This window comes from Nonomuraea sp. NPDC005650, assembly GCF_040605375.1.
GTDB lineage: Bacteria > Actinomycetota > Actinomycetes > Streptosporangiales > Streptosporangiaceae > Nonomuraea.
In genome coordinates, this window is record NZ_JBEXCR010000019.1 from 1 (window position 1) to 54458 (window position 54458).

The window sequence follows — 54458 nt, forward strand, 5'->3', positions numbered from 1 at the left end:
ACCGCCACCGGCAGGTCCACCATCTGCAGCGGCGTCCGCACGCCGAACAGGTTGACCATCGGCGCGAACGGCACGATCGAGAAGGCCAGGAAGGCGGGGACCACCATGATGACCGGGGCCAGCAGGTAGAGCACCTTGTCCACGGTCCGCGGGAAAAGGTCCTCCTTCAGGCCCATCTTCAGGCCGTCGGCCACCGATTGCAGGAGGCCGAACTTGCCGGCCCGGTTGGGCCCGTACCGGTTCTGCATCCTGGAGATCAGCTTGCGCTCGAACCAGACGCCGAACAGGATGCCCAGCATCAGGAAGGCGAACAGCATCACGGCCTTGATGATGGTGATCCACAGCGGGTCCTTGCCGAAGTCGGCGAGGGTGGGATCGGCCGCGAGAACGTGGGTCATGAGGCGCTCCCGATGGTGACGATGTCGCCGGCCACCGCGTGCAGATCACGGGTGACCGAGCAGCCGCCGGAGTTCGCAGGCACCCAGACGACCCGGTCCGGCAGGTCGGCGACGCGCACGGGCAGCGTCACCGTGTCGGCTCCGGCGCGGCCGACGACGAGCTTGTCGCCGTCCGCGATCCCGAGCTCGGCCGCCGTGCCTTCCGAGACGAGCGCCTCGGCGGCGCGGGCGGTGCCTGCCAGGTACGGCTCGCCGTCCTGGAGCCTGCCCTCGTCGAGCAGCAGGTGCCAGGTCGCCAGCAGCGCCTCGCCGGTCGCCGGGGCGACCTGGGCGCGGGTGGCGGTGTGCGGGGCGGTGACGCGGCTGCCGCGCCAGGCGCCCAGGCCGGACAGCTCGCGCCGGGCGGCCTTGGCGTCCGGCAGGCCCAGGTGGACGTCCAGCCGGTCGGCGAGGTTGCCGATCACGGCCAGGTCGCTCTGCAGGCCCGGCACCTTGAGCGGCGCTTCGAACGAGCGGCCCCGGCCCTCCCAGTTGACGAACGTGCCGCCCTTCTCCTGCACCGCGGCGACGGGCAGGACCACGTCGGCGCGGTCGGTGACGGCGCTGGCACGGATCTCCAGGCTGACGATGAACGGCGTGTGCTCGAGCGCGTCGAGCGCCGCCACCGGGTCGGCCAGGTCGTAGGGGTCGACGCCGGCCACGACCAGCGCGTCCAGCTCGCCGTTGCGGGCGGCCTCCAGGATGCCGGTCGTGTCGCGGCCGGGGGTGGCGGGCAGCGAGGCCACGTTCCACGCCCTGGCCACTTCGGCCCTGGCGGTCTCGTCGTCGACCGGGCGGCCGATCGGCAGCAGGTTGGGCAGCGCGCCGGCCTCGACCGCGCCGCGCTCGCCGGCCCGGCGCGGGACCCAGGCGAGCCTGGCGCCGGAGGCGGCGGCGAGCCGCAGGAGGGCGGACAGCGCGCCGGGGACGGTGGCCAGGCGCTCGCCGGCGAGCACGATCGTGCCCTCGGCCAGGGTGCCGACCAGGTCGCCGATCGCGTCGGCCTCGGCGCCGGGCGCGGTGCGGATGAGCGTGCCGCCCATCTTGGCCAGGCCGGGCGAGGCGAGCGGGGCGATCGAGGTGACCTTGAGCCCCTTCTTCTGCCACGCCTTGCGCAGGCGCAGGAAGACGATCGGCGACTCCTCCTCGGGCTCGAACCCGACGAGCAGCACGTGGGGGGCCTTCTCGAGGTCGGTGTAGCTGATCTCGATGCCCTTGCCGGCCACCGCGTGGGCCAGGAACTGCGCCTCCTCGGCGGAGTGCGGCCGGGCGCGGAAGTCGACGTCGTTGCTGGCCAGCGCGAGGCGGGCGAACTTGGCGTACGCGTACGCCTCCTCGACCGTCACCCGGCCGCCGACCAGCACGCCGGCCTTGCCGCGGGCCTTGGCCAGGCCCTCGGCGGCCACCGCCAGCGCCTCCGGCCACGAGGCCGGCATGAGCACGCCCTCCTCGTTGCGGACCAGCGGCGTCTTCAGCCGGTCGGGCTGCTGGGCGTAGGTGAAGGCCCAGCGGCCCTTGTCGCAGTTCCACTCCTCGTTGACCTGCGGGTCGTTGCCCGCCAGGCGGCGGGTGACCCGGCCGCGCCGGTGGTCGGTGCGCTGGGCGCAGCCGGCGGCGCAGTGCTCGCACGCGCTCGGCGTGGAGACCAGGTCGAACGGGCGGGCCCGGAACCGGTAGGCGGCGCCGGTCAGCGCGCCGACCGGGCAGATCTGCACCGTGTTGCCGGAGAAGTAGGAGTTGAACGGCTTGCCCTCGGCGGTGCGCACCTGCTCCTTGGCCCCGCGCTCGAAGAACTCGATGAGCGGGTCACCGGCGATCTGGTCGGAGAAGCGGATGCACCGGGCGCACTGGACGCAGCGCTCGCGGTCGAGCAGCACCTGCGTCGACAGCGGCAGCGGCTTGGGGAAGGTCCGCTTCTGCTCCTGGAACCTGGACTCGCCCTGGCCGTTCGACATGGCCTGGTTCTGCAGGGGGCACTCGCCGCCCTTGTCGCAGACCGGGCAGTCGAGCGGGTGGTTCATCAGCAGCAGCTCCATGGCCCCGCGCTGCGCCTTCTCGGCGACCGGCGAGGTGAGCTGCGTCGCCACGACCATGCCCTCGGCGACCTCGATCGCGCACGACGGCTGCGGCTTGGGGAAGCCGCGGCCGTTGCCCGCGTCGGGGATGTCGACCAGGCACTGGCGGCAGTTGGCCGCCGGGTCGAGCAGCGGGTGGTCGCAGAACCTGGGGATCTGGATGCCCAGCAGCTCGGCGGCCCTGATGATCAAAGTGCCCTTGGGCACGCTGACCTGGAACCCGTCGATGGTCAGGGTCACCAGGTTCGTCTCGGTCTCTACGACTGTCACTGCTCACCCCAGAGAGTGGACTTCTTCGGGTCGAACGGACAGCCGCCGATCTCGAAGTGCTTGAGGTACTCCTCGCGGAAGTACTTCACCGAGGAGTGGATCGGGCTGGTCGCACCGTCGCCCAGAGCGCAGAACGAACGCCCGAGGATGTTGTCGGCGATGTCGGTGATCGTGCCCAGGTCCTCCTCGGTGCCCTGGCCCTTCTCCAGGCGCTTGAGCACCTGCTTGAGCCAGTACGTGCCCTCGCGGCAGGGTGTGCACTTGCCGCAGGACTCGTGGGCGTAGAACTCGGTCCAGCGCAGCACCGTGCGGACCACGCAGGTGGTCTCGTCGAAGATCTGCAGGGCGCGGGTGCCGAGCATGGAGCCCTTGGCGCCGACCGCCTCGAAGTCGAGCGGCACGTCGAGGTGCTCGTCGGTGAAGATCGGCGTGGAGGAGCCGCCCGGGGTCCAGAACTTGATCTGGTGGCCGGCCCTGATGCCGCCCGCCATGTCGAGCAGCTCGCGCAGCGTGATGCCGAGCGGCGCCTCGTACTGGCCGGGCCTGGTGACGTGGCCGCTCAGCGAGAAGATGCCGAAGCCCTTGGACTTCTCGGTGCCCATCCCGGCGAACCAGTCGGCGCCGTTGCCGATGATGGAGGGAACACTGGCGATCGACTCGACGTTGTTCACGACAGTAGGCGAGGCGTACAGGCCCGCCACGGCCGGGAACGGGGGCTTGAGCCGCGGTTGACCTCTGAAGCCTTCCAGCGAGTCGAGCAGCGCCGTCTCCTCGCCGCAGATGTAGGCGCCGGCGCCGCTGTGCACGACCAGTTCGAGGTCGTAGCCGGAGCCGAGGATGTCGGTGCCGAGGTAGCCCTTCTCGTACGCCTCCCGCACGGCCGCCTGCAGCCGCCGGATCACGTGGAGCACCTCGCCGCGCACGTAGATGAAGGCGTGGTTGGCCCGGATCGCGTAGGACGTGATGATGATGCCCTCGACCAGCGAGTGCGGGTTGGCCATCATCAGCGGGATGTCCTTGCAGGTGCCCGGCTCCGACTCGTCGGCGTTGACGACGAGATAGTGCGGCTTGCCGTCGCCCTGCGGGATGAAGCCCCACTTCATGCCGGTGGGGAAGCCCGCGCCGCCGCGGCCGCGCAGGCCCGAGTCCTTGACGGCCTGGATGACCGCGTCGGGGTCCATGGCCAGCGCCTTCTTCGCCGCCTCGTACTCGCCGTAGACGTCGATGGTGAAGGAGTTGGGCTGGTCCCAGTTCGCGGTCAGGACCGGTGTCAAAGTGGTGCTCATGCCTCGGGGGCCTTCCATCCGTTGGCCTTGGCGACCTTCAGGCCCTCCAGCGAGGGGCCGGCGGCCGACGGGCCGTCGCCCGCCAGGTCGTCGGGCAGGCCGGCGAGCACGCGCGAGGCCTCCTTGAAGGAGCAGAGCTTCTTCGGGCCGCGGGTCGGCCGCACGTCCTTGCCGTCACGCAGGTCGTCGACGAGCTGCTTGGCCGACTCGGGAGTCTGGTTGTCGAAGAACTCCCAGTTGACCATCATCACGGGGGCGAAGTCGCAGGCAGCGTTGCACTCGAGGCGCTCCAGCGAGACCTTGCCGTCGGAGGTCGTCTCCTCGTGGCCGACGCCGACGTGCTCGGACAGCTCGTCCCAGATCTCGTCGCCGCCCATGACTGCGCACAGGGCGTTGATGCACACGCCGACGTGATAGTCGCCGGCGGGCCTGCGCTTGTACATGGTGTAGAAGGTCGCGACGCCGGTGACCTCGGCCTTGCTGATGCCCAGCATCTCCGCGCAGAACTCCTGCCCGTCGTCGGAGACGTAGCCGTCCTCCGACTGCACGAGGTGGAGCAGCGGCAGCAGTGCGGAGCGTGTCTTCGGGTAACGCCCGATGATCTCCTTGGCGTCCCGCTCGAGACGCTCCCGGATCTCCGGTGAGTAAGTCATGACCGCGCCTCCGGCGCGCTCATGACTTGAGACGTGCTGTGTCCAATTGGTCGCTCGCGGAGCTCGCTCACCTGTCCACACCTCCCATGACGGGGTCGATAGAAGCCACCGCGGCGATCACGTCGGCGACCTGGCCGCCCTCTGCCATCGCGGGGAAACCCTGCAGGTTGCAGAAGGACGGCTCGCGGAAGTGCACGCGGTAGGGGCGGGTGCCGCCGTCGCTGACCACGTGGGCGCCGAGCTCGCCCTTGGGCGACTCGATGCTGGCGTACGCCTGCCCGGCAGGCACCCGGAAGCCCTCGGTCACCAGCTTGAAGTGGTGGATGAGCGCCTCCATCGAGGTGCCCATGATGTGGGCGATGTGGTCGGGCGAGTTGCCGAACCCGTCGGGGCCGAGCGCGAGCTGCGCGGGCCAGCCGATCTTCTTGTCCTCGATCATCACCGGGTCCCCCTTGAGCGGGCCGGCGATCCGGTCAAGCGCTTGCTCAATGATCTTGAGGGACTCTTCCATCTCCTTCATGCGCACGAGGTAGCGCGAGTAGACGTCGCAGCCGCGCTCGGAGGCGACGTCGAACTCGTACGTCTCGTAGCCGCAGTAGGGCTGCGACTTGCGCAGGTCCCACGGGAGGCCGGCGGCGCGCAGGATCGGCCCGGTGATGCCCAGGGCCATGCAGCCGGTCAGGTCGAGGTAGCCCACGTCCCTGGTGCGGCGCACGTAGACCGGGTTGGCGTCGAGGAGCTTGCGGATGTCCTTGATCCGCTTGGGCATCTCCTTGAGGAACTCGCCGATCTTGTCGACCGCGCCCGCGGGCAGGTCGACGCTCACGCCGCCCGGCCTGATGTAGGCGTGGTTCATACGCAGACCGGTGATGTACTCGAAGAGATCCATGATCATCTCGCGGTCGCGATAGCCGAAGAGGAACGGCGTGGTCGCGCCCAGCTCCATGCCGAACGTGCCCATCGCGACCAGGTGCGAGGAGATCCGGTTGAGCTCCATCATCATCACGCGGATGGCCTGCGCCCGGTCCGGGATGCGGTCCTCAACGCCGAGCAGCTTCTCCACGCCCAGGCAGTAGGCGGTCTCGTTGAAGATCGGCGAGAGGTAGTCCATGCGGGTCACGAACGTGGTGCCCTGGGTCCACGTCCGGTATTCCATGTTCTTCTCGATGCCGGTGTGCAGGTAGCCGATGACGCTGCGCGCCTCGGTCACCGTCTCACCGTCGAGGGTCAGGACCAGGCGGAGCACGCCGTGCGTGGACGGGTGCTGCGGGCCCATGTTGACGACCAGGCGCTCTTCTTCGGTGTCGCGCGCTCCGGTGACGACCTGATCCCAGTCGCCGCCGTTGACCGAATAGACCTTGCCCTCGGTCGCCTCGTCATAAGCGGTGCTCACGAGTAGCTCCTCCTCTGGTCGGGCGCGGGGATGGTGGCGCCGCGGTATTCGACCGGGATGCCGCCGAGCGGATAGTCCTTGCGCTGGGGGTGGCCCTCCCAGTCGTCCGGCATCATGATCCGGGTGAGCCCCGGGTGGCCGTCGAAGACGATCCCGAAGAAGTCGTACGCCTCGCGCTCATGCCAGTCGTGACCAGGGTAAACGCCCACGGTCGATGGAATGTGCGGGTCGGAGTCAGGGGCGCTGGCCTCGACGCGCACGCGCCGGTTGTAGGTGATCGAGCACAGGTGGATGACCGCGTGCAGCTCCTCGCCCGTCAGGTGCGGGTAGTGCACGCCGGTGACGCCCAGCGAGAGCTCGAAGCGCAGGGCCGGGTCGTCGCGCAGCTTCTGGCAGACCTCGACCAGCCGGTCCCGCTTGACGTGCAGGGTCAGCTCGCCGCGGTCGACGACCACGCGCTCGATGGCGTCGTCGAGCTCCAGGGCGTCGACGAGCTCGTCGAAGTAGCCGCCGTACGGGCGGGGCGTCGACAGCTGCGGCGCCCGGCGCACGACGAGGCCGCCGTAGCCGGAGGTGTCACCGGAGTCCTCGGCGCCGAACATGCCGTGCCGCGCGATCGGCGGCTCGGGGACGGCGGGAACCGCTGCCTCGGGCGTCTCCCCGCTTTCCGGGCTGCCGGGGAGGTTGTCGGGCGAGGTCACTTCGAGGCTCCCTGGTCGATCAGCGGCAGCGGCCGCAGCGCCTGCAGCTCGAGCTCCTCGATCTGCTTGGCGCGGTGGGCGCCGAACTTCATGTTCTGGATCTTGTCGTGCAGCTTCACGATCGCGTCGATCAGCATCTCGGGCCGCGGCGGGCAGCCCGGCAGGTAGATGTCGACGGGCACGACGTGGTCGACGCCCTGCACGATCGCGTAGTTGTTGAACATGCCGCCGCTGGAGGCGCACACGCCCATGGAGATGACCCACTTCGGCTCGGCCATCTGGTCGTAGATCTGCCGCAGCACGGGAGCCATCTTCTGCGAGACCCGCCCGGCGACGATCATGAGGTCGGCCTGCCGCGGAGACGCCGAAGCGCGCTCCATGCCGAAGCGCGCCAGGTCGTAGTGGGGGCCACCGGTGGCCATCAGCTCGATGGCACAGCACGCGAGGCCGAACGTGGCGGGCCACACGGAGTTTTTACGCGCCCATCCGGCGGCCGCCTCGACGGTGCTGAGGATGAACCCGCTGGGGAGTTTCTCTTCAAGTCCCATTTTTCAGTCCCAGTCCAGACCCTTGCGGCGCCACACGTACGCGTAGGCCACGAGCACGGTAGCGATGAACAGCAGCATCTCCACGAGGCCGAACAGCCCCAGGCCGGAGAAGAGCGTCTGCTTGGCGTCGTTCGTCTGCGGCGCGAACGAGACCGCCCACGGGTAGAGGAAGATGATCTCGATGTCGAACACGATGAAGAGCATCGCGGTGACCATGTACTTGAGCGGGAACCGTCCACCACCGACGGGCTGGGGCGTCGGCTCGATGCCGCATTCATAGGCGTCAAGCTTGGCGCGGTTCCAGCGCTTGGGGCCGGTGAAGGGAGCGATGGCGACCGAGAAGATCGCGAAGCCCCCCGCGAGAACGGCGAGCACCAGGATGGGCACGTAAAGGTCCATCGCTACGCCTCCTCCGGAGTCGCCACGCGCGCGGGCGCGCAGCCGGATCTGACAATTCTGAGATTCATGCTGGTGGGGCGACCTTCGAGAGAGCGTTAATGATCATGTCTGACGCATCGCCTCGCCGGTCGGTGAGATTACCAAGGAGTTTGATGGCGAAGCGCATCAGCCTCGGGTGAGGAAGACCGTGCCTGGTGCCGAAGCCCATCACGCCCGGCTTCCCGATCGCCTCGACGAACAGTCTGCCCAGCGTGAAATATCCGCCATAGGCGTCCTTCAGCACCTGAGGATATGTCCGCAAGGTGCGTTCTTGCTCCGCGGGGGTGGTGGCCTTGAGGGCCTTCACGATGACCTCGGCGGCGATCTCGCCGGTCTCCATGGCGTAGGCGATGCCCTCGCCGTTGAACGGGTTGATCGACCCGCCCGAGTCTCCCACGAGCAGCAGGCCCCGCGTGTAGTGCGGCTGCCGGTTGAAGGCCATCGGGAGCGCGGCGCCGCGGATGGGGGCCGTCATGTTCTCCTCGGTGAACTCCCACTCGGGAGGCATGGCCTTGCACCAGGTCCGCAGCAGGTCGCGGTAGTCGATGTTCTTGAACTGCGCGCTGGTGTTGAGCAGCCCGAGGCCCACGTTGGCGGTGCCGTCGCCGACGCCGAAGATCCAGCCGTAGCCGGGCAGCAGCTTCTCCTCCGCCCACAGCTCCAGCCAGATCTCGAGGTAGTCGTCGTCGTGGCGCGGGCTCTCGAAATACGTCCGGACGGCCACACCCATCGGCCTGTCCTCGCGCTTGTGCAGCCCCATGCCCAGGGCCAGCCGGGTGCTGTTGCCGTCGGCGGCCACCACCACGCGGCTGCGGTATTCGCGGCCGTCCTTGGTCGTCACGCCGACGATGTGGCCGCTGCGGTCGTCGAGGACGGGCCCCGTGACGGTGACGCCCTCCATCATCCGCACGCCGTTCTTGACCGAGTTGGCGGCGAGGATCTGGTCGAAGTCCTGGCGGGTGCGTACGAGCCCGAAGTCGGGGAAGCGCTCGAGCTGCGGCCAGTCGAGGTCGAAGCGATGGCCGCCGCCGACGACGCGCAGGCCCTTGTTCCTGACCCAGCCGGGGGCGTCGATGTCGACGCCCATGTTGAGCAACTGCTTGACCGCCCGAGGCGTCAGGCCGTCGCCGCAGACCTTCTCGCGGGGGAACCTGGTCTTCTCCAGGAGCAGCACGTCGAGCCCGGCCTGAGCGAGGTAGAAGGCGGTCGCGGAGCCGGCGGGACCGGCGCCGACGACGATGACGTCAGCGTCGATTGTGTTCATGGTCGCGCCCGCTTCGCCACTCGTTGGCTCCTACGTCGCTCTCTCCCGACGAGCTCCTGCGGTTGGCGAATGGCTGTTGGCACGGTCACTGGACTCTGTCCTGTCCTACACGCTCGAAGGCCTCGGGGGTGTGCTGCCTTCGTTCCTTTGTGAACCCCTTCACAAACTTGTCGGCCCGCAGTCTACTGCTTTTCCAGTACATAGTGGCAGTCGGGGTGCTGTTCTGTGATCCAAGAGGAACGGTGTGTCGCGTGTGGTCTCACGCCGGCTTGAACCCTCTGTGCAGGGCGACGATGCCCATCGTGAGATTGCGCCACGCGACCCGCTCCCAGCCGGCCTCCTGAATGGTCCGGGCCAGCTTCCGCTGGTCGGGCCAATCCCGGATCGACTCAGCCAGATATTCGTAGGAATCGTCATTGGAGCCGAACACCTTGGCCACTTTTGGCAGCAGCTTCATCAGATATTCGCGGTAGACCAGATCGAAGGGCCCGTACGTCACGTGGGAGAACTCCAAGATCACCAGCCGGCCGCCCGGCCTGGTGACGCGGAGCATCTCCCGCAGCGCCTGCGCGGTGTCGTGCACGTTGCGCAGCGCCACCGAGATCGTCACCGCGTCGAACGCGTCGTCGGCGAACGGCAGCCGCAGCGCGTCGCCCGCGATGAAGGGCACCCCCTCGCCCGACAGTGCGTTCCCGCCGTGGCGGCGCACGCCGGTGCGGAGCATGCCCAGCGAGAAGTCGGACGCGATGGCCCGCGCGCCCAGCGTGGTGAACGCGTCGGTGGACGTGCCGGTGCCGGCGCCCAGGTCGAGCACGAGCTCCCCGGGGCCCGCGTCGACGGCCGCGGCCACCGCCTTGCGCCACATCCTGACCTGCCCGAGGGAGATCACGTCATTGACCAGGTCGTAGCGCCGGGCGGTGCGATCGAACATCGCGGCGACCTCGCCCGGCTGCTTGTCCAATTGAGCGCGCGTCATAGGCAAAGACTATGGGAGCCCCCTCCGGGGCCGTACCGGCGGCCATGAACACGACATTCAACGGAAAGTAGCCACGAGACTACTGAACGTCTGCTAAAACTTGGCGAATGCTTGCCCGTGTCGCCCTTGCGGCGATCATCGCCTCGGCTCCCACGGCGCATTTCCGCGTCGTCTCGGCCGACCCGGTAGACAGCACGCCCCACGTGCTCGACGGCATCGTCAACGCGATCACGGTCGTCGGCGACACCGTCGTGGTCGGCGGCTCGTTCAGCGAAGTGAGCGACGCCACCCGCACCACCGCCTATCCGCGTTCCAACCTCTTCGCCTACGACCTGACCACGGGTCGCATCCTGGAGAGCTTCGCGCCGGTCGTCCCGGGCCCCGTGTACGGCCTGGCCGCCGGCGACCGGGGCACCGTCTACGTCGGCGGCGAGTTCATCGGCGTCAACGACTCGCCCGCAAGGTCGCTGGCCCGGCTCAAGCTCTCCGACGGCTCGATGGTGACCGGCTTCGCGCCGCGCATCCGCGGCGGCATGGTCTCCACGCTGGCCAGGCAGGGCTCGCAGCTCTACGTGGGCGGCGACTTCACCGGCCCGCGCACCGCGCTGGCCCGGCTCGACGCCACCACGGGCGCGGCCGACCCGGCGTTCGGCATCACGCCGGGCGGGTCGCTGACGCCCCAGGTGAAGGTGTACGCGCTCGCCGCCACCCACTACCGGCTCGCCGTGGACGGCTCTTTCACCACGCTCGACGGCCAGTCCAGGCCGCAGCTCGGGCTCATCGACATCAGCGGGCGCACCGCCAGGCTCGCACCCTGGCGGACCGAGGCGTACGCGCGCCCGTGCGCGAGCTCGTTCCCGTCCTACGTGCGCGGCCTGGACTTCTCGCCCGACGGCCACTACTTCGCGGTCGTCACCACCGGCGGCCCCAAGGGCGGGATGTGCGACACGGCCGCCAGGTTCGAGACGTACTCCAAGGGCGCCACCATCAAGCCGACCTGGGTGAACGCCACCGGAGGCGACTCGCTCTACGCGGTTTCCGTCACGGGCGCGGCGGTCTACGTCGGCGGACATCAGCGCTGGATGAACAATCCGCAGGGGCGGGACTCGGCCGGCCCCGGAGCGGTCTCACGCCCCGGGATCGGCGCCATTCATCCCACTACGGGAATGGCCCTCAGTTGGAATCCCACGCGGGAGCGCGGCATCGGCGTGAAGGCGTTTTACGCGCATCGCAGTGGACTACTTGTCGGTAGCGACACAACCAGACTCGGACGGGAGTACCATGCCCGGATTGGCATGTTCCCCCAGCCCTAGCCGTCTTGCGGCTTCGGCCGGTCGATCTTGTTGCTGATGCGCTCACTCACAGCATCACGCTGCTTGCTGAGCAGGACGTAACTCGCTATGCCGCTGATCAAGAAAGACACAGCGATCAGTGCGAAGGGGTTTTGCACGCCGAGCAGCAGCAGCACCACGAAGGTGACCGCAAAGATGCCGATGCGCGACAGGGTGTAAACGAGAACAGGACGCACAGGTTCGAGGTTACTCGGACCCGTGGACCGGTCGCTCTTCGCATCGAACGCGAGCGATGCTACTGTTCCCAGTCAGGGAGTTTCGTAAAGAAACACCCACGAGAGCCCCAAAGAGGCTCTATCATATAACAATCGGGCAGTCAGCTGATAACAACCCGTGATCTTTGCAGAAAACCACGGATAAATCAGGCTTCGCTCGACACACTGGTTACCTGTCCGCCCGCTGGCAGGAAGCGGGATGCGAGGGGGAGAGATTGGTGGAGAGTAGCAGCGAGCGTCTGCTGACCCCAGGAGAGGTTGCCGCCCTCTTCCGGGTAGACCCAAAGACGGTTACACGCTGGGCTGCGGCAGGCCGCATCAGCAGTATCCGCACCCCCGGAGGGCATCGGCGGTTCCGCGAGTCGGAAGTGCACGCCCTTCTCCGAGGCGAGGACGTTTTGACGGCCGACAGGCCGGCAGGTGAGTCCCCGCGCCTCTGACCGTGCAGACGGTGATCCTGCGACGGCAGGATCACCGCCGGCGCGATCCGCTGTTCGCGTGCTTTCGGCCACACTTCAGTCCGGCAGCATGAGGCGGCGCGCCAACCGCCGACCGTGGTTGGCGCCTGTCTGATCGCCTCAGGCGTCCTCCTGCTGAGCCTTGAAGGCCAGGAACTCACGCTCCAGCTCGTCGTTCTCCTTCTCCCATCGGTTGCGGCGCTCGGCCACCTCCTCCTCTGTCAGCGCCTCCGGCAACCACTGCTCGTAGTCCGGATCATCGGGCTGCACCTCGACGTACGCGTTCCCGATCAGACGCCCGTCTTCGCTGGTCAGGCTCTGCGGCACGCGCAGGGTCCCGTCCGCGAGCCGGATGACGTACATGTCCGATCACCTAGATTCCGTAGCGCCGGTTGAAGAAGAGCATGATGTCCAGCGCCATCCGCGTGTCTCCCCCGAGCATGTCCACGAGGGCCGGACGCTGGCGGGCGGCGATGGCGGCGAAGGCGTCGGCGAAGAACTCCTTGCGCCCGAGCCCGCCGCCCTGGCGGTGGAAGGTCGAGGCCAGCAGCGGCATGGCCGTGTCGTAGAGGCGGACGAACTCGGGAGAATCCGAGACCCAGCCACCGTACGCCGAGTCGATGTCGTCGATGGCGTGGCCGACCTCGTGCATCATCACGTCCGGGGTGGGTGAGGGGCGGTCGCCCACGACGATCTTGCGGTCGCCGTACGCGCCCGCGCAGATGTCCCAGGTGGCGCGGCCCGACGGGAGCGGGGCGCCGCGTAAGTAGCCCATGTCGTCGAGGTCCGGGACGCCGCCGCGGCCGACGTAGATGCCTTCGAGGCCGGCCGCGAGCTTCTCCTTCAGCCGCTCCGGCAGGCGGGCCAGGCTCTCCACGGCGCGTACGACGTCCGCCGACGGCGGGCCCTGCCTGGCGTCCCACTGGCGGTGCAGGATCGACTCCAGCTTGCCGCAGTGGCGCAGGCCGTCGCCCATGGACGGCACTCCCGGCCGGTTGGGCTGGGCCCTGGGCTGGTCGTCGATCTCGAAGTCGTACCAGGTGTAGCGGGGGCGCTCGACCACGGCGGCCGGCAGCCGCTCGCCGCGCTCACGTAAGGCGAACCCGTCCCAGCTCGTCCCCGAAGGCCGTCGTACCTCGTCGCCCGGCCATGCCATCCGCTCTCCCCGCTCGTCACCCGGCCACCTCGCCCGCTCGCGCTCCGCGCCCCGCTCAGGCTGGCCTCTGGGTACGTCGGCGCCGCGCGCCCGCCTCTTGCGTGCCTTGGCGTCCGCGCGGCTCTCAAAGGGCTTCTCACGGGCATTGAACCAGACGGAGCGCTCCGCGTCGGGGGGCGCCTCTCCGCGCCGCGAGAAAAGGTACGATCCACGCCGCCACCAACGGCCACGCCGATGCCTGCCCTTGTCACCAGACGCCTTGGAGTCAGAAAAGGCCATCGCACCTCTCAACGCCCGTGGAGTCCGGCCACTTCGCCGCGTCGGCCTCCACGGTACGACGCTCATCTTCCTCTAGTCACCCGAAATGGGACATCGGGAAGCACGATCACGTCGCGGATGGCTTACAGTTCAGGAATGGCAGGTGTACTGATCGGCCTGGCGCTGGTGGTCTTCTGGTTCTTCTCGCTCTTCGACGTGATCACCGCGCCGGAAGACGAGGTGCGGAACGTGCCAAAGGCCCTGTGGATCCTGATCGTCGTCCTGATCCCGGTGCTCGGCGGTCTGGTCTGGATGGCGCGCGGACGGCCCCGGGCCCCCCGCGCCGCGTGGCCCGTACCCCCGGGGCCCGGCGTGCCGAAGGGGCCGGACGACGACCCCGACTTCCTGCGCGACCTCGACCGCCGCATGCGTGGCGACGACGTCTGAGGCGATCAGACGTCGGCGTAGCTGTGCAGGCCGCTGATGAAGATGTTGACGCCGACGAGGTTGAACATCAGGCAGGCGAACGCCACGAGCTGCACGATCGTCGCCGCCCTCCCCCGCCATCCGGCCGTCACCTTGGCGTGCAGGTAGGCGGCGTAGGCCACCCAGGTGATGAACGACCAGACCTCCTTGGGGTCCCAGCCCCAGTAGCGCCCCCACGCCCGGTCGGCCCAGAGCGCGCCCGCGATCACCGCGAACGTCCACAGCGGGAACGAGAAGACGATCGCCCGGTGCGCCACCCGCTCCAGGTCGGCCCGCGAGGGCAGGCGGGACATCCCGTCGCCGCGCACCAGATAGAGGACCCCGGAGACGCCGGCCAGCGTGAACAGGCCGCTGGCGATGATCGCGGCGGTGACGTGGATGGCGATCCAGTACGAGTCCAGCGCGGGCACGACGGGCCCGGCCGCCGTGTAGAAGAACTTGACCGCCAGCCCCAGGCCGAGGGCCGCCGTGAGTGACACGAAGGCGCCGAGGAAGCGCACGTTGTAGCGGATCTGGGTGCCGAGGAACGCGGTCACGGCGGCGAAGCAGATGGCCACCACGAACTCGTACATGTTGCCCCACGGCCACCGGTCCACGGCCAGGCCGCGGGTGGCGATGGCGGCGAGGTTGCCCGCCCAGCCCAGCCAGGCGAGCGCCAGGGCCACCGTGCCGGCCCGCGACGACCTGCCCGCCGCCTCCGGCGCGGCGACCGCACCGTCGATCGGGGGCGCCACGTCAGCCACGTCAGCCGTGTCGGCCCCGGCCGCTCCGACCGCGACCGGCTGCCTGACCTCGGACCGCTCGACGGCGGCCTTGTCCGGCCGGGCCCTGCCGAAGGCCAGCTCGATCGCGAACCCGACCATGGCGAAGAAGTAGAGCAGAACGGCGGCGACGACGAAAAGGTCGCTCAGCTCCGCGAGTTGCTCAGCGGACATCCTTTTCTCCTGCGGATAGAACCTTGACGATGTCGGCGAACTCCTCGGCGAAGCCCGCCGCGGAGCCTTCTGTACGGGTGAGGCCGCCCACCTCGACCACGCCGTTCCCGATCCGCACGAACACCCTGCGGCGGCGGATCATCAGGGAAGCCGCGATGGCGACGACGGCCGTGGCGGCGGCGAGCAGCACCGGCATCCGCCCGGGGTCGTAGGCGGTCTGGAGCGTGATCCACTGCTTGACCCCGGTGAACTCCAGCTTGCCCGCCCCCTTCGGCAGGTCGATCGACTGGCCGACCGCGAGGGGCTTGGGCACGCTCTTGCCCATGACGAGCGGGGTGAGCTTCTTGATGAGCTCGGGCGGCGCGAGCTCGTAGACCGACTGCGGCCGACCGGAGCGCAGCCCCAGGTCGCCGCTGAAGGCCCCGACGAGCTGCACCTCGGGGTTGAGCTCGCCCGGGAAGGCCGAGGCGTACGTGCCGTCTGTCAGCGGCACGCTGGTGGGCAGGAACTGCAGCAGGAACCCCAGCTGCTCCGGCTGGGCGTCGGGCACCTTGACCACGCATCCCGAGGTCATCGTGGCCTTGGCCTCGATGAGGCACGGCACCGGGCCCTCGAAGGCGACCTGTCCCTTGCCGTCGGTGACCCTGAAGGTGGGGGCGTAGCCGTTGCCGATCAGGTACGTCTGCGTGCCGTTGATCTCCAGCGGGTCGTTGACCTTGAGGTCGTACTCGCGGGCGGGCGACCCGGGCGAGTCGTTGACCTTCAGCCGGGCCGTGTAGTCGAGCGCCTGGCCACGCTTCTCGCCCGTCACCTGGTAGGCGACCTTGAAGTCCTCCAACTGGAAGGAGAACGGCTCCAGCGACTCGGCCGAGACCTGGCTGCCGGGGATGAACCGGTCGTAGGCGGCCACCGTGTTGGCGAACCCGTCGCCCTCGACGACCAGGACGTTGCCGCGGTAGCCGAACAGCGAGCCGAAACCGACCGCGAACAGGATGCCCATCAGGGCGACGTGGAAGAACAGGTTTCCGGTCTCGCGCAGGAACCCCTTCTCCGCGGACACCCACCCGTCGCCGCTCACGACGCGGAAGCGCAGCTTGCGCAGCCGCGCGGCGGCCTCGTCGACGCCCAGGTCACTTTCGAACGAAGCGGAGTGGGGCAGGCGTGACAGGCGCTTGGGCGCGGCCGGCGGCTTGCGGCGCACCTCGCGCAGGTAGGTGGCGGTGCGCGGGATGATGCAGCCGATCAGCGAGGTGAACAGCAGCAGGTAGATCGCCGCGAACCAGACCGAGGTGAACACCTCGAAGAGCTGGAACCTGTCGTACCACTGGGCCAGCGTGGGGCTCTGGTCGTAGAGCCGGGCCACCTTGTCGGGGTCGACACCGCGCTGCGGCACCAGCGAGCCCGGCACCGAGGCGAGCGCGAGCAGGAAGAGCAGGATCAGCGCCGTCTTCATCGAGGTGAGCGTGCGCCAGCCCCACCGCAGCCAGGCGACCAGCCCGAACCCCGCCTGCCGCGGCTCCTGCTCCTTCTCCAGCTCCTGGACGCTCATCAGATCACCGGCACAAATCCGCCGATCAGGCCCTGCATGGCAGCGATCATCTCTCCCCACAACCCGGTCACGAGCAGCACCCCGACGGCCACCATCATGCCGCCGCCGATCCTGGTGATCAGGCGCGAGTGCTTGCGGATGGCCCGGAACGTGCGCAGGGCCCTGCTGTACGCGAACGCCGCGCCCACGAACGGCAGCCCGAGGCCCAGCGCGTACGCGACGGCCAGGAGGGCGCCGCGCGTGGCGCTGCCCTCGTTGAGCCCGAGCGTCAGCACCACGGCCAGCGTGGGCCCGATGCACGGCGTCCACCCCAGCCCGAACACCACCCCGAGCAGCGGCGCCCCGGCCAGCCCGGCGGCGGGCAGTTTGTGGATCCGCACGTCGCGCATCAGCCCGGGGACGAGCCCCAGGAACGCGAGCCCGAGCAGGATGGTCAGCACCCCGAGCACCCGCGTGATGATCTCGATGTGGCCCAGCATGACCGAGCCGAGCCCGCCGAACAGCGCCCCGCTGAGCACGAACACCAGCCCGAACCCGGCCACGAACAGCACCGTCCCCAGCACCAGCCGCCCCCGCTTGGGGTCGGCGCTCATGCCGGTCACGTACGACAGGTAGCCCGGCACCAGCGGCAGCACGCACGGCGACAGGAACGACACGACCCCGGCCAGCACCGCGATCGGCACCGCGAGCAGCAGCGAGCCCGAGGCCACGACGTCACTCATCGCGCACCTTGGTCACGGTGTCGAGCAGGTCGGTGTACTTGACGGCGCCGAGCGCCCTGGCGGCGATCCGACCCTGCTTGTCGATGATCAGGGTGGACGGGATGGCCGCGGGCGGCACCGTGCCCTGGAAGGCCAGCGCGACCTTGCCCGGCTGGTCGAAGATGTGCGGGTAGCCGGTCTTCTCGGTGCGCTCGAACGCCAGCGCGTCGGCCTGGCGGTCCTTGAAGTCGACGCCGATGAACTCCACGCCGCCGGCCTTGGTCTTGGCCGCGACCTCCTTGAGCACCGGCGCCTCGGCCCGGCACGGCCCGCACCACGACGCCCAGAAGTTGAGCACCACGACCTTGCCCTTGTGGGCGGCGAGCGAGGCGGTGGCCCCGTCGAGGGTCGGCCCCTCGACCGCGGGCGCGGGCTTGCGCTCGGCCGCGGCGAACACCTGCATCTTCCCGTCGCCGGCGACGAAACGGGTGTCGCCCGCCTGCGGCTGGCCGCCCTGGTTGCCCGCGCAGCCCGCGACCAGCAGACCGAGGAGGACGAGAGAGATGGACTTGGCGCGCACGGAGGGAGATCTCCTTGTACTACAACCGGTAGAGCTTGCAACTCTACCGGGGAGCCCCCTCGCTCCGGACATCAGGCCCCGGGAACGGACGGACCGGTCTGAAGCGACCCGGCGGGCTCGCTGTAGCCGATGCTGACGAGGCGGTCGCCGTCGAAGGTGAGCGTGGTGAGGCTGGCCAGCGCGCACTGCCTGCGCCGCGGATCGTGCCAGAGCCGGCGGCCCTCGGCGGCCGACCTGATCATCCAGATGGGGAGCTGGTGGCTGACGAGCACCACCTCGTGCCCGCGTGCCGCCGCCCTGGCGTCGTCGATCACCGACTTCATGCGCTTGACGATCGCCGGGTACGCCTCGCCCCAGGACGGGCGCAGCGGATTGTAGAAATAGCGGTAGTTGCGCGGGTTTCGCAGGATCGCCAGGCCCTGGCCCACCGGACGGCCCTGGAGCATGTTGCCCGCCTCGATCAGGCGCTCGTCCTGGACGACGTCGAGGCCGAGCTTCTCGGCGAGGGGCGCCGCGGTCTCAAGGGCGCGTTCCAACGGCGAGCTGAAGATGGCGACGATGTCACGGCCGCCCACGGCCTTGGCGACCGTCTCGGCCATGAGCCTGCCCGTCTCGGACAGGTGGTAACCCGGGAGCCTGCCGTACAGGACGCCTGCGGGGTTGTACACCTCGCCGTGGCGCAGCAGGTGGACGACGGTGGTTTCAGCCATGGTGCGCACAGCCTATCCGCTCGACCTCGGTGAGCAGCGGCAGCCCCGCGTGGCGGGGCAGCTCAGCTGACGGCCCAGGCGTTCTCCTGCGTCCTGCTCGCCTCGGCCAGCGCCTCCACCATGGCCCTGATCGCGGGACGGCGGGCCGCGTCCGTGCGCCACACGGCGTAGATGCGCCGCGTCTGGCGCGGCCTGATCGGGATGAGGCGCACGCCGTCGGGCACGCAGTCCCGGCCGAGCCGCGGCACGATCGCGCACCCCAGCCCGCCCGCCACCAGCGCGAGCTGGGTGGGGTATTCGTCGGCCATGCACGCGATCACGGGCTCCACCGAGGCGCTGCGCAGGGTGAAGACGAGCCAGTCGTGGCAGACGGTGCCGGGAGAGCCGCTGATCCAGTGGTCGTCACGCAGCTGGGCCAGCTCCAGCTCCTTGGCGTGCGCCAGCGGGTGGTCGGCGGGCACCGCGATGTCGGCCACGTCGTCGAGCAGCGTGGCCTTGGACAGCCCGTCGGGCAGGGCCATGGGCCGGTTGAGCCAGTCCTGGATGACTCCCAGGTCCAGCTCGCCCCTGGCCACCTCGCGCACCACCCGCTCCGGCTCGCGCTCGCTGAGCTGGACCCACAGGTCTGGATGGCGCTGCCGGAGCGAGACGAGCGCGCCGGGCATGAGGCCGCGCACGGCGGTGGGGAAGGCCGCGATGTTCAGCCGGCCGACGACCTCGCCGCGCAGCGCCTCGAAGTCCGCCTCGGCGGTCTCGACCAGGGCGAGGATGCGCTCGGCGTGCTCGGCCAGCAGGCCGGCCGCGTCCGTGAGGCGCACGCCGCGCCCGTTGCGCTCCATGAGCCGGGCGCCGGTCTCGCGCTCCAGCTTGGCGATCTGCTGGGACACCGCCGACGGCGTGACCATGAGCGCGTCGGCCGCCGCTCCGACCGACCCGTAGACGTGGACCGCATGTAGGGCCTTGAGCCGGTTCAAGTCCAACATGTAAGGCATCCTAAATGGTTTAGCGTAGAAAGTCTCGCTTGTCCTTCAATGTGTAGCGGATGAAAATAGATGCATGAGAATCCTTAAGACGAAGAAGCCGCAGCCGAGCTCCGTGTCGTACCTCAAGGTGCTGGCCGAGCAGGCTCGCGACCAGCGCATCCGCTACCAGAAGCCCGCTCGCTGAGCGTGGCTCCGCCACCTCGCCCCCGCCGGCGGCCGCACGGCCGCCCAGGGGCCCCGTGGCGCTGGGCCGCCGGTATGGCGGCCGCCGTGTGTCAGAGAACGGCCGCGGCCGCCTTCGCCGCTGCGGGCAGGGCGTCGGCGACGCGGCTCAGCGCCTCCTCGTCGTGGGAGGCCGACAGGAACCACGCCTCGTACGCCGACGGCGGCAGGTAGACGCCCTGGTCGAGCATCGCGTGGAAGAACGCGGTGAACGCGGCCGTGTTCTGCGTCTTGGCCTCGGCGAAGTTCGTCACTTCCGCGTCCGTGAAGAAGATCGAGAACAGGTTGCCCGCCCGCTGCAGCCGGTGCGGCACCCCGGCGGCCGACAGCGCCGCGGAGGCGGCGTCGCCGACCACGAGCGCGGCGGCGTCGACGCGCTCGTACGCCTCGGCGTCCAGGGCGCGCAGGGTGGCCAGACCGGCCGCGCACGCCAGCGGGTTACCCGACAGCGTCCCCGCCTGGTAGACGGGCCCCTCGGGCGCGAGCAGGGCCATCACCTCGGCCCGTCCCCCGAAGGCCGCGGCGGGCAGGCCGCCGCCCATGACCTTCCCGAACGTCATCAGGTCGGCCTCCACCGGGTCCAGGCCGTACCAGCCCGCGGGCGAGACCCGGAACCCCGTCAGCACCTCGTCGACGATGAGCAGCGCGCCGTGCTCCGTGCACAGCTCGCGCAGCCGCGCGTTGAACCCGTCCTTCGGCGGGACGATGCCCATGTTCGCCGGGCAGGCCTCCGTGATCACGCACGCGACCTCCGCCTCCGCGAACGCCGCTTCGACGGCCTCGACGGAGTTGTACGGCAGCACGATCGTGTCCGCCGCCGACGCCCCGGTCACGCCCGGCGTGTCGGGCAGCCCGAACGTCGCCACCCCGGACCCGGCCGCGGCCAGCAGCGCGTCGACGTGCCCGTGGTAACAGCCCGCGAACTTGATCACCTTGGACCGCCCGGTGAACCCCCTGGCCAGCCGCACCGCGCTCATCGTCGCCTCGGTGCCCGAGCTGACCAGCCGCACCTTCTCGACCGGTGCCACCCTGGCGACGATCTCCTCGGCCAGCTCCACCTCGCCGGGGGTGGCGGTGCCGTAGGAGAACCCGTTGGCGACGGCGCCGGACACGGCCTCGACGACCGCGGGGTGACGGTGCCCGAGGATCATGGGGCCCCAGGAGCACACGAGGTCGACGTAGCGGTTGCCGTCGACGTCGGTGATGTGGGGGCCCTGGCCGGAGACCATGAAGCGCGGCGTCCCGCCGACCGCGCCGAAGGCCCGCACCGGCGAGTTGACGCCTCCGGGCACGATCCGGCGGGCGCGGTCGAACAGGTCCTCGGAGTTCTGTGTACGGCTCACCCGACCCAGGTTAGCCGCGCCCCCACCCGCCCCCGCACGGAGCACCGGCGACAGCGGGCCCCGGAAGGCGGCGGTCAGTCGGCCAGCCACTCCAGGATGCGCAGCGGGTCGGGCAGCGGCTGGCCGTTCGGCGGCCGGAGCCAGGAGACGGGCTGCCCCGTGGGAAGGGCCGAGGGGGGCGCCAGGACGTAGCTGTCGCGGCAGTGCCACCTCAGGCCTGGCGTGTCGTCGATCGTGGCGGGGTCGCAGTCGAGCTGGCACGACCACCACTCGTCCTCGTCCTCCGGGTTGCCCCGCGTGGCCACGTAAAACAAAACCCGGTCGCCGTTGGCGGCGACCGGGCCAGGGTGTGCTCCGGCGTTGTCGATCCTGGTGAGGGCGGACAGGCCGATGGCGAGCGGTACGTCGAAGACGTCGAACACGCGTCCGGTGGGCAGTATCACGTTGGCTTCAGGCTCGGCCTGCCACCAGCGCGCCAGCAGCGCCGTGTCCGTGGTGGCCTGCAGATGCCAGGCGGGCGAGAGCGGATGGGCACCCGGGTCGGGACAGCCGAGGCGGTCACAGGAGCAGGCCCGGCGCCCCTCACGCAGCGGATAAGCGCCCGGCACGACGGGCCACCCCAGGGCGGCGTATTCGAGCACGGAGCCGATGCGTGTCGGCCGCGACCGTTTTCTGGTACGCCGAGCCAGTGGTACCCCCACCATTGGTGTCTCCCGTCGAGTCCCAAGTGCCTGAAGAGGTCCCGGCTCCGGGGCAGCCATCCGCGCCACGCGGGACACACCAGCACTTGTCATCGCACTCTAACGCACACGCCACACGAGTTGACGGGAAACCCCTTGGTTAGAGCCCTCGTGCCACTTCCGTCGCCCAGTACGTGAGGATCAGGTCGGCCCCCGCGCGCTTGATCGCGACCAGCGACTCCATGATCATGCGGTCCCGGTCCACCCAGCCGTTGGCCGCGGCCGCCTCGATCATGGCGTACTCGCCGCTCACCTGGTAGGCGGCCACCGGCACGTCCACCTCGTCGCGCATGCGGGTGATGACGTCGAGGTAGGCCAGCGCGGGCTTGACCATGACGATGTCGGCGCCCTCGGCGAGGTCGAGCCGGGCCTCGCGCAGCGCCTCCTCCAGCGGCCCTGCGGGGTCCTGCTGGTGGGAGCTGCGGTCGCCGAACTGCGGCGCGCACTCGGCGGCCTCGCGGAACGGCCCGAAGAAGGCGGAGGCGTACTTCGCCGTGTAGGCCAGGATCGGGACGTTCCCGTAGCCGGCCCCGTCGAGAGCGGAGCGGATCGCCCCCACCTGGCCGTCCATCATCCCGCTCGGCGCCACCATCTGCGAGCCCGCGGCGGCCTGGGCCACCGCGATCGAGGCGTAGCGCTCCAGCGTGGCGTCGTTGTCCACGTCGCCGGACGGGGTGAGGATCCCGCAGTGCCCGTGGTCGGTGAACTCGTCGAGGCAGGTGTCGGCCATGACCACGACCGCGTCGCCGACCTCGGCGTTCACCTCACGCAGCGCCACCTGCAGGATCCCGTCGGGATCGTCGGCGGCCGAGCCCCGCGCGTCCTTCACCGCGGGGATCCCGAACAGTATGATCCCGCCGACGCCCGCCTCCGCCGCCTCGTGCGCGGCCTTGCGCAGCGAGTCGCGGGTGTGCTGGAAGACACCGGGCATCGAGGCCACGGGCTGCGGCTCGGCGATGCCCTCCTTGACGAACGCGGGCAGGATCAGGTCGGCGGCGTGCAACCTGGTGCCCGCCACCATCCGGCGCAGGGCGGGGCTGCGACGCAGCCGCCGCGGCCGGGCCACAGGGAACTGCGCGGTCATACGCCACTCCTCAATCGCGAAAACGCGAAGGCTAAGAATTCACCTGGCTCTTCTCCTGGCGCCCCGGCGGTTCTGCGACGGCCTGCGAGGGGTGTCGCCGGCCGCCAGCGCCGCCTGGCGCTGCTTGGCTCCGTACTCGGCCACCGCGGCGGCCAGGGCGGAGGCCGACGGCTTGTCGGCCATGACGTCCACCCGGAGCCCGAACTCCTCGGCCGTCTTGGCCGTCTGCGGCCCGATGACCGCGATCACCGTGACGTTGTGCGGCTTGCCCGCGATGCCCACCAGGTTGCGCACGGTGGAGGAGGACGTGAAGAGCACGGCGTCGAAGCCGCCGCCCTTGATCGCCTCGCGGATGGGCGCGGGCGGCGGCGCGGCCCGCACGGTGCGGTACGCGGTGACGTCGTCGCACTCCCAGCCCAGCTCGGTGAGCCCGGCCACCAGCGTGTCGGTGGAGATGTCGGCCCGCGGCAGCAGCACCCGGTTGATCGGGTCGAGCATCGAGTCGTACGGCGGCCACTCGGCGACCAGCCCCTCGGAGGACTGCTCCCCCGACGGCAGCAGGTCGGGCTTGACCCCGAACTCGACCAGGGCCTGCGCGGTCGCGTCGCCCACGGCCGCCACCTTGAGCCCGGCGAAGGCCCGCGCGTCGAGCCCGTACTCCTCGAACTTCTCGCGCACCGCCTTGACCGCGTTGGCGCTGGTGAAGGCCACCCACTCGTAGCGGCCCGTGACCAGGCCCTTGATGGCGCGGTCCATCTGCTGCGGCGTGCGGGGCGGCTCGACCGAGATGGTCGGCACCTCCTCGGGCACCGCGCCGTACGCGACGAGCTGCTCGGACAGGCTGCGCGACTGCTCCTTGGTGCGGGGCACCAGCACCCGCCAGCCGAACAGCGGCTTGGTCTCGAACCACGACAGCTTGTCGCGCAGCCCCACGGCCTCGCCGACCACGATGAGCGCCGGCTCGGTGAACCCGGCGTGCTTGAGGTCGGCCTGGAGCCGGTTGAGCGAGGACACGACGGTGTACTGCTCGGTGGTGGTGCCGCCGCTGCTGACCGCGACGGGCGTGCTGTCGGGCTTGCCGCCCGCGATGAGCGCCTTGCCGATGGCCACGGCGTCGCCGATGCCGTTGTAGATCACCAGGGTGCCGCGGCAGGCGGCGTGCGCGGCCCAGTCCTGCTCCTGCGCGGCGTCCACGACGCGGAACTCGGGCACGGAGCTGGCGGCCGGGATGCCCGCGTACGTGAGCACGGCGGTCGCGGGCGGCACGCCGGGAACGATCTCGAAGTCCACCTCCGCCGCGGCGCAGGCCGCGACCTCCTCGGTGATCGAGGAGAACAGCATGGGGTCGCCCTCGCACAGGCGCACCACGAGCTGCCCGTGCTTGGCCCGCTTGACCAGCCCGTCCTTGGTGTCGTCGTTCTCCACGACCTCGACGCCTTCGCGGCAGTGGCGCAGCAGCGGGCGTTGGGCCTCGTCGCCGAGCACCACGGCGTCGGCCTTGGCGAGCAGCTCGGCGGCGCGGAGCGTGAGCAGGTTGGGATCGCCGGGACCCGCGCCCACGAACGCGACGATTCCGGAGGTTGGACTATCGGAGCTCAATGGGAATGCTCCCCCATCAATCTGTCGGCTCCTTCGGCGATCATCTCGGCAGCCAGGAGGCGGCCCAGGTTCGCAGCCTCCGAAGGAGAGCCGGCGGCGGACTTGCGGACCGCCGTGCGGCCGTCGACGGCGACGACCACGGCGGTCAGGTTCAGAGTGTGCCCGTCATCGACCGCGAAAGCACCCACCGGAGCGGAGCAACCGGCCTCGAGAGCCGCCAGGACGGCTCGCTCGGCGGTCACCGCGGAGCGCGTGCGCGGGTCGTCGAGAACACTCAGAAACTCGATGAGGTCGGCCCTGTCGGACCTGCACTCCACGGCCAGCGCGCCCTGACCGGGAGCCGGCAGCAACTCCTCCACCTCGAAGATCTGTGCGATTTCGGCGTCACGGCCGATCCTGGTCAGGCCGGCCGAGGCCAGCACGACCGCGTCGAGCTCACCTGAGGTTACCTTGCCGATACGCGTGTCCGCGTTGCCGCGGATCGGGACGTACTCCAGGTCGGGCCGCAGCGCGCTGAGCATGGCGATCCGGCGCAGCGAGCCGGTGCCGACCCTGGCGCCGGGCTGCAGGTCAGCGAACTTGTGCGGGCCGACCAGCGCGTCGCGGTGGTCGTGCCGGGCCGGGATCGCCGCCAGCGTGAAGCCGGGGTCCTGCTTGGTCGGCAGGTCCTTCAGCGAGTGGACGGCGAAGTCGACCTCGTTCTCCAGAAGCTTGTCGCGCAGCGCGCTGACGAACACGCCCGTGCCGCCGAGCTGCGCGATCTGGGCCTTGGTGACGTCGCCGAACGTCGTGATGCCCACCAGCTCGATCGCGCGCCCGGTGAGCCGCGTGTAGGCGTCGGCCACCATCTGGGACTGCGTGGTGGCCATCAGACTGCGGCGGGTCCCCAGCCGCAGAGCTCCCGACGTCACAGCTCCACCTCCCTCACGGCCTCGGGCATCTTCGGATCGAGATTGAACAGCTCACGCAGCGCTTCCGCATAATGATCGCCTCCTGGGCAGGTGGCGAGCTGCTTGACACGCACTGTGGGCTCGTGGAGCAGCTTGTCGACGACTCGCTGCACGGTCATGGCCACCTCGTCGCGTGTCTTCTCGTCCAGGTCGGGCACCCGCATGAGCAGCCGGCCGAGCTCGGACTCGACCACGCCCGCCGCCTTGCTGCGCAGCGCCACCACGGTCGGGGTGACCTTGGCGGCCCGCTCCGCGTCGAGGAAGGCGCGCAGCTCACCGGCGACGAGGGCGCGTACGGACTCGACGGCGTCGCCGCCGCGGGAGCCGATCCCGGACTCCTGGATCGTCTCCAGGTCAACAAGCGTAACGCCGGGCACGGACCGCACGGCCGGGTCGACGTCGTGCGGCAGCGCCAGGTCCAGCAGGAACGCCGGTCCGCTCAGCATTTCCGGCGTGATGACGTGGCGCCCGGCGCCCGTGCAGGTGATGACGAGGTCGGCCTCGGCCAGCTCGTCGGCCACGGCGGCGAAGCCCACCGCCCGGCCGCCGACGGACTCGGCCAGCCGGGCGCCGCGCTCGTACGTACGGTTGGCCACCACGATGTCGGTGACCCCGGCGCGCGCCAGCGTGGCGGCGGCCAGCGAGCTCATGGAGCCGGCCCCGACCACCAGCGCCCGCCGCCCGGCCAGGTCGCCCGCCAGGGCCAGGCCGGCGGAGACGAGGGAGGCGCCCGCCTTGTCGATGCCGGTCTCGTGGTGCGCCCGCTTGCCGACCCGCAGCGCCTGCTGAACCAGCTCGTTGAGGGTGGCGCCGACGGTGCCCTGGCGCTGCGCCAGCTTGAGGGCCTGGCGGACCTGCCCGAGGATCTGGCCCTCGCCCACGACCATGGAGTCGAGCCCGCACACCATCGAGAACAGGTGCTCGACGGCCCGCTCCTCGTAGTGCACGTAGAGGTGGGGCGTCAGCTCCTCGACCGGGACGCCCGAGTGGACGCCGAGCAGGCCGCTGATGGCGGTGACGGCGGCGTGGAAGCGGTCGACCGTGACGTAGACCTCGACCCTGTTGCAGGTCGAGACCACCATGGCCTCCGCGACGCAGGGATCCTGCTGCACGTCGTGCAGGAGTTTGGCGAGCGCGTCGCCCGTGATCGAGACGCGCTCCAAAAGTGCCACCGGAGCGGTCCGGTGGCTGAGTCCGATAGCCAGAACACTCATTGACTGTCCACCGCCATGAGTGGCCCCCCAGCCTTGCGTTGCTCGTGGAACGCGAGAATCTGCAGTTCGATAGATAGGTCGACTTTACGGACATCGACGCCGTCCGGCACGGAAAGTACAACCGGAGCGAAGTTCAGGATGCTGGTCACGCCCACGGAAATAACGCGATCGCACACTTCCTGCGCCGCTGCCGCCGGTGTCGCCAGAACCACGATCGAGACTCCACGCCGCTTGACGACGGCTTCCAGTTCGTCGATGTGCTCAACATTCAACCCCGCGATGGTGTCGCCCACGACTTCGGGGTCGGCGTCCACGAGGGCCGCGACCCGGAAGCCCCTGGAGACGAAACCGCCGTAGTTGGCCAGCGCGCGGCCGAGGTTGCCGACTCCGACGATCGCGACCGCCCAGTCCTGGGTCAGGCCGAGCTCGCGGGAGATCTGGTAGACGAGATACTCGACGTCATAGCCTACGCCGCGGGTGCCGTACGAGCCCAGGTGTGACAGATCCTTGCGGAGCTTGGCCGAGTTGACGCCGGCGGCCACGGCCAGGTCCTCGGAGCTGACCGTCGCGATGCCCCGCTCGGCCATCCCGTGCAGCGCCCGGAGGTACAACGGAAGCCTGGCGACCGTCGCCTCGGGTATGCCGCGGTCACGGGGCTGGGACGGGCTTCTCACGTGCCGGAGCTCCAGGGGACGGGCGGTGTGGGGACCGCGTGACGGAATCGAACCGTCTTTCAGGTTAATCCCTTTGTGAACCGATGCACAAAGTCGCGGCGGTAGCGTGTGCCCATGCATCGCATCACCTTGCTCGGCAAGCCCGGCTGTCACCTCTGTGAGGACGCGAGAGAGATCATCGCCAAGGTCGCGGGCGAGCTCGGGGTGCCGTGGGAGGAGATCAGCATCGAATCCTCCGAGGAGCTTCAGGAGAAATACTGGGAGATGATCCCGGTCACGCTGATCGACGGCGTGCAGCACGACTTCTGGCGGGTCGACGAGGCCCGCCTGCGGGCCGCCCTCAGTACATGACCGTCGGGAGCGGCACCACCTTCGCGGCGTTGACGTTGAGCTCGATGACGTTGGTGGCCAGCACCATCGGCTGCCGCTCGTTGACGAACCTCTCGACGTGCGGCTGCCGCTGGTGGTCGCGGTAGGCCACCTCGTCGCGGTAGAGCTCGTAGACGATGCGCTGCAGGGGGGCCGACTTGACCGCGTGGCAGGCGTACACGAGTGTGTCGGGCTCGCCACGGCGCACGGCCTCGACCGTCGCCTCGGCCAGCCGGTCGAACGCCTCGCCGGCGCCGTCCACGATCGTGAAGACGGTGAGCAGGCCGTAGATGGTGGGCGAGAGCTTGCCTGAGCCGGGCTGCTGCTGTGACACGGACTGGGGCACGGGCTGCGGCGCCGGCGAGAACAGCTCCGCGCCCGGGTAGACCGCGCCGGTCCCCGGCATCGCGTAGTCGGGGCGCTGGGGCGGCGCCGGCGCGGCGGGCGGCGCGCCGTTCATGATGTAGCCGGTCGAGGGCCCCGAGTCGGGTGGCGACATGCGCGCGGCGTAGTCGACCTCCTGGTCGCCCGCGCGGTATTCGGCCACCAGATCGCCCAGGCCGGACGTCCTGCGAGGCTGCGGGGGCGGGAGCCCGGGGCCGCCGGGCACGGGCTCCGGCATGCCCCTGGGGCCCGGCTGGCGCTGCATGGGCGCCTCGTCGGGGAACAGGGGCCCCTCGTCGCGGAGCTGCGCCCGCTCCTCACGGCGCTGAGAGCGCTCGTCCCGGCGCGAAGGGCGCTCGTCGCGGTCGGAGTCGAAGTCGTCCTCGTCGTCGTCCTCGTACGGCGCCAGGGGCCGCAGCACGGTGTACCAGACGGCCGCCGCGGCGACGGCGAGCAGCGCCGTGGTGAACAGCGCCGGCACCGTGAAGCGCATCGCGCCCACGAGCGCCATCCCCGAAGGGACGATGACCAGCGACGCGTGGAGGTTGTCGGTGTCGTACTCGTCGCCCTGGCGCCACTTGACCCCCGCCACGACGAGCATGCCGAGCATGACCAGGATGTCGATGACGTGCACGCCGAGCAGCAGCTTGTCGGGGATGATCGCCCAGAAGTTGGCGGCCGCCGGCAGCGACTTGCCCATCTCCTCGCTCTTGAGCGGGTCGAAGACGAGGATGGCCACCGACACGATCGTCAGGGCGATGCCGAACAGCCACGCGAGGAACCTCGGCGGCGCCTTCTCCGCCAGCAACTGGACCATGCCGACGGCCAGCCAGAGCGGCGCCAGCAACGATCCGGTGATCTGGTAGATCCGGAACGTGACCGACCCGAACCCGAAGACGTAGCCGAGGCCGATCACGGCCAGTGACAGGCAAAGAGATACGACTGCAACGGTCCAGGCGATCAACCACCCCTCAGGCTCGTCGCGAAGTCGTTGAATCAGGGCGCCCACCGCGATCGCGGCCAGGATCGCACCGGCGAAAGCTATGACGGCAACGAGGATCTCCATGGTGACTCCAATGCTGCCGGACGAACCTCCCAGCCCGGTAGCCGAAGAGGGAACGGGTCGGGAGACACGGTATCGGCCGATTACGCCTAGTCATGCCAGCAAGCTGTGGATTGTGGAATTTCCGGTTGATTTCTAGAGTGTTCGAGCACGCCGCACCCCTTAACCCTAGGGATACCGGATGCCTGACTCGTCACCGTTCGCCGGGCTGCTTGCGCCAGCGGTCGCTGCGCCTGCCCGGACGGGCGAGCCCGCCGTGCGTGAAGAAGTGCCGGACGACGTCCGCACGTTGGTGCTGCACGCCAAAAGTGGCTGCACCGACTCTTTTGGCACGCTCTACGACCGGTACGTCGACCTGGTCTACCGCTATATCTACTTCCGGGTGGGGTCACACCAATTAGCCGAGGACCTCACCAGCGAGACCTTCCTGCGCGCGCTGCGCAGGATCGGCGACTTCACGTGGCAGGGACGCGACTTCGGCGCGTGGCTCGTGACCATCGCCAGGAATCTGGTCACCGACCACTTCAAGTCGGGTCGCTACCGGCTGGAGATCCCGACGGGCGAGATCATCGACGTCCCTCTGGACGGATCGCACATTCCGGAGAACGCCGTGGTCAACGCCATCATCAACGACAGGGTGCTGCGTGCGGTACGAGATCTCAATCCCGAACAGCAGGAGTGCGTGGTTCTGCGCTTCCTGCACGGACTCTCGCTCGCGGAAACCGCGTTGATCATGGGGAAGAAGAGTGGAGCGATCAAAGCGCTGCAGTTCCGTGCCGTCCGGGCGCTGGCCAGGGCACTCAAGCACGACTTGGCGTAACTTCCCCCACTCGCACCTCGTTAGTCAGATGTCACTGCCGGATCAGTCAGGGAGCTGTCATGGGTAGGGCGCGCAGAGAGCGGGAGCTCGTGCTCGAGCATCTCGCGGAGCTGCGCAGCCTGCCGCTCGGAGGCATGCCCGAGCCCGCCTTCCGCGAGCGGCTGCGCGCGGAGATCATCTCCGGCGCGCTCCTGGAGCCCTCCTCCCCCCTCGACGCGCCCGAGCAGCGCAAACCCGCTCACCGCCGCCCCACGCGCCGGCGGCCGCTGCTGTCGCAGCTGGCCACGCTGGGGCTGGCGGCGGCCATGATGGTCTCCGCCTTCGCCACGTACCAGTCGGTGCCGGGAGACTCCCTCTACCCGCTCAAGCGCGCCGCGGAGAGCACGCTCGTACATCTCAGCAGCGACGACGCGGAACGCGGCGAGCGCGAGCTCTACTCGGCCAAGACCCGGGCCAGGGAGGTCGCCAGCCTGCTCGGCTCGTCCGACGGCGGCCCGCTGGTCGGCAGGACGCTGAAGGACATGGAGGACTCGACGCGCTCGGGCATCAGCAGGCTGGAGCGGGCGGAGCCGCGCTCCCCTAAGATCAAGACCTTCGCCCGCGACCAGAAGAAGGTCGTCGGGCCGATACTCAAGCAGCTCGACGACACACAACTTGCCCAGGCGGAGGGATACCTTGACTACATCGAGGGTCTGGTCGCGCCTGACTAGGAAAGTAAGCTGAGCGCCATGTGGCGGCTAATTCGACGACGACACGAGGTGGCGCCCGAGGCCGCCGGCGAGGCCGCGGCGCAGGCGGCGGCCACCGTCGCACCGGTCGAGCCGGACCTCCAGGCGGCGGCGTTCTTCGACGTCGACAACACGATGATGCGCGGGGCCTCCATCTACCACTTCGCCAGGGGGCTGGCGACGCGGGGCATGTTCACGACGTCCGACCTGATGAAGTTCGCGGTCGGGCAGGCCGTGTTCAGGCTGCGCGGCAACGAGAACCCCGAGCACATCGCGGTCGCCAGGGAGACGGCCCTGGCGTTCGTGGCGGGCGCCAAGGTCGACGACGTCGTACGCCTCGGCGAGGAGATCTACGACGAGGTCATGGCCGACCGCATCTGGGGCGGCACCCGTTCCCTCGCCCAGAGCCACCTGGACGCCGGCCAGCGCGTGTGGCTCGTCACCGCCACCCCCGTGGAGCTGGCCCGCGTCATCGCCCAGCGGCTCGGCCTGACCGGCGCCCTCGGCACGGTCGCCGAGACCCGCGACGGGGTCTACACGGGTCGCCTGGTGGGCGACCTCCTGCACGGCCCCGCCAAGGCGGAGGCCGTGCGCGCCCTGGCCCGCCGCGAGGGGCTCGACCTGACCCGCTGCACGGCCTACAGCGACTCGGCCAACGACCTGCCCATGCTGTCGCTGGTGGGCTCGGCGGTGGCCATCAACCCGGACAGCGAGCTGCGGGAATACGCCAGGAAGCACGACTGGCCCATCAAGGACTTCCGCACCGGGCGCAAGGCCACGCTGACGGCCCTGCCCATCGCGGCCGGCGTCGGCGCCGTGGCCGGCGGCATCGCCGCCGGCATCGCCCTGCGCCGCCACTACCGCAACTCGATCCAGCCGTAGGGCGAGTCGTCACCCTCCGAGGCGTTTGAAGAGCTTTCCGGCCTCCGGTTGCTTCCACCGCAGGCGGTTCCTGTCCTCCGGATGCGGCTCCCACGGGACCGTCGTGAGGTCCAGCTTGGTCCCCGACAGCTCGGTGGCCAGCTCGTACATCGACTCCAGGCTCAGATCGGTCTTGACCGACTTGCGCACCTCCCCCAGGAACGACTTGAGCCGCTCGGGCGAGGACAATCCCGACCGGGCCTTCTTCAGCATCGCCAGCACCAGGCTCTGTTGCCGCTGCACCCGCTGGACGTCCGACCCGTCGCCGTAGTGCCGCAGCCGCACATAGCCCAGTGCCGCTTCCCCGTTCAGCACGTGCTTGCCGGCCGACAGCCTGAGTTTCGACGCCTTGTCGTTCACCGGCCTGGGCAGGATGACCTCGACGCCCCCGAGCGCGTCCACCATGCCCTTGAAGCCCGTGAAGTCCACCTCCACCGAGTGCTGGATCCGCAGCCCGGTCAGGGACTCCAGAGTGCGCTTGAGGCAGCCCGCCCCGCCGGTGCGGTACGCGGAGTTGATCAGGTCGACCCTGGAGGGCGACGAGCCGCAGCGCGGGATCTCGACCATCGAGTCGCGCGGGACGCTGACGACGGTGGCGCTGCCGCGGTCGGCGGGCACGTGGACGATCATGATGGTGTCGGACTGCTTGCCGACGTTCTGTTTCGCCTGCATGGGGCCGTACTTGGCGTTGCCGTCACCCTGCCGGGTGTCGGAGCCGATCACCAGCACGTTCCGCGTGCCGCTCATGTCCACGGACTGGGAGCCGGCGGGCGGCATGGCGGTGTTGTGGCCGCTGACGAGCACGGCGGGCACGGCGACGGCGCCAGCGGTGGCCACCGCGACGAGTCCCGCCGTCCACCAGCCGGACCAGCGGCGGCGGGGACGGTCGCGCAGCATGCGTTCGCGCTGGCGGACGAGCGTCGCGGGCGGCTCGTGCCCGAGCTCCTCCCCCAGGTTCCGGAGCAGCTTCAGGTCGTCCATCGTCACTCCTCCTCCATGGGGTTGGTGTCGCCTAGCGCGGCCCGTACCTTCCGCCTGCCCCTGTTGAGGCGGGAGCGCACGGTTCCGATGGGGATGCCGAGCGCCCGCCCGACCTCCTCGTACGTGAGATCGCCCCAGGCGATGAGCAGCAGCACGTCCCGGTCCTTGGCGGGCAGCGCCGCCAGGGCCCCGGCCAGTTCGGCACGGACGGCCTGGGCGGTGACCTCGGCGGCCACCCGGTCAGCGGGCGACTCCACCTCGGAGTCCACAGGGGCGCGCAGGAGGGCCCGGTAGCGGGTCGCCTCCTTGCGGTGGTGGCGGGAGATCAGCTTGGTGAGGATGCCGAAGAGCCACGGCCGGGCATCCGGGTACGCCAGGTCGTAGCTCTTCCTGCGCGAGAAGGCGATGAGGAACGTCTCCCCGACGAGGTCCTCGGCCGGCTCGGGGCCGAGGCGTTTGGAGACGTACCGGTAGAGCATCGCGGAGTAGCGGTCGAAGAGCTCGGCGAACGCCTCGGGTTCGGTCCACGAGGCGCTCACGAGCTCCGAATCCGCACCCCTGGTGGCGGGTTGCGTGATCATCTCCGCCCTTCTGTGGGGGATCGGTCACGGATGTCTTGCCACAACCCGCCCAGAGGGTTCACAGCTCCTTGAGCTGACCCCCGTCGATCACGAACTCGGCGCCGGTCGTGCTGCCGGACCGCGGCGACGCGAGCAGGACGACCGCGTCGGCGATCTCCTGCGGGCGGACGAGCCGCCCCGTGGTCAGATTCATCATGGCAGGAGCGACCTCGGCGATCACGCTGCTCTTGTCCGACCCGACCATGCCCGCGAAGACCTCGGCCGCGCCGCCCTCCTTGGTCCACCAGTCCGTGAGCACCGCGCCGGGCATCACCGTGTTGACCCTGACGCCCTGGGGCCCGTACTCCTCCGAGACGGCCTTGGTGACGTGGTTGACGGCCGCCTTGGCCGCGCCGTAGTCGACGTTGACTGCGCCGGGCTGCCTGCTCATGGTGGAGGAGACGTTGACGATCGAGCCGCCGCCCCGCTCCAGCATGACGGGCACGGCCACCCGGATCATGCGTACGGCCGCGAACAGGTTGAACTCGAACATGACCGCCCAGTCCGCGTCGGAGGGCGTCATGAACCCGGCGCGCGGCAGCGTCACCCCGGGCGGCGGGCCGCCGGCGTTGTTGACCAGGATGTCGACCCCGCCGAACTCCTCCACGGCCCGCGCCACGACCCGCGCGGGCGCCTCGGGGTCCATCAGGTCGACGGCCACGTGCACGACCTTGTCGGGCAGCTCGTCCGTACGGGTCCGCGAGGCCGCCACGACGTGGGCGCCCTCCTCGGCCAGGGTGGAGGCCACGGCGAGTCCGATGCCCTTGGACGCGCCGGTGACGACGGCGACGCGCCCGGAGAGCTGAAGATCCATGAGGATTCCTTACGGTGTTCGGCGAATTTCTCGCCCGTTGAACACCGGAGGCGCCCCGCAGGTTTCACACGAAGGGCGGAAAGGCGTGCCCTCGGCGCAGCCGCAGCTCGTGGAGCATCTGCTGGATGACCTCGCGCACGTGGTCGGTGAGGTTGAAGACCAGCATCGGGTCGTCGGCCGCGGACGGCTCGAACTCGTCGGTGCGGATCGGCTCGCCGAACTCGATCATCCACTTGGACGGCAGCGGTATCAGCCCCAGCGGCCCGAGCAGCGGGAAGAACGGCGTGATCGGCACATAGGGCAGCCCTAGCATCCTGGCCAGGAACTTCGCGTCGCCGATCTTGGGATAGATCTCCTCGGCCCCGACGATCGCGGTGGGCACGATCGGCGCACCGGCGCGGATGGCCGAGGCCACGAAGCCGCCGCGGCCGAACCGCTGCAGCCGGTAGCGGTCGGAGAACGACTTGCCCACGCCCTTGAAGCCCTCGGGGAACACCCCGACCAGCTCGCCCTTGCGCAGCAGCCGGTCGGCGTCCTCGGGGCAGGCCAGCGTGTGGCCGGTCTTGCGGGCCAGGTGGCTGAACACCGGCAGCTGGTAGACCAGGTCGGCGCCGAGCAGCCGCAGCGCCCTGCCGGCCTCGTCGTGCAGGGCCACCTGCAGCATCAGCGCGTCGAGCGGCAGCGTGCCCGAGTGGTTGGCGACGACCAGCGCGCCGCTCTCGTCGGGGATGTTGCGCAGCTCGACCGTCTCGACCCTGAACCAGTCGTTGTAGAGCGGCCTGATCAGCTCCAGGACCACCTTGTCGGTCAGCTCATGGTCGTAGCCGAACTCGTCGACCTCGTAGTCGCCTTCGACGCGCCTGCGCAGGAAGGCCAGCATCCTGGCCACCCGGTCGGGCTCCTCGAACGACGGCGCCGCGCTGATCGGGATCACCACGGCGTCCTCCTGCTTCTGGGGAACGCTCAACTCCGCACACCTCCGAGCGGGTGCAGGCCATGCGACCGCAAGAAGTCGTCGTACGCCGCCCCGGTCGTGAACTTGGGCTTCCATCCGAGCGCCGCCTCCAGCGCGGAGGTGTCGACCGCGCGCCCATGGCACATCAGCTTGACCTGCTCGGGCGAGTATTCGACCAGCCCGATCCTGCGCACGGCGTTGCCCAGCACCTTGAACGCGGGCGAGAGCAGCGGCAGCGAAGGCCGGCCCGCCCGCCGGGCGCACTGCGACAGCAGCAGCACGCCTGCCCCGGCCACGTTGAACGTGCCGGGGTGATCTTCGATCGCCATCCGGCGCAACACCTCGACCGCGTCGTCCTCATGGACGAACTGCAGTCGCGGGTCGAAGCCGAACACGGTCGGCAGCACCGGCTGGGTGAAGTAACGGGTCAGCGGCGAGTCGACGCCCGGACCCATGAAGTTGGCGAACCGCAGCATCGACACCGTCACGTCGGGACGGCGCCGGGCGAAGCCACGGACGTAGCCCTCGACCTCGGCCGCGTCCTTGGCGTAGCCGTGGGTGGGGCCCTCGTTGGGCTCCAGGTCCTCGGTGAACACCGCCGGATCCCGCGGCGACGAGCCGTAGACGGCCGTGGTGGAGCGAACCACCACGCGCCGCACGGTCGCCGACCGCTGGCAGGCACCGAGCAACTGCATGGTGCCGATCACGTTGTGCTCTTTCATGGCGGCCCTGCCACCGCTCCTCGACGGAGCGCTGACCAGGCTCATGTGCACAACGGTGTCGATGTCGGCAGCCGCGATCACCTGAGCGATGTCAGGGCTGCGCAAATCCACCCGAACGAACTCAGTCCGGCCGAGAGAGATGCCGCCGTCCCGCATCAGCGAGGGGGGCGGCACGGTGTCAACTCCGATGACGCGGCTGATGTCCGGGTCGGACGCCAGAACGCTCGCCACCCGGGCGCCAATGTGGCGCGAGACCCCGGTGACCAGCACAGTGTGGGTCATCAGCGCCTCGCAGCTGCGTAAGTTACTTCTTGTTACGCCGCTGGATGCGCGTCTTCTTGAGCAGCTTGCGGTGCTTCTTCTTAGCCATCCGCTTGCGGCGCTTCTTGATCACAGAGCCCACGGGACCCCCAGGTACTTATAGCAAGTCTGAATCGGTGCGCGAACGCACACCGGGTGACAGACTACCGGCGATCGACGGTGGATCGCCCCACCGGGGGGTGAGAGCCCGGTCGCGTGTGTCGGCGGCCGGGCCTCTCCCGGGACAGCTTGCACGACATTCACGACGTGACATGTCACATCGCTACTTCAGCCTGCCTCGATGTAGGCCTCCCGCAGATAGTCGTGTACCGCCTGCTCAGGCACCCTGAACGACCGGCCGACACGGATGGCCGGCAACTCGCCAGAGTGAACGAGCCGGTACACCGTCATCTTGGACACCCTCATGACCGTCGCCACTTCCGCGACGGTCAGGAACTTCACCTCACTGAGAGGTCTTTCGCCTGCACCCATCGGACGCCTCTTCCGCACGTGTTTCCGGGTTATCCCCACTGGTGCCATTGCTCACGCACGTGTACTGCCGTCAGCGTAAGTCGGGACTCCGGGTGCGCAAACCCCCTAGTTTCTCAGTCGCCGGAGCCGCCTGTCAGCCGAACCAGCGAAATCGCTGGTGAGCAGCCGGGCAGAGCACCTCACCTGGACGTTGGAACTGTCCAAGTTGCCACACATAAGAGTCGCCGGAGGCCCATCAAAAGTTGGCAAAGGGACAGCGAGCCCCTTGGAATGCAGGCGCGAAAAGACGGTATGTGGAGGACCGAATTCGACTCAAAGGGCTCGTGAGACCTGAGTGACGATCCGATCTGTCAGCGGAGCGTAAAAGCGTGGTAGCACCGCGTCATCAAGCGGGACGACCACGTCAATCTTTCCTTCGGCCTCGCCGACGAACAGCCCGGGGTCGTTGCTGTCGGCGAACGCCACTGTGCGCGCACCCGCCTCTCCAGCCGCTCCCGCCCAGCCGTGGTCGGCGATGACGAGGTCGGGAAGCTCCCCGTCGAGCTCGTCGATCATGTGGCACATGGGCGCGGCGTCGTGGGTGTGCACGAACGCGCCCCGGTCGTCGAGCATGGCGACGTCCTGCAAGTAGCGGATGTAGCGGCGGCGCCCGAAACCCGACCCGGAGTAGGCCCATCCCTCGCCCGGCACGAGCAGCTCGGCCCCGCGCTCGGCGCAGAGCCGCGCCAGCGGCAGGTGCACGGCGAGCAGCCCGGTCGGGTGCCCGGTGGCGAACAGGACGCGCGGGTTCTCCCGCGACAGCACGGCGGCGATGGCCTCGGCCATGTCGTCGAGCGCGTCGATCGTCAGCTCGGGGTCGATGGTGTCCTGGCCCCAGCGGTGGTCGGGGTCGGGGACCACGCCCGCGGACTTGGCCATCAGCGCCAGGATGTCGCGGTACGGCCAGGGCTGGTCGAAGCTCAGGCCGAGCTTGTAGTGCGGGTCGCCGTTGGCGAGCGAACTGTAGTGATCGAGGTTGTTCTCTCGGGGGGTCGCGACGTCGCCCGCTATCCGGGTCTGGACAAGGTGATCTCGCAGTTGGTCGCGGCTAAGCACAGCACTTCCCTCATTAGGGCATTGGATCGAGGCCGTGCAGGGGGAACACCGCATGTCGGGTCGCCATGAGAGCACGGTCAATGGGGTCCGATGGGTCATAACCACCGGAGATGTCACGAAATTCCGGATTGCGGCCATCCGTCATCGTGAGCGGCGGCGTCTCGCCCGTACGTTCCCTGACGAACCGGCGCCAGTTCTCGCCCGTCGGCGTGGCCGGATCGATCGGGTGCCCCGCCAGCTCGGCGATGAGGTGGGTCCACGCCCGCGGCACCACCTGCACCAGCTCGTAACCGCCGCCGCCGGTGGCGATCCACCGGCCGCCGGCCGTCTCGTGGGCCAGGCGGTGGAGGGCGGCGTACGCGGCCCGCTGGCCGTCGACGCTCAGCATCAGATTGGCCAGGGGGTCGAGCGCGTGGCTGTCGCAGCCGTGCTGGGTGACCAGGATCTCCGGCCTGAACTCGCGCAGCAGCGGCGGCACCACCGCGTGGAAGGCCCGCAGCCACCCCGAGTCGCCGGTCCCCGCGGGGAGCGCGACGTTGACGGACGTGCCCTCCGCCCCGGTCTCCTCCGGGAAGCCGGTGCCGGGGAACAGCGTGCGCGGGCTCTCGTGCAGGCTGATCGTCAGGACCCTGGGGTCGTCGTAGAAGGTCGCCTGCACGCCGTCGCCGTGGTGGACGTCCACGTCCACGTACGCGATGCGATCGACGCCCTGCCGCAGCAGCCAGGCGATGGCCAGCGCGGGATCGTTGTAGACGCAGAAGCCGCTGGCGGTGGAGGGCATCGCGTGGTGAAGGCCGCCGGCGACGTTGACGGCGTGCTCGGCCGTGCCCTCCCAGACCGCGCGGGCGGCGGCCAGCGAGGCGCCGGCGATCAGCGCGGAGGCCTCGTGCACACCCTGGAACGCGGGGTTGTCCACGGTGCCGAGCCCGGCGCCGAGATCGGGCCGCCCGGAGGCGGACACGCCCTTGACTGCCTCGATGTAGTCGCCCGTGTGGACCATGGCCAGCTCGGCGTCGGTCGCGGGCTCGCAGCCGACCACCTCGACCTTGTCGAGCACGCCGAGCGCGCGGGCGAGCGCCATGGTCAGCTCCACCCGCACGGGCGCGAGCGGATGGCTCGGGCCGAAGTTGTAGGAGGTGAGAGCGTCGTCCCAGATCACCCGCGCCGACCGGCTCATCCCCTGTCCTCTCACTCGCGCCTTTCGCCGACGTTACCGCAGGGCAGACGCCGCGTTGTAGTCCGGGCTCAGCCCGCCGATCTAGAAATTTCGTGATTAGGGTCTTAGCGTGCGGCGAACCTTCCTCAAGATCGTGCGCTACTTCAGACGTCCCAGGGTCTTCGACGCGACGCTGGTGATCCTGCTCTCCCTCCCCGCCCTGTTCGCGCTGTTCTACCTGCTCCCCCAGGGCACCCTGGAATCGATCCGGGGCGCGGCGTTCTACCTGGCGGGCATCCCGTTCCTGCTCATGCGCCGCAGCCGGCCGGTCGTCACCGTCGCGCTCGTGACCGCGGTCGACCTCGTGAGCGTGGCGACCGGGACCTCGTTCAGCAGCAACGTGGCCTCGTCCATCGCGCAGTACAGCGTGGGCCGGTTCACCGCGGGCCGCACGACCGCGATCACGACGGCGGCGGTGTTCGCCGCGTACGCGACGACGGCGGAAGTGATCAGGCACGTCACCGGCGGCTGGGTGGTCTCCCTGTTCCTCGTCGGCGTGCCCGTAGGAATGGGGCTGATCGTCCGGCTCAGGACGGAGCTCGCCGAGCGCGGCCTGCGCGAGGCCGCCGACGCGGCCGTGCGCGCCGAGCGGCGGCGCATCGCCAGGGAGCTGCACGACGTGGTCGCCCACCACATCACCGTCATCAACGCCCTGGTCGGCGGCGCGCGGGCGACGCTCCCGCCCGAGCAGGAGGTCACCAGGAACGCGCTGGAGAGCGCCGAGCAGACCGCCCGCCAGGCGATGTCGGAGATGCGCCGCCTGCTGGACGTGCTCAGGGCCGACGGCGGCGAGGGCCCCGACGCCGCGACGGGGGTGGGCGCGGACCGGCTACCCTCGTTGATCAAGGAGGCGAAGTCGGCGGGGCTGCCCGCCAGCCTGACCGTGACGGGCGAGCCCGTCGCCCTGCCCGCGACCGTCGACCACGCCGTCTACCGGATCGTGCAGGAGGCGCTGACCAACACCCGCAAGCACGCGACCAGCGCCAGGGCGAGCGTGCGGCTGGCGTACGAGGACCGGGCCGTGGAGGTCGAGGTGGTCGACGACGGGCTGGCGGTGAGCGGCGGCACGCCGGGGTTCGGGCTCGGCGGCATGGCCGAGCGGGTGGCGTTGTGCGGCGGCCAGCTCTCGACCGGGCCCCGGCCGGAAGGAGGCTTCCGCGTGCACGCCCGCATCCCCCTGGAGACGACGCGATGATCAAGGTGCTGCTGGCCGACGACCACGAGCTGGTCCGCAAGGGCTTCAGGCTGATGCTCGACGCGCAGCCCGACCTCGGCGTGGTCGGCGAGGCCGCGGACGGGGCCGAGGCGGTGGAGCTGAGCAGGCGGCTGCGGCCGGACGTGGTGCTGATGGACCTGCACATGCCGGGGCTCGACGGGGTGCGCGCGACCGAGCTGATCACCGCGGAGCTGCCGGAGGTGCGGGTGCTCGCGCTGAGCACGTTCGACCTGGACGAGAACGTGGTCGCGGCGCTCAGGGCGGGCGCCTGCGGGTTCCTGCCCAAGGACGTCTCCCCCGAGGAGCTCATCGAGGGCGTGCGCGTGGTGCACCGGGGCGAGTCGGCCGTCGCCCCGCGGCTGCTGACCCGGCTGATCGGCACTTTCATCCACGCGTCGCACCCCAGGCCGGTTCACGCCGACCTGGACGGGCTGACCGACCGGGAGCGGGAGGTCCTCGTGCTGATCGCCCGCGGCAGGTCCAACACCGAGATCGCCCAGGACCTGTCCGTCTCCCCCTCGACCGTCAAGAACCACGTGACGAGCCTGTTCGCCAAGATCGGTGTCAGGGACCGTGCGCAGGCCGTGATCGTGGCATATGAGGCGGGGCTGATCCGCCCAGGAGAGTAGGACCACGCTCCCAGACCCCCTCCCTGGAGACGGTTCCCGGGCAGGAGGAAACCGGGCGCGCGCGACGGCACGCTGGGATCATGAGCGCGATACGAGCCATGAACCTGAGCAAGCGCTACGGCGGCACCGTGGCCGTCTCAGATCTGTCCTTCGACGTCGAGCCGGGTCAGGTGACCGGATTCCTGGGGCCCAACGGGGCCGGCAAATCGACGACCATGCGCATGATCCTCGGGCTCGACCGGCCGTCCGGCGGTTCGGTGCTCGTGGACGGACGGCCGTACGGGGAGCTGAAGCATCCGCTGCGCAAGGTGGGCGCGCTGCTGGACGCCAAGGCCGTGCACGGCGGCCGCAACGCGTACAACCACCTGCTGGCCATCGCGCAGAGCAACGGCATCCCGGCGGGCCGCGTGAACGAGGTGCTGGAGGCCGTGGGCCTGCGCGAGGTGGCCAAGCGGCGGGTCGGCGGGTTCTCGCTGGGCATGTCGCAGCGGCTGGGCATCGCCGCGACGCTGCTCGGGGACCCGGAGATCCTGATCTTCGACGAGCCCGTCAACGGGCTCGACCCCGACGGCATTCTGTGGATCCGCACGTTCATGCGCAAGCTGGCCGCCGAGGGCAGGACCGTGTTCGTCTCCAGCCACCTGATGAGCGAGATGGCGCAGACGGCCGACCACCTGATCGTGATCGGCAAGGGCCGGCTCATCGCCGACACGAGCATGCAGGAGTTCATCGGGCGCAGCTCGCAGGGATACGTACGGATCCGCTCGCCCCGGCTGGCCGAGGTGGCCGAGCTGGTCAAGGTCGGCGAGCTGTACCCCGACCACCTGCGCGTGACCGCGATGAGCACGCTCGAGATCGGCACCCTCACCGCGCGGGCCGGGATCCCGCTGGAGGAGCTGACGTTCGTGCAGCCCTCGCTCGAAGCGGCCTACATGGAGCTCACCAAGGACAGCCTGGAGTTCACGTCATGATCGACATCCTCAGATCCGAATGGACCAAGATCCGATCGGTCCGCTCGACGGTCTGGACGCTGGCCGTCACCGCGCTGCTGATGCTGGGCATGAGCGCGCTCATCAGCGCCGCCTCGAAGAACTCGGCCGACGGGCCGATCCCCGCGGACCAGGCGATCATGATGGGCCTGGTCGGCACCATGTTCGCCGCGCTGTCCATGGCCACGCTGGGCGTGCTGGTCATCTCCAGCGAATACCGCACGGGCGGCATCCGCACGTCGCTGATGGCCGTGCCCAAGCGCATGAGCCTGCTGACCGGCAAGATCGCGGTGTTCACGGGAGTGTCCCTGGTCGTCTGCACGGTCGCCTCCGCGGCCTCGCTCCTCGTCGGCCTGGCGATCACGCAGCCGCCGTCGCTCGGGGCGGGCGAGGTGGCGCAGGCCGCGCTCGGGGGCGGCCTCTACCTGACCGCCTGCGGGCTGTTCGGCCTGGGACTGGGCACGCTCATCCGGCACACGCCGGGCGCGATCGTCTCGGCCATCGCGCTGATGCTGGTCCTGCCGCAGGTGACGACCATGCTGCCCGGACAGTGGGGCAAGACCGTGTCCGACTACTTCACCACCAACGCGGGCTCCCAGATCGTGATGCCCCGGGGCGGCAGCTCGCTCGGCCCGTGGAACGGGTTCGGCGTCTACCTCGTCTGGGTCGTGGTCGCCATGATCGCGGGGGCCGTACTGATGCGGAAGCGGGACGCCTGAGGTCACTCGGCGCGGAGGGCGATGACGGGGTCCAGCCGGCCCGCCCTCCGCGCCGGCGCCACGCCGAAGAACACCCCGACCGCCGCCGACACCCCGAACGCCAGCGCGATCGACCACCACGTGATCGACGCCGGCACCTCGGTGAACGCCGTGATGGCCAGCGCGCCGCCCACCCCGAGCACGATCCCGGCGAGCCCGCCGATCGTCGTCAGCAGCACCGCCTCGATGAGGAACTGGGCGAGGATGTCGCGCTGCCTGGCGCCCAGCGCCTTGCGCAGCCCGATCTCCCGGGTCCGCTCGCGGACGCTGACCAGCATGATGTTCGACACGCCGACGCCGCCGACCAGCAGCGAGATGCCCGCGATGGCGGCCAGCACGCCGGTGAGCATGCCGAGCACACTGCCGATCGTGCCGAGCAGCGCGGTCTGCGTGACCGCCGAGAACTGCTCCCCCGGATACCGCGCCCGCAGCGCCGCCGTCACCTTCTCCGACAGCGGGTCGATCTCGTCCGGCCCGGACGCGCCGACCGCCAGGCCGTTGATCCGCTCGATCCCGAGCAGCCGCTGCGCCGTCGTCACCGGGATGTGGATCTCCTGGTCGCGGGAGAGCCCGAACGTCTGCCCGATCTCGGCGTACACGCCCACCACCCGGAACCTGGCCCCGGACACCGTCACCTGCCGCCCGATCGGGTCCAGGTCGCCGAACAGCCGGTCGGCCACCTCCGAGCCGAGCACCGCCACCCTGCGCCGGGTGTCCACGTCGGTCTCGCTCAGCGGGCGGCCCTTGTCCAGGGGGCGGTCGAAGATGTTGACGAGGTTCTGGTCGGTGCCGATCACCGTGACGAACGCCTCGACCCTGCCCACGCGTACGGTCTCGCCCGACTGCAGCGAGACCGTCACCTTCGACGGGTCGCCGATCACGCGCCGCAGGTAGGCGACGTCGGCCAGGCCCAGCTTGCTCTGCGTCGGGGCCGCGCCCAGGCTGATGCGGCCGGGGACGACGAGGATGATGTTCGTGCCGAGGCCGGAGATCTGCTTCTCGATCTCGTCCTTCGCGCCCGTGCCGATGGCCACCAGGATCACCACGGCCAGCACGCCGATGATCACGCCCAGCATGGTCAGCGCGCTGCGCAGCCGGTTGACACGCAGGGCTTCCAGCGCCATGGCCAGCGCCTCGCCGCCCCTCACGCGCTGTCCCTCTCGATGAGCCCGTCCCGTACGTGGATCTGCCGCCGGGCGTGGGCGGCGACGTCCGGCTCGTGCGTGACGAGCACGACGGCCACGCCGCCCTCGCCGTTGAGGCGGTCGAGGATGGCCATGACCTCCGCCCCGTTGGCGGTGTCGAGGTTGCCCGTGGGCTCGTCGGCCAGCAGCACCTTGGGCTCCCCGACCAGCGCCCTGGCGATGGCGACGCGCTGCTGCTCGCCGCCGGACATCTGGGACGGCCGGTGCTCCAGCCGGTGCCCGAGCCCGACCGCCTCCAGCGCCGCACGGGCCCGCGCGCGCCGCTCGGCCCGGCCGACCCCCCGGTAGACCAGCGGCAGCGCCACGTTGTCCAGCGCCGACGTCCTGGCCAGCAGGTGGAACGACTGGAAGACGAAGCCGATGGTCTTGTTCCGCAGCTCGGCGAGGTCGGTGTCGGACAGTCCGGAGATCTCCACCCCGTTGACCTTGAGCACACCCGAGCTGGGACGGTCGAGGCAGCCGAGCAGGTGCATGAGCGTGGACTTGCCCGACCCGGAAGGCCCGACGATGGCGGCGAACTCGCCCGGGTCGATCCGGAGCGTCACGCCGCGCAGCGCCTCCACGACCACGCCGTCGAGCTGGTAGCGCCGGGTGAGGTCCACCGCCTCGATGGCGGCCGTCATGGGATCGGCTGCCCTTGCCGTACGGAGTCCGCGCCCTTGACCACGATCCGGTCGCCCACGGACAGCCCGCCGAGCACCTCGACCACCGCGTCGCCCTGGGCTCCCAGCTTGACCACGCGGCGCTCCGCCACGCCGTTCCTGATCGCCCAGACCACGCTCTCGCGCCCGCTGGAGACGATGGCCGAGGCCGGGGCGGAGACGGCGGAGGGCGACTCGCGCACGGTCAGCCGCGTGACTGCGCTCATGCCCGGCTTGGGCATGGGCGCCTTGGAGCCGTCGTCGAAGGCGCCGGGGCCGAGCGTGAGCCGCACCGGGTAGCTGACGCCGCCCGTGGTGCCCTCCATGGGGTTGACGCCGATGCCGGTCACCGCCGCCGTGTACGTGGCGCCCGGCACCGCGTCCAGCTCGACGGCGGCCCGCACGCCCTTCTTGACCAGCAGCACGTCGGTCTCGTCGACGTCGGCGTCCAGGGTGAGCTGGGAAATGTCCGTGACGGTGACGATGGAGTCGCCCGCCGAGACAGGGACACCCGCCGCGACCGGGCTGCCGGAGGTGGCGCCGCCCGTCGAAGGCAGGGACGGGAGCTGCTGCCCGCCGCCGGGGAGCCGGCTGAGCAGCCCTTCGACGCCGCTCGCCGCCCCGCCGCCGCCCGAGGCGCGGCCGAGCGTGACGACGCCGCCGAACGGCGCCTTGATCGTGAGCGACCTGACCGTGCTCTCCGCCGCCTTGACCGCGGCCTTGGCCTGCGACTTCGACGCCGCCTGCAGCGAGGCCATGGAGCTGGACAGCCCGCTGGTCATACCGGACACCAGGCCGCTGATCGAGCGGTTGAGCTGGGCGGTGATCGAGGCCAGGGCCCTGGTCTGCGCCTTGTGCTGGGCCTGGGCGAGGTCGATGGCGTTCAGGAGCTGCCTGCGCGTCCCCGCGTCCTTCACCTTCTTCGCCTCCTTGCGGGCCCTGGCGAAGTGCGCGGCCACCTTGCTGTCGAACGCCCCGGTGTCGAACGACGGCAGCCGGACGTCCGGCGTGGCGAAGCTCATGGGGGTGGCGGCCTTGGAGGCCTGGCGGGCCTGCCGGAGCTGGCTCTGGGCCTGGGGCGAGCGGATCCTGGCCAGGATCTGGCCCTTGCGCACGCGATCGCCCTCGCGGACGTACAGCTTGGCGATCGTGCCCTGGGCGGGCGAGCGCAGTGTCGCGGAGGCACGCGCGCCGATCGTGGCGGGGGCCTCCACGACCTCGGTGACCGGCCCCCGGGCGACCTGGCCGACCTGGACCCCGGACGGCTCCTCGGACGTGCAACCGGTCAGTACGGAAAGGACGAGCAGCGGCGCGATGCCGCGACGTAACGTCACCCGACCCATCGTAGGAGCGAGGCCGGCCGGTCTCTCAGCCGGAGGCGAGCTGGCGCCCCCGGTCCCGGGCGGCCTCGATGGCGGCCAGGAACGCGGCCCGCACGCTGTGCCGCTCCAGCTCCGCGATGGCGGCGATGGTCGTGCCGCCCGGCGAGGTGACGGCCTCGCGCAGGATCACCGGGTGCTCGCCCGAGTCGCGCAGCATCACGGCGGCCCCGACGATGGACTGGGTGACCATGTCGAGCGCGGCGGCGCGCGGCATGCCGAGCAGGATGCCCGCGTCGACCATGGCCTCGACCAGGTAGAAGAAGTAGGCCGGGCCGCTGCCGGACAGGGCCGTGGCGGCGTCCTGCTGGGACTCGGGGATGCGCAGCACCTTGCCGACCGGGCTGAGCAGGCCCTCGGTGAGCTTGAGGTGCTCCTCGCCCGCGTGGGCGCCCGCCGAGATCACGCTCATCGCCTCGTCGAACCTGATCGGCGTGTTGGACATCACCCGGACCACGGGCACGTCCACGCCGAGCCGCTGCTCCACGAACGCCGTCGTGATGCCGGCCGCGGCCGTGATCACGAGCCGGTCGGCGGGTACGTACGGGGCGATCTCGGCCAGCAGTGTGGCCATGTCCTGCGGCTTGACGGCCAGGACGAGGGTGTCGGCGGTCTTGGCGGCCTCGGAGTTGGAGACGGTGCGCACGCCGTACGTCTCGCGCAGCGCCTGCGCCCGCTCGGCCCGGCGGCTGGTCGCCATGATGTCGCCGGGCTTGAACCCGGCGCGCAGCAGCCCGGACAGCAGGGCCTCGCCCATCTTGCCCGTGCCCAGAATCGCAATCATTGGGGCAGCCTACCGTCGGCTCACCAGCGACCTGAGGAAGAAGGCCAGGTTGCGGGGGCGTTCGGCCAGGCGGCGCATGAGGTAGGCGTACCAGTCGTCGCCGTAGGGGACGTAGACGCGCACCTTGGCGCCCTGTCCGGCCAGGCGGAGCTGCTCCTCGGGGCGCACGCCGTACAGCATCTGGTGCTCGTAGCCGGTCGCGTCGCGGCCTTCGAGCACGGCGAGCGTGGACGCGATCCGCACGAGCCTGGGGTCGTGGGTGGCGACCATGGGGTAGCCGGTGCCGGCCATCAGGACTCTCAGGCACCGTACGAAGGCGCGGTCGATGTCGGCGGGCCTGGTGTAGGCCCCCGGGGCGGTGTACGCGCCCTTGCACAGGCGCACCCGGGCCCCGCCGAGCCTCTCGCAGCGCTCCAGCGAGTCCGGCAGGTAAGCCTGCACCACCACGCCCGCGTCGGGATGGTCCTTGCGCAGCTCGGCGTGCACGGAGTGCAGGCCCGGGATCGTGTCGTGCTCCTCGGCGTCGAGCGTCACCGTCACGTTCCCGGCCGCGGCGGCCCGGCAGATCGCGGCGGCGTGGTCGAGCGCGAGCCGCTCCGACAGCCGCAGCCCGAGCGCCGTGAGCTTGACCGACACGTCGGCGCCGGGGGGCAGCAGGGCCAGCAGCCGCAGGTATTCGGCGACCGCCCGCTCGGCCTGCGCCGGCTCCGTCACGTCCTCGCCGAGGTGGTCGACGCTGACGAGCAGCCCCTCGCGGGCCAGCTCGCCGACCACCGCGCCCACGTCGCCGGCGACATAGCGCCCGACCACGCCCTCGGTCAGCGGCGAGGTCGAGATGACGCGCTCGGCGCGCTCGCTCTTGGAGATGGCCAGCAGGGCCTGACGGAGCACGTGAACCACACTAGACCGCGGCGTGATGAACCGCGGAACGCTCTTGTCCGTCGAAAGGGTATGCGTGCAATGACTGCGACTCTCCTGGCCGGATGTCTGGTGCTCGCGACGAGTTGCGGCGCGGCGCCACCCGCCAACCAGGCCGCCTCGGCGGTCCCGGCCAACCCGCCCGCGGTGGCGAACCCGGTCACCACCACTCCGACGACGAGCCCCAAGAAGGGCCCCGAGCCGGTCAAGCCGACCGGCGACGCCATCAACGTCCACAAGGTCCGCTGGACCAAGGCCAAGGCGGTGTCCAAGAGGAAGATCCAGCTCACGTGGTGGTCGGGCGTCGCCCCGTGCACGGTGCTGGACCGCGTCAAGGTCAAGGAGACGGCCAAGCGCGTCACGATCACCCTGTACGAGGGCACCTCGCCCAAGGCCAAGAACGTGTCGTGCATCATGATCGCGATCGAGAAGACCACGACGGTCACGCTGAAGAAGCCGATCGACAAGCGCAAGATCGTGGACGGCGCCAAGTAACCCCAACGAATCGGACGACCCCGGCACCGCGCCGGGGTCGTCCGCGTGCCCAGGAACCTTCCGCGGATCCGCCGCCGTTAAAGGGAATGCCGGTGCGCTCACGAGGGTTGAGTCGAGTAGGCTCAAGTCGTTTGACAAAGACGACCGGCATTCGTACCTTGAGTCCACAAGACTCAACTTTGACTACAAGGACGTACTCATGGCACGTGCGGTAGGTATCGACCTTGGGACGACCAACTCCGTCGTCTCGATCCTCGAGGGCGGTGAGCCCACCGTCATCGCCAACGCGCAGGGCTCGCGGACCACGCCGTCCGTGGTCGCCTTCGCGAAGAACGGCGAGGTGCTCGTCGGTGAGGTCGCCAAGCGGCAGGCCGTCACCAATGTGGACCGGACGATCCGATCGGTCAAGCGGGAGATGGGCACCAACTGGTCCCAGGAGATCGACGGCAAGAAGTTCTCCCCCCAGCAGATCAGCGCCTTCGTCCTGCAGAAGCTGAAGCAGGACGCGGAGGCCTACCTGGGCGAGAAGATCACCGACGCGGTGGTCACGGTTCCCGCCTACTTCAACGACGCCCAGCGCCAGGCCACCAAGGAGGCCGGCACGGTGGCGGGCCTCAACGTGCTCCGCATCATCAACGAGCCGACCGCGGCGGCCCTCGCCTACGGGCTCGACAAGGAGCAGGACCAGACGATCCTGGTCTTCGACCTCGGTGGCGGCACCTTCGACGTGTCGCTGCTCGACGTCGGCCAGGAGGACGGCCACGGCTTCGTCGAGGTCAAGGCCACCTCCGGCGACAACCACCTCGGTGGTGACGACTGGGACCAGCGCGTCGTCGACGAGCTCGTCAAGCGCTTCCAGAACGCGCACGGCGTCGACCTGGCCAAGGACAAGATGGCGCTCCAGCGCCTGCGCGAGGCGGCCGAGAAGGCCAAGATCGAGCTGTCCAGCCAGTCCGAGACCAACATCAACCTGCCCTACATCACGGCCTCCTCCGAGGGCCCGCTGCACCTCGACGAGAAGCTGACGCGCTCCGAGTTCCAGCGGCTGACGGCCGACCTGCTCGAGCGGACCAAGGGCCCGTTCCACCAGGTCATCAAGGACGCCGGCATCAAGGTCTCCGACATCGCCCACGTGGTGCTCGTCGGCGGCTCGACCCGCATGCCCGCCGTGACCGAGCTGGTCAGGGAGCTGACCGGCGGCAAGGAGCCCAACAAGGGCGTCAACCCGGACGAGGTCGTCGCCATCGGCGCCGCCCTGCAGGCCGGTGTGCTCAAGGGTGAGGTCAAGGACGTCCTGCTGCTCGACGTGACCCCGCTGTCGCTGGGCATCGAGACCAAGGGCGGCATCTTCACCAAGATCATCGAGCGCAACACGACGATCCCGACCAAGCGCTCCGAGGTCTTCACCACGGCCGAGGACAACCAGCCGTCGGTGCAGATCCAGGTCTTCCAGGGCGAGCGCGAGATCGCCTCGTACAACAAGAAGCTGGCCACCTTCGAGCTGACCGGCATCGCGCCGGCGCCGCGCGGCATCCCGCAGATCGAGGTCACCTTCGACATCGACGCCAACGGCATCGTCAACGTCTCCGCCAAGGACCTGGGCACGGGCAAGGAGCAGTCGATGACGATCACCGGCGGCTCCGCGCTGCCGAAGGACGACATCGAGCGCATGATGCGCGAGGCCGAGTCGTACGCCGAGGAGGACAAGAAGCGCCGCGAGGAGGCCGAGGTCCGCAACAACGCGGACGGGCTCGCCTACCAGACGGAGAAGTTCCTCCGCGAGAACGACGACAAGGTCCCCGGCGACATCAAGACCGAGGTCAACGACGCCCTGTCCGAGCTGAAGAAGGCTCTGGAGGGCACCGACACCGACGTCATCCGCACCTCGGCGGAGAAGCTCGCCACGGTCAGCCAGAAGATGGGCTCGGCGATCTACGCCGCCGGCCAGGGCCAGCAGGCCGGTGGCGAGGGCGCCCCGCAGGACGCCGCCGCCGGTGACGGACAGAAGGCCGACGAGGACGTGGTCGAGGCCGAGATCGTCGACGACGAGCCGAAGAAGGACAAGTGATGCCGCCGCGCGACAACGGGCATGACGAGCCGGTGATCCGCGACAACCGCAAGATCGACCCGGAGACCGGGCAGGTCAGGGAGACCACCGTCGCCGACCAGGCACCCCAGCCTACGGCGGCGGAGGCCATCGCCAACGGCGAGCTGGCGTCCCAGCTCGCCGAGCGGACCGCCGACCTGCAGCGGCTCCAGGCCGAATACGTGAACTACCGCAAGCGGGTCGAGCGCGACCGGGCCGCGGTCAGGGAGCAGGCTGTCGCGGGCGCTCTGGTGGAGCTCCTGCCCGTGCTCGACGACATCGGCCGGGCCCGCGACCACGGCGAGCTCACCGGAGGCTTCGCGAAGGTGGCGGAGTCGCTGGAGGCGGCCGTCACCAAGCTCGGCCTCAGCGCCTTCGGCCAGAAGGGTGAGCCTTTCGACCCGACCGTCCACGAGGCGCTGATGCACAGCTACTCGTCGGACGTCACCGAGCCGACCGCGATCGAGGTGCTGCAGCCTGGATACCGGATGGGTGACAGGGTGCTGCGCCCGGCGCGGGTGGCCGTCGCGGAGCCCGGGGACGCCACTCCCGCGTCCAATGACGACGACGAAAACTGACAACAAGGACGAAGGGCCGTAGATGAGCACCAAGGACTACCTGGAGAAGGACTACTACGCCGTCCTTGGTGTGCCCAAGACCGCCACCGCCGAAGAGATCAAGAAGGCGTACCGGAAGCTGGCCAGGCAGTACCACCCGGACACCAACCAGGGCGACCCGACCAAGGAGACCAAGTTCAAGGAGGTCTCCGAGGCGTACGACATCCTGTCCGACAGCAAGCGCCGCAAGGAGTACGACGAGGCGCGCACGCTGTTCGGGTCCGGGGTGGGCGGCCAGCGGCCCGGCGGTGGCGGTTTCCCGTTCGACTTCGGTGACCTGTTCGGCGGCACCGGGCAGAACACGGGCGGCAGCGGCGGCGGTGCGGGCGAGCGGCTCGGCGACCTGTTCGGCGGGCTGTTCAACCGGACGGGCGGCACCGGCCGTACGACCACCACGTCGAGGCCGAGGCGTGGCCAGGACATCGAGTCCGAGGTCACGCTGACGTTCACCGAAGCGGTCGAGGGCACCACGGTGTCGCTCAGGCTGACCAGCTCGGCCGCCTGCGCCGCGTGCACCGGCACCGGCGCCAAGGCGGGCACGACCCCCAGGGTCTGTCCCACCTGCGAGGGCACGGGCGCGGCCAGCCGAAACCTGGGCAACTTCGCCTTCTCCGAGCCCTGCCGCGACTGCAAGGGCCGCGGGCTGATCGTGGACGACCCCTGCCCCGTGTGCGAGGGCAGCGGCCGGGCCAAGAGCACCCGCACCATCCAGGCCCGCATCCCCGCCGGCGTGGCCGACGGCCAGCGGGTCAAGCTCAAGGCGAAGGGGGCGCCGGGGGAGAACGGCGGCCCCGCCGGCGACCTCTACATCCTCACGCACGTCAAGCCGCACGCCGCCTTCGGCCGGGCCGGTGACAACCTGACGGTCACCGTGCCGGTGACGTTCACCGAGGCGGCGCTCGGCGCGGAGATCAAGGTGCCGACCCTCAAGGGCATGCCGGTTACGCTGCGCATTCCCACGGGTACGCCCAACGGGCGCACGTTCCGCGTGCGCGGCAGAGGCGTCACCCGCAAAGACGGCACCAAGGGAGACCTGCTGGCCACGCTCGAGGTGGTGGTGCCGAAGACGCTCGACGACAAGTCACGTGAGCTCCTCAGCGAGTTCAACACCGCGACCGCGGGTGAAGACCCGCGCGCTGAGCTGATTCAGCGAGCCAGAAGCGAGTAGCCGATGGACGCCAACTATTTCGACCTGTCAGATGACACTCCCGTTTATGTGATTTCGGTGGCCGCGCAGCTGTCGGGGCTCCACCCGCAGACGCTGCGCCAGTACGACCGGCTGGGCCTGGTCAGTCCTGGCCGCACGGCGGGGCGCGGCCGCCTCTACTCGACCCGCGACATCATCCAGCTCCGCGAGGTGCAGCGGCTCTCCCAGGAGGAGGGCATCAACCTCGCGGGCATCAAGCGGATCCTCGAGCTCGAGAACGAAGCTCTGCGGCTGCGTGAGGAGGTTCACCGCCTGCGTGCCGAGATGCGCATGGTCAGAGCGTTGATCCGATATGAGCTGCCACCGGGGGCATAGGAAGAATGGACTACAAGCTCACCCAGAAGAGCCAGGAAGCGCTCTCGGGTGCCATGCGGCGTGCCGCCGCGGAGGGCAACCCTGAGATCTCCCCCGCTCACCTGCTGACCACCCTGCTCTCCCAGACGGGCGGCACCGCCGTCCCCCTGCTCGAAGCCGTCGGCGCCGACTGGCGCACGCTGCGGGCACGGGCCGAGGAGCAGCTCGCGGCGCTGCCGAAGGCGCAGGGCGCGACGGTGGGGGCGCCGTCGAGCTCCCGCCAGCTGCTCACGGTGCTCAACACCGCCGCCCAGCACGCCAACCGCCTCGAAGACCTCTACGTCTCCACCGAGCACCTCCTGGTCGGCCTGGCCGCCGACGGCGGCCAGGTGGCCGAGCTGCTCAAGTCGCAGGGCGCGACGCCGCAGGCGCTGCTCGACGCGTTCGAGAAGGTACGCGGGCACGCCCGCGTCACCAGCGAGACCCCCGAGGACACCTACCAGGCGCTGGAGAAGTACGGCGTCGACCTGACCGAGCGGGCCCGCGCCGGCAGGCTCGACCCCGTCATCGGCCGCGACTCCGAGATCCGCCGCGTCGTCCAGGTGCTCAGCCGGCGCACCAAGAACAACCCGGTGCTCATCGGCGAGCCCGGCGTCGGCAAGACCGCGGTCGTCGAGGGCCTGGCCCAGCGCATCGTGGCCGGCGACGTGCCCGAGTCCCTGCGCAACAAGCGGCTGATCTCGCTCGACCTGAGCGCGATGGTGGCCGGCGCGAAATACCGCGGCGAGTTCGAGGAGCGGCTCAAGGCCGTGCTCTCCGAGATCAAGGAGAGCGACGGGCAGATCGTGACGTTCATCGACGAGCTGCACACCGTCGTCGGCGCCGGGGCCGCCGAGGGCGCGATGGACGCGGGCAACATGCTCAAGCCGATGCTGGCCCGCGGCGAGCTGCGCATGATCGGCGCGACCACGCTCGACGAATACCGCGAGCGCATCGAGAAGGACCCGGCGCTGGAGCGCCGCTTCCAGCAGGTCTACGTGGGCGAGCCCTCCGTCGAGGACACGATCGCGATCCTGCGCGGGCTCAAGAGCCGCTACGAGGCCCACCACCAGGTGCAGATCGCCGACAGCGCGCTGGTGGCCGCCGCCGCGCTGTCCGACCGCTACATCACCAACCGCTTCCTGCCCGACAAGGCCATCGACCTGGTCGACGAGGCCGCCTCGCGGCTGCGCATGGAGATCGACTCCCGTCCCGTGGAGATCGACCAGCTCCAGCGCAACGTCGACCGGATGAAGATGGAGGAGCTGGCGCTCTCCAAGGAGACCGACGAGGCCTCCGTCCAGCGGCTCGAACGCCTCCGCAAGGAGCTGGCCGACCGCCAGGAGGAGCTCAACGCCCTCGTCGGCCGCTGGGAGCACGAGAAGGCCGGGCTCAACAAGGTCGGCGAGCTGAAGAAGCAGCTCGACGAGGCGCGCGGCGCCGCCGAGCGGGCGCAGCGCGACGGTGACTTCGAGGCCGCCTCCAGGCTCATGTACGCCGAGGTGCCCAGGCTGGAGCAGGCGCTGAAGGCCGCCTCCGACGCCGCGCCGCCGGACAACGCCATGGTCAAGGAGGAGGTCGGGGCCGACGACATCGCCGAGGTGATCTCGTCGTGGACCGGCATCCCCGCGGGGCGGCTCCTGGAGGCCGAGACGGCCAAGCTGCTGCGCATGGAGAGCGAGCTGGGCAGGCGGCTGATCGGGCAGCAGACGGCCGTACAGGTCGTTTCCGACGCCGTACGCCGGAGCCGGGCGGGCATCGCCGACATCGACCGGCCGACGGGCTCGTTCCTGTTCCTCGGGCCTACGGGTGTGGGCAAGACCGAGCTGGCCAAGGCGCTGGCGGAGTTCCTGTTCGACGACGAGCGGGCGATGACCCGCATCGACATGAGCGAATACTCCGAGAAGCACAGCGTGGCCAGGCTCGTCGGCGCGCCTCCCGGCTACGTCGGCTACGAGGAGGGCGGCCAGCTCACCGAGGCCGTGCGGCGGCGCCCGTACACGGTGGTGCTGCTGGACGAGGTCGAGAAGGCCCATCCCGAGGTCTTCGACATCCTCCTCCAGGTGCTCGACGACGGGCGGCTGACCGACGGGCAGGGCCGCACGGTCGACTTCCGCAACACGATCCTGATCCTCACCTCCAACATCGGGTCGCAGTTCCTCATCGACCCCAAGCTGGAGAACGGCGCCAAGCGCGAGGCTGTCATGGGTGCGGTGCGGAGCTCGTTCAAGCCGGAGTTCCTCAACCGGCTCGACGACGTGATCCTCTTCGACGCGCTCGGCACGGAGGAGCTGGCGCAGATCGTCGACCTGCAGGTCGAGCGGCTGGCGCGGCGCCTGGCCGACCGCCGGCTGACGCTGGAGGTCACGCCCGCCGCCCGCGAGTGGCTGGCACTGACGGGCTACGACCCGCTGTACGGCGCCCGCCCGCTGCGCCGCCTGGTCCAGTCGGCCATCGGCGACAAGCTGGCC

General features: G+C 70.0%; 57 protein-coding genes and 1 pseudogene (1 of these 58 running past the window's edge). 17 read left to right on the forward strand and 41 right to left on the reverse strand.

Features of this window, described 5'->3' with window-relative positions:
* The 10 genes from ABZS69_RS30655 to ABZS69_RS30700 form a co-directional block, all read right to left on the reverse strand.
* Window positions 1-398 (reverse strand): NADH-quinone oxidoreductase subunit H (locus tag ABZS69_RS30655; protein WP_355378634.1); only part of this gene is annotated, 398 nt, incomplete at its 3' end.
* Entirely contained in the window at window positions 395-2782 is a 2388-nt protein-coding gene (locus ABZS69_RS30660; RefSeq protein ID WP_355378636.1) for an NADH-quinone oxidoreductase subunit G, read from the reverse strand. The genes ABZS69_RS30655 and ABZS69_RS30660, both read right to left, overlap by 4 nt.
* Window positions 2779-4068 carry an NADH-quinone oxidoreductase subunit NuoF gene (gene nuoF / locus ABZS69_RS30665; RefSeq protein ID WP_355378638.1) on the reverse strand — a complete coding sequence of 430 codons (1290 nt, stop codon included), beginning with the start codon at window positions 4066-4068 and terminating at the stop codon, window positions 2779-2781. Before nuoF ends, ABZS69_RS30660 begins: the two co-directional genes overlap by 4 nt.
* Window positions 4065-4802, reverse strand: coding sequence for an NADH-quinone oxidoreductase subunit NuoE (gene nuoE, locus ABZS69_RS30670; protein ID WP_355378640.1), 738 nt, complete (start codon window positions 4800-4802; stop codon window positions 4065-4067). The genes nuoF and nuoE overlap by 4 nt, the downstream gene beginning before the upstream one ends.
* Entirely contained in the window at window positions 4789-6114 is a 1326-nt protein-coding gene (locus ABZS69_RS30675) for an NADH-quinone oxidoreductase subunit D (protein ID WP_355378642.1), read from the reverse strand. The genes nuoE and ABZS69_RS30675 overlap by 14 nt, the downstream gene beginning before the upstream one ends.
* The gene (locus ABZS69_RS30680) at window positions 6111-6716 is read right to left on the reverse strand and encodes an NADH-quinone oxidoreductase subunit C (RefSeq protein ID WP_355379025.1); all 606 of its coding nucleotides are present in this window, start codon (window positions 6714-6716) and stop codon (window positions 6111-6113) included. Before ABZS69_RS30680 ends, ABZS69_RS30675 begins: the two co-directional genes overlap by 4 nt.
* 95 nt (window positions 6717-6811) lie before the next feature.
* Window positions 6812-7363: an NADH-quinone oxidoreductase subunit B gene (locus tag ABZS69_RS30685; RefSeq protein WP_185069987.1), complete on the reverse strand. Its 552-nt coding sequence runs from the start codon at window positions 7361-7363 to the stop codon at window positions 6812-6814.
* A gap of 3 nt (window positions 7364-7366) precedes the next feature.
* Entirely contained in the window at window positions 7367-7762 is a 396-nt protein-coding gene (locus ABZS69_RS30690; protein ID WP_355378644.1) for an NADH-quinone oxidoreductase subunit A, read from the reverse strand.
* A 64-nt stretch (window positions 7763-7826) separates the two neighbouring features.
* A complete protein-coding gene (locus ABZS69_RS30695) occupies window positions 7827-9065 on the reverse strand; it encodes a geranylgeranyl reductase family protein (protein WP_355378646.1) in 1239 nt (412 codons plus the stop codon).
* 259 nt (window positions 9066-9324) lie between these two features.
* Complete coding sequence (locus ABZS69_RS30700) at window positions 9325-10041, reverse strand: demethylmenaquinone methyltransferase (protein ID WP_355378647.1); 717 nt, start codon at window positions 10039-10041, stop codon at window positions 9325-9327.
* 107 nt (window positions 10042-10148) lie between these two features.
* Here ABZS69_RS30700 and ABZS69_RS30705 point away from each other — a divergent pair, with 107 nt between their 5' ends.
* Window positions 10149-11354 (forward strand): hypothetical protein, encoded by a 1206-nt coding sequence (locus ABZS69_RS30705; protein ID WP_355378649.1) that lies wholly within the window; start codon window positions 10149-10151, stop codon window positions 11352-11354.
* Here ABZS69_RS30705 and ABZS69_RS30710 read toward each other — a convergent pair.
* Window positions 11351-11569: a DUF4229 domain-containing protein gene (locus tag ABZS69_RS30710; protein WP_355378651.1), complete on the reverse strand. Its 219-nt coding sequence runs from the start codon at window positions 11567-11569 to the stop codon at window positions 11351-11353. The two genes, ABZS69_RS30705 and ABZS69_RS30710, sit on opposite strands and share 4 nt — an antisense overlap.
* Window positions 11570-11826: 257 nt before the next feature.
* On the opposite strand from ABZS69_RS30710, the gene ABZS69_RS30715 reads away from it, so the two are divergent.
* Complete coding sequence (locus tag ABZS69_RS30715) at window positions 11827-12048, forward strand: BldC family transcriptional regulator (protein ID WP_355378653.1); 222 nt, start codon at window positions 11827-11829, stop codon at window positions 12046-12048.
* 138 nt (window positions 12049-12186) lie between these two features.
* Here ABZS69_RS30715 and ABZS69_RS30720 read toward each other — a convergent pair whose 3' ends face one another.
* Both ABZS69_RS30720 and ABZS69_RS30725 read right to left on the reverse strand, forming a co-directional pair.
* Window positions 12187-12429, reverse strand: a complete 243-nt coding sequence (locus tag ABZS69_RS30720) for a hypothetical protein (RefSeq protein ID WP_355378654.1) — start codon at window positions 12427-12429, stop codon at window positions 12187-12189.
* Between the two features lie 10 nt (window positions 12430-12439).
* On the reverse strand, window positions 12440-13222 hold the full coding sequence (locus ABZS69_RS30725) for a hypothetical protein (RefSeq protein WP_355378656.1): 783 nt from the start codon (window positions 13220-13222) through the stop codon (window positions 12440-12442).
* A 414-nt stretch (window positions 13223-13636) separates the two neighbouring features.
* Between ABZS69_RS30725 and ABZS69_RS30730 the strand changes: the two genes are divergently transcribed.
* A complete protein-coding gene (locus tag ABZS69_RS30730; protein ID WP_355378658.1) occupies window positions 13637-13927 on the forward strand; it encodes a PLD nuclease N-terminal domain-containing protein in 291 nt (96 codons plus the stop codon).
* 5 nt (window positions 13928-13932) lie between these two features.
* Here the strand turns inward: ABZS69_RS30730 and ccsB are convergent, their stop codons facing one another.
* From ccsB to ABZS69_RS30795, 13 genes are all read right to left on the reverse strand, one after another.
* Window positions 13933-14901: a c-type cytochrome biogenesis protein CcsB gene (ccsB, locus tag ABZS69_RS30735; RefSeq protein WP_355378660.1), complete on the reverse strand. Its 969-nt coding sequence runs from the start codon at window positions 14899-14901 to the stop codon at window positions 13933-13935.
* Window positions 14891-16450 carry a cytochrome c biogenesis protein ResB gene (locus tag ABZS69_RS30740; RefSeq protein ID WP_355378662.1) on the reverse strand — a complete coding sequence of 520 codons (1560 nt, stop codon included), beginning with the start codon at window positions 16448-16450 and terminating at the stop codon, window positions 14891-14893. The genes ccsB and ABZS69_RS30740 overlap by 11 nt, the downstream gene beginning before the upstream one ends.
* A complete protein-coding gene (locus tag ABZS69_RS30745) occupies window positions 16450-17172 on the reverse strand; it encodes a cytochrome c biogenesis protein CcdA (protein WP_355378663.1) in 723 nt (240 codons plus the stop codon). The genes ABZS69_RS30740 and ABZS69_RS30745 overlap by 1 nt, the downstream gene beginning before the upstream one ends.
* Entirely contained in the window at window positions 17165-17731 is a 567-nt protein-coding gene (locus ABZS69_RS30750; protein ID WP_355378664.1) for a TlpA disulfide reductase family protein, read from the reverse strand. Before ABZS69_RS30750 ends, ABZS69_RS30745 begins: the two co-directional genes overlap by 8 nt.
* A 71-nt stretch (window positions 17732-17802) precedes the next feature.
* A complete protein-coding gene (locus ABZS69_RS30755) occupies window positions 17803-18441 on the reverse strand; it encodes a histidine phosphatase family protein (RefSeq protein ID WP_355378666.1) in 639 nt (212 codons plus the stop codon).
* A gap of 62 nt (window positions 18442-18503) precedes the next feature.
* The gene (locus tag ABZS69_RS30760) at window positions 18504-19424 is read right to left on the reverse strand and encodes a LysR family transcriptional regulator (RefSeq protein ID WP_355378668.1); all 921 of its coding nucleotides are present in this window, start codon (window positions 19422-19424) and stop codon (window positions 18504-18506) included.
* Between the two features lie 275 nt (window positions 19425-19699).
* Complete coding sequence (gene hemL / locus ABZS69_RS30765) at window positions 19700-20989, reverse strand: glutamate-1-semialdehyde 2,1-aminomutase (protein ID WP_355378669.1); 1290 nt, start codon at window positions 20987-20989, stop codon at window positions 19700-19702.
* Window positions 20990-21063: 74 nt separating this feature from the next.
* Complete coding sequence (locus ABZS69_RS30770; RefSeq protein ID WP_355378671.1) at window positions 21064-21693, reverse strand: bifunctional DNA primase/polymerase; 630 nt, start codon at window positions 21691-21693, stop codon at window positions 21064-21066.
* A gap of 136 nt (window positions 21694-21829) precedes the next feature.
* The gene (gene hemB, locus ABZS69_RS30775) at window positions 21830-22813 is read right to left on the reverse strand and encodes a porphobilinogen synthase (protein ID WP_355378672.1); all 984 of its coding nucleotides are present in this window, start codon (window positions 22811-22813) and stop codon (window positions 21830-21832) included.
* A 39-nt stretch (window positions 22814-22852) separates the two neighbouring features.
* Entirely contained in the window at window positions 22853-24373 is a 1521-nt protein-coding gene (locus ABZS69_RS30780; protein WP_355378674.1) for a bifunctional uroporphyrinogen-III C-methyltransferase/uroporphyrinogen-III synthase, read from the reverse strand.
* Window positions 24374-24408: 35 nt separating this feature from the next.
* The gene (hemC, locus tag ABZS69_RS30785) at window positions 24409-25323 is read right to left on the reverse strand and encodes a hydroxymethylbilane synthase (RefSeq protein WP_355378676.1); all 915 of its coding nucleotides are present in this window, start codon (window positions 25321-25323) and stop codon (window positions 24409-24411) included.
* Entirely contained in the window at window positions 25320-26576 is a 1257-nt protein-coding gene (locus ABZS69_RS30790) for a glutamyl-tRNA reductase (protein WP_355378677.1), read from the reverse strand. The genes hemC and ABZS69_RS30790 overlap by 4 nt, the downstream gene beginning before the upstream one ends.
* Complete coding sequence (locus tag ABZS69_RS30795) at window positions 26573-27250, reverse strand: redox-sensing transcriptional repressor Rex (protein ID WP_355378680.1); 678 nt, start codon at window positions 27248-27250, stop codon at window positions 26573-26575. The genes ABZS69_RS30790 and ABZS69_RS30795 overlap by 4 nt, the downstream gene beginning before the upstream one ends.
* A 114-nt stretch (window positions 27251-27364) precedes the next feature.
* Between ABZS69_RS30795 and ABZS69_RS30800 the strand changes: the two genes are divergently transcribed.
* The gene (locus tag ABZS69_RS30800; protein ID WP_355378682.1) at window positions 27365-27601 is read left to right on the forward strand and encodes a glutaredoxin family protein; all 237 of its coding nucleotides are present in this window, start codon (window positions 27365-27367) and stop codon (window positions 27599-27601) included.
* Here the strand turns inward: ABZS69_RS30800 and ABZS69_RS30805 are convergent.
* Window positions 27591-29069 (reverse strand): antibiotic biosynthesis monooxygenase, encoded by a 1479-nt coding sequence (locus ABZS69_RS30805; protein ID WP_355378684.1) that lies wholly within the window; start codon window positions 29067-29069, stop codon window positions 27591-27593. The genes ABZS69_RS30800 and ABZS69_RS30805 overlap by 11 nt on opposite strands.
* Before the next feature lie 178 nt (window positions 29070-29247).
* Between ABZS69_RS30805 and ABZS69_RS30810 the strand changes: the two genes are divergently transcribed.
* Genes ABZS69_RS30810 through ABZS69_RS30820 form a run of 3 tightly spaced genes read left to right on the forward strand, consistent with a single transcriptional unit; the run spans window position 29248 to window position 31496 of the window.
* Window positions 29248-29886 carry a sigma-70 family RNA polymerase sigma factor gene (locus ABZS69_RS30810; protein WP_355378686.1) on the forward strand — a complete coding sequence of 213 codons (639 nt, stop codon included), beginning with the start codon at window positions 29248-29250 and terminating at the stop codon, window positions 29884-29886.
* A gap of 59 nt (window positions 29887-29945) precedes the next feature.
* Window positions 29946-30596: a DUF5667 domain-containing protein gene (locus tag ABZS69_RS30815; protein WP_355378688.1), complete on the forward strand. Its 651-nt coding sequence runs from the start codon at window positions 29946-29948 to the stop codon at window positions 30594-30596.
* Window positions 30597-30614: 18 nt separating this feature from the next.
* Window positions 30615-31496: an HAD-IB family hydrolase gene (locus ABZS69_RS30820; protein ID WP_355378690.1), complete on the forward strand. Its 882-nt coding sequence runs from the start codon at window positions 30615-30617 to the stop codon at window positions 31494-31496.
* A gap of 9 nt (window positions 31497-31505) precedes the next feature.
* Here ABZS69_RS30820 and ABZS69_RS30825 read toward each other — a convergent pair whose 3' ends face one another.
* From ABZS69_RS30825 to ABZS69_RS30865, 9 genes are all read right to left on the reverse strand, one after another.
* Window positions 31506-32516, reverse strand: coding sequence for an LCP family protein (locus ABZS69_RS30825; RefSeq protein ID WP_355378692.1), 1011 nt, complete (start codon window positions 32514-32516; stop codon window positions 31506-31508).
* Between the two features lie 2 nt (window positions 32517-32518).
* Window positions 32519-33097 carry an RNA polymerase sigma factor gene (locus ABZS69_RS30830; RefSeq protein ID WP_355378693.1) on the reverse strand — a complete coding sequence of 193 codons (579 nt, stop codon included), beginning with the start codon at window positions 33095-33097 and terminating at the stop codon, window positions 32519-32521.
* 58 nt (window positions 33098-33155) lie between these two features.
* Window positions 33156-33950: an SDR family NAD(P)-dependent oxidoreductase gene (locus ABZS69_RS30835; protein ID WP_355378694.1), complete on the reverse strand. Its 795-nt coding sequence runs from the start codon at window positions 33948-33950 to the stop codon at window positions 33156-33158.
* Between the two features lie 64 nt (window positions 33951-34014).
* Window positions 34015-34917: a lysophospholipid acyltransferase family protein gene (locus tag ABZS69_RS30840; RefSeq protein ID WP_355378696.1), complete on the reverse strand. Its 903-nt coding sequence runs from the start codon at window positions 34915-34917 to the stop codon at window positions 34015-34017.
* A complete protein-coding gene (locus ABZS69_RS30845) occupies window positions 34914-35909 on the reverse strand; it encodes an NAD-dependent epimerase/dehydratase family protein (RefSeq protein WP_355378697.1) in 996 nt (331 codons plus the stop codon). The genes ABZS69_RS30840 and ABZS69_RS30845 overlap by 4 nt, the downstream gene beginning before the upstream one ends.
* A gap of 22 nt (window positions 35910-35931) precedes the next feature.
* Window positions 35932-36030: an AURKAIP1/COX24 domain-containing protein gene (locus tag ABZS69_RS30850; protein ID WP_018654693.1), complete on the reverse strand. Its 99-nt coding sequence runs from the start codon at window positions 36028-36030 to the stop codon at window positions 35932-35934.
* A gap of 185 nt (window positions 36031-36215) precedes the next feature.
* Complete coding sequence (locus ABZS69_RS30855) at window positions 36216-36419, reverse strand: helix-turn-helix domain-containing protein (protein WP_026214222.1); 204 nt, start codon at window positions 36417-36419, stop codon at window positions 36216-36218.
* Between the two features lie 312 nt (window positions 36420-36731).
* Entirely contained in the window at window positions 36732-37514 is a 783-nt protein-coding gene (locus ABZS69_RS30860) for a phosphatase (protein WP_355378699.1), read from the reverse strand.
* Between the two features lie 13 nt (window positions 37515-37527).
* Window positions 37528-38691 carry an acetoin utilization protein AcuC gene (locus ABZS69_RS30865; protein ID WP_355378701.1) on the reverse strand — a complete coding sequence of 388 codons (1164 nt, stop codon included), beginning with the start codon at window positions 38689-38691 and terminating at the stop codon, window positions 37528-37530.
* A 109-nt stretch (window positions 38692-38800) separates the two neighbouring features.
* Between ABZS69_RS30865 and ABZS69_RS30870 the strand changes: the two genes are divergently transcribed.
* The 4 genes from ABZS69_RS30870 (at window position 38801) to ABZS69_RS30885 (ending at window position 42283) form a co-directional block, all read left to right on the forward strand.
* Window positions 38801-39925 (forward strand): histidine kinase, encoded by a 1125-nt coding sequence (locus tag ABZS69_RS30870; RefSeq protein WP_355378703.1) that lies wholly within the window; start codon window positions 38801-38803, stop codon window positions 39923-39925.
* Window positions 39922-40575, forward strand: coding sequence for a response regulator transcription factor (locus ABZS69_RS30875; RefSeq protein WP_355378705.1), 654 nt, complete (start codon window positions 39922-39924; stop codon window positions 40573-40575). The genes ABZS69_RS30870 and ABZS69_RS30875 overlap by 4 nt, the downstream gene beginning before the upstream one ends.
* A gap of 80 nt (window positions 40576-40655) precedes the next feature.
* A complete protein-coding gene (locus ABZS69_RS30880; RefSeq protein WP_355378706.1) occupies window positions 40656-41546 on the forward strand; it encodes an ABC transporter ATP-binding protein in 891 nt (296 codons plus the stop codon).
* Window positions 41543-42283 carry an ABC transporter permease gene (locus tag ABZS69_RS30885; protein ID WP_355378708.1) on the forward strand — a complete coding sequence of 247 codons (741 nt, stop codon included), beginning with the start codon at window positions 41543-41545 and terminating at the stop codon, window positions 42281-42283. Before ABZS69_RS30880 ends, ABZS69_RS30885 begins: the two co-directional genes overlap by 4 nt.
* 2 nt (window positions 42284-42285) lie before the next feature.
* On the opposite strand, the gene ABZS69_RS30890 is transcribed toward ABZS69_RS30885, so the two are convergent.
* From ABZS69_RS30890 to ABZS69_RS30910, 5 genes are read right to left on the reverse strand one after another with little or no spacing between them, the layout of a single operon-like run.
* Entirely contained in the window at window positions 42286-43470 is a 1185-nt protein-coding gene (locus ABZS69_RS30890) for an ABC transporter permease (protein WP_355378710.1), read from the reverse strand.
* A complete protein-coding gene (locus ABZS69_RS30895; protein WP_355378711.1) occupies window positions 43467-44150 on the reverse strand; it encodes an ABC transporter ATP-binding protein in 684 nt (227 codons plus the stop codon). Before ABZS69_RS30895 ends, ABZS69_RS30890 begins: the two co-directional genes overlap by 4 nt.
* The gene (locus tag ABZS69_RS30900) at window positions 44147-45502 is read right to left on the reverse strand and encodes an efflux RND transporter periplasmic adaptor subunit (protein ID WP_355378712.1); all 1356 of its coding nucleotides are present in this window, start codon (window positions 45500-45502) and stop codon (window positions 44147-44149) included. The genes ABZS69_RS30895 and ABZS69_RS30900 overlap by 4 nt, the downstream gene beginning before the upstream one ends.
* A 34-nt stretch (window positions 45503-45536) precedes the next feature.
* Entirely contained in the window at window positions 45537-46331 is a 795-nt protein-coding gene (gene proC, locus ABZS69_RS30905; protein WP_355378714.1) for a pyrroline-5-carboxylate reductase, read from the reverse strand.
* 9 nt (window positions 46332-46340) lie between these two features.
* The gene (locus ABZS69_RS30910; RefSeq protein ID WP_355378716.1) at window positions 46341-47222 is read right to left on the reverse strand and encodes a proline dehydrogenase family protein; all 882 of its coding nucleotides are present in this window, start codon (window positions 47220-47222) and stop codon (window positions 46341-46343) included.
* A gap of 69 nt (window positions 47223-47291) precedes the next feature.
* Between ABZS69_RS30910 and ABZS69_RS30915 the strand changes: the two genes are divergently transcribed.
* The 6 genes and pseudogenes from ABZS69_RS30915 to clpB form a co-directional block, all read left to right on the forward strand.
* Window positions 47292-47744, forward strand: a complete 453-nt coding sequence (locus ABZS69_RS30915; RefSeq protein WP_355378718.1) for a hypothetical protein — start codon at window positions 47292-47294, stop codon at window positions 47742-47744.
* 199 nt (window positions 47745-47943) lie between these two features.
* Complete coding sequence (gene dnaK, locus ABZS69_RS30920; RefSeq protein ID WP_355378720.1) at window positions 47944-49812, forward strand: molecular chaperone DnaK; 1869 nt, start codon at window positions 47944-47946, stop codon at window positions 49810-49812.
* Entirely contained in the window at window positions 49812-50408 is a 597-nt protein-coding gene (gene grpE, locus ABZS69_RS30925) for a nucleotide exchange factor GrpE (protein WP_355378722.1), read from the forward strand. Before dnaK ends, grpE begins: the two co-directional genes overlap by 1 nt.
* 22 nt (window positions 50409-50430) lie before the next feature.
* A complete protein-coding gene (gene dnaJ, locus ABZS69_RS30930; RefSeq protein ID WP_355378724.1) occupies window positions 50431-51615 on the forward strand; it encodes a molecular chaperone DnaJ in 1185 nt (394 codons plus the stop codon).
* A 3-nt stretch (window positions 51616-51618) separates the two neighbouring features.
* Window positions 51619-51900 (forward strand): annotated as a pseudogene (locus tag ABZS69_RS30935) (helix-turn-helix transcriptional regulator); the annotation flags it as partial.
* A gap of 74 nt (window positions 51901-51974) precedes the next feature.
* A protein-coding gene (clpB, locus tag ABZS69_RS30940; protein ID WP_355378726.1) for an ATP-dependent chaperone ClpB crosses the window boundary here: on the forward strand, window positions 51975-54458 show its 5' portion. Its footprint extends 87 nt past the window's final position; only the first 2484 of its 2571 coding nucleotides appear in the window; its start codon is at window positions 51975-51977; its stop codon lies beyond the right edge, outside the window.

What these genes read in the sequence shown, in the direction of transcription:
- ABZS69_RS30865 (WP_355378701.1), bottom strand. Translation starts at nt 38,691, where the DNA reads ATGAGCCGGTCGGCGCGGGTGATCTGGGACGACGCTCTCACCTCCTAC.
- ABZS69_RS30830 (WP_355378693.1), bottom strand. Translation starts at nt 33,097, where the DNA reads ATGATCACGCAACCCGCCACCAGGGGTGCGGATTCGGAGCTCGTGAGC.
- ABZS69_RS30880 (WP_355378706.1), top strand. Translation starts at nt 40,656, where the DNA reads ATGAGCGCGATACGAGCCATGAACCTGAGCAAGCGCTACGGCGGCACC.
- ABZS69_RS30790 (WP_355378677.1), bottom strand. Translation starts at nt 26,576, where the DNA reads ATGAGTGTTCTGGCTATCGGACTCAGCCACCGGACCGCTCCGGTGGCA.
- dnaJ (WP_355378724.1), top strand. Translation starts at nt 50,431, where the DNA reads ATGAGCACCAAGGACTACCTGGAGAAGGACTACTACGCCGTCCTTGGT.
- ABZS69_RS30680 (WP_355379025.1), bottom strand. Translation starts at nt 6,716, where the DNA reads ATGTTCGGCGCCGAGGACTCCGGTGACACCTCCGGCTACGGCGGCCTC.
- ABZS69_RS30875 (WP_355378705.1), top strand. Translation starts at nt 39,922, where the DNA reads ATGATCAAGGTGCTGCTGGCCGACGACCACGAGCTGGTCCGCAAGGGC.
- ccsB (WP_355378660.1), bottom strand. Translation starts at nt 14,901, where the DNA reads ATGTCCGCTGAGCAACTCGCGGAGCTGAGCGACCTTTTCGTCGTCGCC.
- ABZS69_RS30705 (WP_355378649.1), top strand. Translation starts at nt 10,149, where the DNA reads ATGCTTGCCCGTGTCGCCCTTGCGGCGATCATCGCCTCGGCTCCCACG.
- ABZS69_RS30690 (WP_355378644.1), bottom strand. Translation starts at nt 7,762, where the DNA reads ATGGACCTTTACGTGCCCATCCTGGTGCTCGCCGTTCTCGCGGGGGGC.
- hemB (WP_355378672.1), bottom strand. Translation starts at nt 22,813, where the DNA reads ATGACCGCGCAGTTCCCTGTGGCCCGGCCGCGGCGGCTGCGTCGCAGC.
- ABZS69_RS30745 (WP_355378663.1), bottom strand. Translation starts at nt 17,172, where the DNA reads ATGAGTGACGTCGTGGCCTCGGGCTCGCTGCTGCTCGCGGTGCCGATC.
- ABZS69_RS30915 (WP_355378718.1), top strand. Translation starts at nt 47,292, where the DNA reads ATGACTGCGACTCTCCTGGCCGGATGTCTGGTGCTCGCGACGAGTTGC.
- ABZS69_RS30810 (WP_355378686.1), top strand. Translation starts at nt 29,248, where the DNA reads ATGCCTGACTCGTCACCGTTCGCCGGGCTGCTTGCGCCAGCGGTCGCT.
- ABZS69_RS30755 (WP_355378666.1), bottom strand. Translation starts at nt 18,441, where the DNA reads ATGGCTGAAACCACCGTCGTCCACCTGCTGCGCCACGGCGAGGTGTAC.
- ABZS69_RS30895 (WP_355378711.1), bottom strand. Translation starts at nt 44,150, where the DNA reads ATGACGGCCGCCATCGAGGCGGTGGACCTCACCCGGCGCTACCAGCTC.
- ABZS69_RS30815 (WP_355378688.1), top strand. Translation starts at nt 29,946, where the DNA reads ATGGGTAGGGCGCGCAGAGAGCGGGAGCTCGTGCTCGAGCATCTCGCG.
- ABZS69_RS30720 (WP_355378654.1), bottom strand. Translation starts at nt 12,429, where the DNA reads ATGTACGTCATCCGGCTCGCGGACGGGACCCTGCGCGTGCCGCAGAGC.
- ABZS69_RS30845 (WP_355378697.1), bottom strand. Translation starts at nt 35,909, where the DNA reads ATGACCCACACTGTGCTGGTCACCGGGGTCTCGCGCCACATTGGCGCC.
- ABZS69_RS30820 (WP_355378690.1), top strand. Translation starts at nt 30,615, where the DNA reads ATGTGGCGGCTAATTCGACGACGACACGAGGTGGCGCCCGAGGCCGCC.
- ABZS69_RS30770 (WP_355378671.1), bottom strand. Translation starts at nt 21,693, where the DNA reads ATGGTGGGGGTACCACTGGCTCGGCGTACCAGAAAACGGTCGCGGCCG.
- ABZS69_RS30730 (WP_355378658.1), top strand. Translation starts at nt 13,637, where the DNA reads ATGGCAGGTGTACTGATCGGCCTGGCGCTGGTGGTCTTCTGGTTCTTC.
- grpE (WP_355378722.1), top strand. Translation starts at nt 49,812, where the DNA reads ATGCCGCCGCGCGACAACGGGCATGACGAGCCGGTGATCCGCGACAAC.
- ABZS69_RS30700 (WP_355378647.1), bottom strand. Translation starts at nt 10,041, where the DNA reads ATGACGCGCGCTCAATTGGACAAGCAGCCGGGCGAGGTCGCCGCGATG.
- ABZS69_RS30760 (WP_355378668.1), bottom strand. Translation starts at nt 19,424, where the DNA reads ATGTTGGACTTGAACCGGCTCAAGGCCCTACATGCGGTCCACGTCTAC.
- ABZS69_RS30800 (WP_355378682.1), top strand. Translation starts at nt 27,365, where the DNA reads ATGCATCGCATCACCTTGCTCGGCAAGCCCGGCTGTCACCTCTGTGAG.
- dnaK (WP_355378720.1), top strand. Translation starts at nt 47,944, where the DNA reads ATGGCACGTGCGGTAGGTATCGACCTTGGGACGACCAACTCCGTCGTC.
- ABZS69_RS30695 (WP_355378646.1), bottom strand. Translation starts at nt 9,065, where the DNA reads ATGAACACAATCGACGCTGACGTCATCGTCGTCGGCGCCGGTCCCGCC.
- nuoF (WP_355378638.1), bottom strand. Translation starts at nt 4,068, where the DNA reads ATGAGCACCACTTTGACACCGGTCCTGACCGCGAACTGGGACCAGCCC.
- ABZS69_RS30740 (WP_355378662.1), bottom strand. Translation starts at nt 16,450, where the DNA reads ATGAGCGTCCAGGAGCTGGAGAAGGAGCAGGAGCCGCGGCAGGCGGGG.
- proC (WP_355378714.1), bottom strand. Translation starts at nt 46,331, where the DNA reads ATGATTGCGATTCTGGGCACGGGCAAGATGGGCGAGGCCCTGCTGTCC.
- ABZS69_RS30825 (WP_355378692.1), bottom strand. Translation starts at nt 32,516, where the DNA reads ATGGACGACCTGAAGCTGCTCCGGAACCTGGGGGAGGAGCTCGGGCAC.
- ABZS69_RS30685 (WP_185069987.1), bottom strand. Translation starts at nt 7,363, where the DNA reads ATGGGACTTGAAGAGAAACTCCCCAGCGGGTTCATCCTCAGCACCGTC.
- ABZS69_RS30835 (WP_355378694.1), bottom strand. Translation starts at nt 33,950, where the DNA reads ATGGATCTTCAGCTCTCCGGGCGCGTCGCCGTCGTCACCGGCGCGTCC.
- ABZS69_RS30725 (WP_355378656.1), bottom strand. Translation starts at nt 13,222, where the DNA reads ATGGCATGGCCGGGCGACGAGGTACGACGGCCTTCGGGGACGAGCTGG.
- ABZS69_RS30805 (WP_355378684.1), bottom strand. Translation starts at nt 29,069, where the DNA reads ATGGAGATCCTCGTTGCCGTCATAGCTTTCGCCGGTGCGATCCTGGCC.
- ABZS69_RS30855 (WP_026214222.1), bottom strand. Translation starts at nt 36,419, where the DNA reads ATGGGTGCAGGCGAAAGACCTCTCAGTGAGGTGAAGTTCCTGACCGTC.
- ABZS69_RS30885 (WP_355378708.1), top strand. Translation starts at nt 41,543, where the DNA reads ATGATCGACATCCTCAGATCCGAATGGACCAAGATCCGATCGGTCCGC.